Origin of the sequence: Ornithinibacillus salinisoli (genome assembly GCF_042684965.1) — a bacterium.
Classification (GTDB): Bacteria; Bacillota; Bacilli; order Bacillales; family Amphibacillaceae; genus Ornithinibacillus; species Ornithinibacillus salinisoli.
Genome location: NZ_JBHUMI010000003.1, coordinates 1 through 57,671 on the forward strand (window position 1 = coordinate 1; position 57,671 = coordinate 57,671).

Below are 57,671 nucleotides of genomic sequence, written 5' to 3' on the forward strand. Positions count from 1 at the left end.
TTTTAGAAGTTTTAAACGTTTTAGGGCGAAGATCTTATTAGCAAGACAGTATAAAGAAGTTGGGTTACATGTTGGGTAAAGTGGCAAAATTAATCGCCACCCCAACATTTGACGTAGAACCATTTTTACTCCATTGTACATCTCCATCAAATTTTCCTTTTAATACTTCAATATGAACCTCAATATGATGAATACTATCAACCTGATCTGAAAGCAATGGTACAATTTCCTTCTCTGCTTCTTGACTTAAGCGTTTCGCCAATTGCTCATCTAAATTGTCATAATACAGGCCATCCCATTTAACTTTTGGATTGAAAAAACCGCTAATTCTAAATTGATGTTCCTTTACATTTCCCTCTTTGTCTGCCGTGCCAATTTCAATAACTGTATATAGATATTCACCAAATTTAAAATCATAAAACCCTTCTTCAATCCGAAACTCCTGTTCTGGATACGTTTCCTCCAAATAGTTTTCTAAAACCTGCTTTGAAACGTATTTACTAATTGGATTTCCATTAAACGTGTTATATAAAAAGAGAACAAATCCGATTAATACGACAAGGAGAATACTGAGGATGAACTTCTTCTTATTCATAAGTTGACCTCCTTAATTTCTTAATTAATAGTCCGATTACACTTCCAACTAATGCGAACAAATAATGAATGACAGATACAAAAATAGCCATTTGTAACACGTCGAATCCATACATAAACAGAGATGCATCCATAGCAATATGACCCGCCAAATAATCAGAAATTCCATCTACTACAGACCAAATGAAAATTGGTATAAACGATAATAAAAAAACCATTTTCATATCGGAATAAAAGAGATAGGATACTATACCTAATACGGTATACCAAAGTATAAACCCAAAGCTGTCATTTAATAGTGAGGTTTGAATCGCTAATAGGAACGATAGTGCTACAAAAATAATTTGATAGAGAGAAAGCCTTCGATTGATCTTCTTAAACATTTTATCCCGAGAACCCTCTGAAGTATTAGGGACTTCTTCTTTTTCTAAAGGATTCTGAAGCCTTTGAGCGAGTTTTTGAAGCTCTCCATTTTCCTCTATTTGTTCCTCTACCCATTTTGTTGTCTCATTACTTAACAACCCTTCCTCATAAAGAGGAAGAAGATCTTCCACAATATGCCGAACATGTTTATCCATCTTGATCATCCAATTCTTTTTGAATTTTTAACTTTGCCCGATGAAAAATAATCCGCGTATAATTCTCACTTTTATTGACTAATTCTGCAATTTCCTCGAAAGACAACTCTCCATAAACTCTTAGCGTAACAATTTCTTTAGATAGCTCCTCCAATCGATTAATCGATTCAATCAATGAAATCTGTTGTTCTTTCTTCAATAGCTTTTCCTCAGGATAATTTGATTCAAGTTCCTCTTTTGGGAGCATTTCTAGAAGTTGGTCATGATACTTTTTGCTCCGATAAAAATTCCTCAATCGATTTTTAACAATCGCAAAAAGCCACGTCTCAATCGTGGACGCATAGGAAAACGTATGAAATTTCTTAATAGCTTGATAGAACACCTCTTGCGTTAGGTCTTCTGCTACTTGTTTATTACTTGTTTTAATATAAAAGAATGCAAAAATTCTTGGATGCACTTCTTTGTATAACTCCCCCAATTCCATAACGCTTCTCCTTATCTAAATCCTAACAGACTAGCCCCGGGATTTTGTTGTTCAACTGATTAGTAACTTGAAAAGTGTATATGTTACAAAAGAAGTAAATTTATTAGTTTTGCAATTGTCTCTACATCTTTCTATTGTTAACTGTATCCTAATTTCTCTTTGTAGGGCTACTATAAATGTTTAAAAATATTTAAATACCCCATCCTTACAACAATGGTGGTATTTGGAATAATCGCACTAGCTTGGTTTTATTAAAAAAGAAAAAAATCAGTGAGAAAATTTTCTCACTGATTTTTTGATTTTTGTTTTGGTATACCTTTTTCATAACTATGTTCAATTTCCCACATTTTCTCAAGAAATGGTTGTCCTTTTATTAGCTTGGCACATAGTTCTTCGTGTGCTTGGCTCCAACCATGTTTTACTCCCTCATATAACGCTTCCCAAACTTTTTCCTCATTCATAAATCGAATGAAAGGATATTTTTTGGGATTCCATTCCGTTAACCAATATCTTAATTCTTCGATGTTATTCGTGGTTCGAAGTTGGTCCAGTCCCATCATAAGCAATTGTTTCAGTTGACGTTCTCTTCTTGTTAAGCCGAATACTAATTCCGGTGCCATGGATAACATATGATATTCTTTTTCATATGCTTCCTCATCAAAGTCAAAGTTTTGTGGTTTCACTTTTTCAATCATATCGTACACAAGTTGTTCCTGCCTCGGAATGAGTCTACTTTTCCGAATTGGAATTTGATATCCAATCGTATCAAAAGCTAATATATCATTTCCATCAGTCACAACACATGCATATTCTAAACCGGTTCTTTCCTGTCCTTTTCTAGTATATGCTCGTTTGTAGATCATATCTAGAAAAGCTTTCGGTAAATCATGCATGTCATTTTCAATATAATTATATAAGCCTTCCGTTATGTATAACAAAGGAACCTGGTCTAATAGCTCGATCTTATCGTCCTTACGCCATTCGTGGTAATAACATACGTTATAACCGTTTTCCTCACCTTCAAACCAGTTCACCCAAACATCGTGCAAATATAACATACAACACCCCTCACTTTTGAATGAATCATTTTCGAGGCTGTTCAAAATCCTTTGTACTATCGATCTTGAACATCACTTAACATACATTATGACCAACCTAAAAAATTTTATTCGAAGTGATAGTAAGATTATGGTTTATATGGAAAACGATATATAACAAGGGTCATGATGAGGAGACCAATTGGAAGGAAGTAACACTCTATTCTACCTTTGATAAAAATAAAATATTCTAACCAAGATATTCCAGCAGGTAGGAAATTCATATATGCAATAATTGTTACCCCACCAGTAACAGCTAGTCCAAATCCTATTAAAAATAAAAACATGTATCCCATTTTTCATCACCATGCTTGTCCATATATTATTTATAAAATTATATGCTAGAGGTAAATGATACATGATAACTTTAATAGAATATTGTTTTTTCTTGTGGACAATCCCCAGAAATCAACACACCCGATACCTTACCTACTACTATTTTATGATCGAATTCGAATTCAAATTCGAACGCATCTTCCCCAACAAAAAGAAGACTGACCCAAATCTGGTCAGCCTTACTTTTTGTAATATATTCTATTCCTCAAATTTCTTAAACACTAACGCAACATTATGTCCACCAAATCCAAGTGAATTACTTACAACAATATTTACATCCTGTTTTCTTGCTTCATTTGGTACATAATCAAGATCACAGTCTGGGTCTGGCGTTTCATAATTAGTTGTTGGTGGTATGATGCCCTCTACAATAGACTTAATGGAAATAACAGATTCGACTCCACCTGCTGCTCCAAGCAAATGACCCGTCATTGATTTAGTAGAGGAAACAGCTAATTTATATGCATGATCTTCAAATACCGTTTTGATTGCTTCTGTTTCATATTTATCATTCAGGTCAGTACTTGTTCCATGGGCATTAATGTAATCAACATCAGTTAAACTAATACCAGCATCTTTAATCGCATGCTGCATCGCTCTTGCTGCACCTTCTCCATGTTCTGCCGGTGCAGTGATATGGTATGCATCACCTGTAGCACCATAACCGACAATTTCAGCATAGATATGAGCTCCACGTGCTTGTGCTGATTCCAATGTTTCCATTAATAAAATTCCTGCACCTTCCCCCATAACAAATCCATCACGGTTCTTATCGAACGGGCGACTCGCTTTTTTAGGGTCATCATTTAACGATAATGCTCCTGCAGTTGAAAAGCCAGCAAAAGACATATTCGTAATTGGTGCCTCTGCTCCACCTGCGATGATGTAATCAACATCGCCACGTTGTACTGCTTTATAAGCATCTCCAATTGAATTTGCTCCAGAAGCACAAGCAGTTACTGTACATGAGTTAATTCCTTTTGCCCCTAGCTGTATCGAAACTTGACCAGCAGCCATGTCTGGGATCATCATTGGAACAAAAAACGGACTTACTCGCTTGTAACCTTTATCTAAAAATCTACGGAATTGATCCTCGTACGTTTGCATACCACCAATTCCCGATCCAATCCAAACACCTACACGATGCGCATTACTATCATCAATCGTTAGCTTTGCATCCTCCACAGCCATTTTAGAGGCTGCTACTGCAAACTGTGTAAATGGATCCATTTTTCGGGCATCTTTTTTTTCTACAAAAGCAGTTGGGTCAAAATCCTTAACCTCCGCAGCAACTTTTGCTTTGAATTCATCTTTATTTACATGTGTTACAAAATCAACACCTGATTTACCTGCTAATATATTTTCCCACATGGTTTGAACATCATTACCGACTGGGGTAACCGCTCCAAGCCCTGTTATAACTACTCTTCTCTCCATCAGTACTCCCTCCTACATACAAAAATTTTTTCTACAATTGTTGGCAGTTCATACTTCGAATGCAAAACTTACCTTCCCCAACGAAGAGCGATTGCGCCCCATGTTAGTCCTGCACCAAAGCCTACTAGTACGACTAAATCATCATCTTTAATTCTACCACTCTTCACGCCTTCTGATAAAGCCATTGGTATAGATGCAGAAGAGTTATTTCCATATTTCTTAATGGTTGTAGCCATACGATCTTCAGAAATACCTAATTTTTCTCTTGCCGCTTCCATAATACGAATATTTGCTTGGTGCGGAATTAAATAATCAACATCTTCTTTATTGTAGCCAATTTTTTCAATCACATTTACGGATGATTCTGGCATTTGTCTTACGGCGAACTTGAATACTTCTCTACCATTCATTTTCAAATGACCTGTATTCGCATCCTGATACAAATGCTCTCCTCCCGAACCATTCGATCCTAATTCAAACGATAAAATTCCTTTATCGTCAGAAACTTCTCCTATAACAGCTGCACCCGCTCCATCTCCAAAAAGGACACAGGTATTGCGGTCTTCCCAGTCTGTTATTTTTGACAGTTTTTCAGCACCTATTACAAGGACTTTTTTATATACATTTGACTCGATAAATTGTTTTGCTGTAACCATCCCATACATGAATCCTGCACAAGCAGCACTAATATCCATAGCAGCTGCATTTACCGCCCCTAGCTTTTGTTGAAGCATGCATGAAACAGACGGAAATGGTGTGTCTGGTGTTACCGTTGCAACTAGGATAAGATCAAGCTCTTCTCCTCTTACATTTGCTTCTTCTAAAGCAACTAGAGATGCTTGAAATGCCATTTCTGACGTATCCATGTCATCCTCTGCGATTCTTCTTTCTTCTATACCAGTCCTTGTACGGATCCATTCATCGCTTGTATCTACTATTTTTTCTAAATCTTTATTTGTCAGGACTTTCGTTGGAGCGTAATGTCCAGTACCTAATACACCAACACCCATATAGACACCCCTTACGTAATATATCTTATTATCAAATATTATGACTTGGTACTAATTTTAATGCAAAAATTAATTTCTTGCAAGTTAGAGTTAGTTTTCCTATTAATACAAAAAAAATTACCCAATCATTGATTAGGTAAAAAACCAGAGTCTATGTACTGTTCAATTGCATTGTTGAGGGCATCTTGAAATTCTTCTGAAACTTCCGGACTAAATTCTCCCATCGTTATATAATCGTCCTTAAAATCAAACGTTTGAATATCTCCCTCAAGTTCTCCCTTACTAAATTTCTCTGCAGTTACATTATATAAGCGATCCACGTGTTGAACGGTACTAGTTAAAACCGTATTAGGGTCAATCTCATATTGATCGGATACAAAACCAATTGCATATAATCCATCATCACTAGCCCTTTTGATCACTTGTTCACTAAAAGCATCCCCTGCAGGATAAAACACATCGACATTTTGTTCTTTCATATTTTCATACATCTCTAAAGCGATTTGATAATCATTCCAATCGTAAATAAAACTCATTTGTACATCTGTAGTCGGATTCTGATATTTTACTCCTTCATAAAATCCTTCTATTTCAGGCTGCCACTGATATGCTGCGATAATACCTACCTGATTTGTTTGAGACATTTCACTTGCGAGCATACCAGCGAAAAAACCCATTGCATGAGAATTAAATGTCAAGCTAGTGACATTATCGTTGTAGTAGGTTCCATTAAAGTATACAAAATGAACGTCTGGATATTCATTACTAATTTCAAAGAACGTTTTTCCGTAGTTACTACTATGTCCGAAAATTAGATTTACACCGTCTCGCACAAATTCTTTTACAGTATCCTTAACTTCTTGCTCGGTTAAAACTTCTTCTTTATATTCAACATCTACATCGTATTCTTCTTTAATACTTAATAGACCTTGGTATCCTTTTTCACCCCAAGATTGATCATCAATCTCTCCTTCAAGAAGCAAGCCTACTTTTTGCAAATTTCCTTGGATGTTATTACTGCCACAACCCACTAATAATAGTAGAAGAACAGCTATGATGATTGGTATCATGTATTGTTTTTTCAAAATACGTGCACTCCATTCGTTTACAAATGCCTATAAGTATTAATAGAATTGTTTATATCGCTCAAAATGTCTGATCACCTTTTGGATATTTTCTTCTATAGGAACATTGTCACGAATATAAATGGAATTTTCAAGTTTAAGGGCTTCGTCTATCTCATTTTTCTTGGTACACACTTGTAAATGGCTTGGAAAATCACGCAATTCTAGCCATTGCATGAATGCACGAACAAAGTCCCCAACATAAATGGCTGAAGACATAAATTCCTCTGAATCAAATGGAATCATCCGTTCTTGATATAGGCATCCTTTTTTTGTCATCGGCATCCATTCACCAAACAATAATGGAACCTGAACTTCCTTTACATTATGAAGAGATGACCTTTGATTTTCATTTCCAATTTTTATCATTCGAGCAGATGAAATAGATGAAATTAAATTTGTATCTTCCACAATAATTGCTGTTTGATATGTTCCTAATTTATTTTTAGGAACTAAGGAAAACAAGTCATTTCGTCCAACAAACATAGAAAGGTGTTCCTTTTTACTAGTTTCTAGTTCATCAACTCCATCAACTTCTATTCCACGATAAAGAAACTCATTTATTAGATGAAAACCAACCCAATGAAAACAATTCGCCACTAAAATTGACATAAAAATCCCCTTTCCGTCTTATAACTTTTTTTATTAATAGAGGACGTTCAAAAAGTCTGGTAAAAATGACACATCAAATTTCTTCGTTGGCTTGTTTCTGCGCTGCCTCGAACTTCCGGTCCTTTTCATCCTCCTTTTTGAACACACTTTAATAGTAAGACTTTAATTTTCTATGATTATTTGGTAATATATATTATATATGTGTTATGAAAGAAATAGTATTTAAATTATATGGTAAAAGAATGAGGTGTTATGTATGCGATATCTTATGACAATAATTTGGGCAGTGTTAATAGGTTCCGTTATATCTTATGTTTTATCTAGTATGGCAGGCGACGCTTTTCCTTTAATGGATACACTAGTATTATCAGCAATCATCGCAATCGCTATTTTTGTATTAGGTGATGGAATACTTAAAGCAAAAAGCGAATAGCAAAAACTTATAGATGACATATGTGTTTCAATTATACATATTCATTGGATGGAAAAACCCTTGCCTGCTGTTAATGAATGGCAAGGGTTTTCCATTTGTGCTACATATTTTTAATACCAAGGTAATACACTTAATGCAGTTAATGCTGCTAATGGTAATACAAGTCTACGGAACCTTCTTCTAGGACCGTAAAATCCAGGGTATCCATAGCCTGGATAGCCATAACCCGGATATCCATAGCCATATCCGAAACCATACCGAGTGTCGTCATTACGCATACCTTGGGACATTCCTTGTTGTGGCATTCCTTGTGGTATACCTTGTTGCGGCATTCCTTGTTGTGGCATTCCCTGCGGTATACCTTGTTGCGGCATTCCTTGTTGTGGCATTCCCTGTGGTATACCTTGTTGCGGCATTCCTTGTTGTGGCATTCCCTGTGACATACCTTGGGGCATCATTCCTTGTGGCATAGTTTGTGCAGATGGATCAGTGCTATCTATAGGAACTGCGATATAGACATATTCATCGTCTAATCCAGTAATAATTCCGTCAACTTGTGATCCATCATTAATTTCAGCTAAAACATACGAATGCATATGCGTTTTACATAAATCGTACATATGTTTATGTTTGTGCATTTTACCAGCCTCCTCACCAACAGACTATTCAGATGCCTAGGGAAAGGTGACAGACGCGGAGTTTACAAAATACAAAAAGAATTATAGTGAAATAGGAGGAATCTTCTGTGGAAGAATTATGGGTATTAATAAAGTATGTTATTTTAGGAACAATTCAAGGAATAACAGAACCAATTCCAATATCATCAAGTGGTCATTTAGTCATTTTACGTGATCTTTTTGGACCGGATATTATTGCCGAAGGTTTATCTTTTGAGATTTTTGTTAACTTCGGTTCGTTGATTGCCGTTCTTCTCGTTTACCGAAAAGATATTATTCGATTAGTGAAAAACGGTTTTCGTTATATCGTTACAAGAGACACTGATGCACAAAGCGATTTCAGATTTATTGTATTTTTAGTTATCGCAACGATACCTACTGGAATTATTGGCTTCCTATTAGAAGATAAAATTGGTGACCTTAGCCGAGCGTTAACGGTTGGAATTACCTTACTAATTACAGGTGCTGCACTTTGGATTATTCGAAACTTACGTGGAAATAAAAATGACGGTGAAATTACCGTAAAGGACGCTTTAATCGTTGGACTTGCCCAATCTGTTGCATTAATTCCAGGAATTAGTAGGTCAGGTGCTACCATTGTTGCTGCAATGTTGCTTGGCATGAAACAAGAAACAGCATTACGCTTTTCATTTCTACTATACATTCCAGTAAGTTTAGGCTTAGGAATTCTTTCTATTGGTGACATGATAACAGATCCAGATATGAATACATTGATGGTACCATATCTATTAGCGTTTATGGCAACAATCATTGCTACTTATTTTGCATTAAAATGGTTTATGAACATTATGGCAAGAGGGAATTTAAAATACTTTGCTTTTTACTGTTTTATCGTCGGTATATTGGTCATATTGTTCTTACGTTAAAAAAAGTGCCAGGCACTTGTCAATATTTGACAAGTGCCTGGCACCCTTTTAATCAATCTGGTATACCTAAGGCTATTTTTGCATAGCGTGACATTCTTTCTTTGCCCCATGGTGGGCTCCAAACGATATCTACTTTAACTTCTTTTACTTCTGGAATATCAGATACTGCTCTTTTTACGTCTGACTCAATATGAGCAGAAAGTGGGCACCCCATTGCAGTGAGTGTCATTGTAACTGTACATAGACCCTCATCATTTAAATCTACATCATATATTAAACCAAGGTTAACGATATCAATACCTAGTTCTGGGTCAATTACATTTTCTAATGCACCCATTAAATTCTCTTTTAACGCTTCATCCATGACCTCATCCTCCTTTACCATTCATAGTTTAATTTAAACATATTTCTCCAATATTTTAAAATGATTTTCATCACATTTGCAAATGCTTCTCAAACCATTTCACTGTTTCTAATATAGCGAATCTCGTTACTTTATGATCTTGATTAGCTTCTTTTAAGAAAGCAATATTTGCTTCGTTATCATATAACTTTTTTACATCTTCATAAAACGTATAGGAGTGATCAAAAGGTACAGTTGGGTCATTACCACCATGCCAAAACAATAATGGCCGCTCATTAAGTTTCTCTGGTTGCAATGATAAATCAAATTGCTCTAATTGCACATAAAGTTGTTCGATCTCATCATCCGTAATAGGTAAATCTCCTGTCTTCTTGAAACTGCTTACCAATGTTTTGGCATAAGTAGTTATTTTAGGTGAACCCATTAAAATAACAGCAGTTTTAATCCATGGATATTGTGTTAAAGCTGCAGAGGTTGTTATACCTCCCATACTTGTACCAGCGACACCAAATTTTTCATTCAAAATTAAACCATTTTCATCTAAGTAATTTTTAATATCATTTAATTCTTTTACATTCTGCATGACAATATCCCAAAACGAAACTTGTAATTTCAAATTGGAAATATCTACTTCTCGTTCTCCATGATACTTACTGTCCGGCATTACAACCCGATAGCCTTTTTCAGCTAATAAGTAAGCAATTGGCAAGTTATGCTCTTTCGCACTTGTAAACCCATGAAAATAGGTAACAACTGGTAGAGGTTCATCTTTTTTAGCAGCATCTACTACGATTAAGCTTGCAATGTTATGTATCGTTTCTTTATATACGCCAATCATATAACTAAATTCCTCTCATCGTAAATTTGTCTCTACATACATCATAATACTTTTTTTACCATTAGCAAAAGAATTATTCTTTACTTCTTTCGTAATCCCTTATAAACTAAAGAAATACGAGGTGAAATAGATGGAAAATAAACAACATTTAATAGCTTTAGATTTAGATGGAACACTACTTTCAGATCACAAAGAAATTAGCCAGAAAAACAAACAAATTATTTTTCAGGCCATGAAACAAGGACACATTGTCGTCATTGCTACCGGAAGACCTCATCGAGCTAGTATTCAATATTACCATGAGTTAGGTTTGAAGACTCCTATGGTTAATTTCAATGGCGCTCTGATCCATCATCCAACAGATAAGAAATGGGATGCTTTACACAATCCGATGCCAAAACGAACCGCCCTTACAGTTGTAGAAGCATGTTACGACCTAGATGTACATAACATTTTAGCGGAAGTAAAAGATGACGTATATTTAGATCGATATGATGAAGCAATTATTGATTTATTCCAACATGTTGGGCATGAAGAATCACCTTTTACAATTGGTAACTTAAAAAGCCATTTAACAGAAGATCCGACTTCCCTACTTATTCATCCAAAAGAAGATGAAAAGCATATTCAAGATCTTCGAAGACATTTGACGGATTATCATGCCGAAGTTATTGAACACCGCAAATGGGGTGCTCCTTGGAATATCATAGAAATTGTTAAAAAAGGCATGAATAAAGCTGTCGGGTTACAAAAAATTGCTCAGTATTATCATATCCCAAAAGAACGGATAATTGCATTTGGAGATGAGGATAATGACTTAGAAATGATTGAATATGCAGGTGTTGGTGTTGCCATGGGAAATGCAATCGATGAACTTAAAACTATTGCAAAACATATAACCAATACCAATGAACAAGACGGAATAGGAACTTTCTTAGAAACTTACCTTAAATTAGAATCACACACATATTAATTGCTATATTTTTAAACCTATGCCGTATATTTCCTACAATATTAACAAGAAAATAAACCATACTAGCTAGTGAACGTAACGTAACATTACGTTCACTTATTTGTTGGGAGGAATCTTCTTGGGCAAAAACAGTAAATCAAGACGATTTAGTCAACAAAGTGCTGATTCTGTAAAAAAGCATGACGAGAAATTCCCTTATCGATCACGCTTTACGGATGCTGAGCGTAAAGCAGATGAAGCAGATCACCACACGCTAGGAGGGTTTTAGATGGCCAACGGTAATGGAAATAACTTATTACAACAAGCAATGAATGCTGTCAATCGTTTAACGAACAATAACCAAGCAAATCAACAAGATAAGCAAGCTGCACACAGTGCAATTCAAGCTGCATATAACGATGCTTCCCCTGAAGAAAAGCAACAGTTACAGCAGTTAGAACAACAATTGCAGAACCACCAGCTTAGCTAAACCTCCGTATACTTGTGATGGTAATATCTAATTCATTGATAGTGATGAAACAGAATTTACTGAAAGCAAGTATTAGAAAAGATGTCCAACTATAGGGCATCTTTTCTTTTTTCTTTTCATTATATCTGCTAATATGTAAGTATATAAGGAATTATAGGAGGGATTAAATATGGGAGTTAGAGCAGAAGCTACACCAAATCCTAATGCATTAAAATTCACGACAGATAAGTTAATTTTTGAAGGAACAAATAGCTTTTCCATTCGTGCAGGAGAAACATCGGAACATGAAATCATGAATGAAATGATGAAACTTGAAGGAGTCGATACTGTTTTTGGGTATCAAAACTTCATCACTGTTAATAAACAATTTGATGTGGAATGGGATGAATTAACACAGAAAGTAATGGAAGTATTTGAAAAATACGGCTATTAATAATTCATACATACCAATTAAGAAAAGCGCAAGCGCCCGTTTAGAGACGTACGGACTGGACTGAGCCGTAGGAGATAAAGGAAACACGGCGACCTGCCGATGTTGACTTATCGTACGGAGGCGAGGGAAGTCTCGCTAGTCTCTGGGCGCTGGAGCTGGACATGGCTGTTCCTGCAATTGTTCAGAAATAAGCCAAATTTTATACTTTCTTATCTTTTGTAAAAAGACAGCATTTAAGCTGTCTTTTTCAATTCATATGTAAATCAATTGGTATATAATTTGGGTTAACCTTTTCTCCATTTTCTCTTTTACCATAAAGATGAAGGACAGGAATTTCTTCGTCTTTTATCATATCATCGGTCAGTTCAACCTGAATGGTAAAGTCTCTCCAGTCATTTGCTCCATTCTCAAGCGTAACCTTCTCTTCTTCCCCAATTTGTGATTCACCAATATGAACACTGTAATAGAACTCCTGATTTACCGTATTAGCTTCACCTTTTAACGTTGCTACATTATCTTCCACAGTCACATCCATTTGTTGAAATTTAACCCTAGCTTGATCTTCTGATGTATTTCCAGCTTGATCAGGGTCAGCCTTTTCACTACAACCAAATAATGTCACAGCAATTAAAATTAATATAAATTTCTTCACCATACTCCCCCTACTCTTTTCGAAAGAAACCAAAAATACCAGTTGTTTGTACAATATTTGTAAAAGCCTGTGGATCAACGTCACTTATTATTTTTTCTAAATCATATAATTCATATCGAGTAATAACAAGATACATCATATTTTTGTCTTCTTTCGTATAAGCGCCTTTTGCAGGCAAAATCGTAATTCCACGAACCATTTTATTATGAATCGCTCGTTGTAATTCATCTGCTTTGCGCGTAATAATCATAGCAGTTATTTTCTCATGACGGGTATGAATGGCGTCAATGACCCTAGTTGTTACATATAAGGTCACTAATGTATAAAGCGCATTTTCTGGTTGATAAAGAAATCCAGCTAAAGCGATTATAACGGCATTTAACGATAGAAAATATACCCCGATTGGCTTGTCCTTCATACGTGACAATACCATAGCTACAATATCCATTCCCCCGGTAGATGCACCAAACTTCAAAGTAATACCAACACCAACCCCGGAAATTAATCCTCCAAATACAGCATTCAAAATAATATCCTGAGATAACTCAACTATCGGAATGATTTCTAAAAATAATGTGGTAAACAAAACTGATACAACACTGTAAATTGTAAAACCCTTTCCTACTTTAAACCAACCTAAGATCGCAACAGGTATATTAAGAATAAATAGCAAAATACCTGTTCCTATGCCAATACCTATATAATCATTAAAAACACTCGAAATTAACTGTGCTGCACCCGTGAACCCACTTGCATACACATTGGCTCCAATTAAGAAAAAATTCAATGAAATTGCCCCAAATAATGCGCCAAGTATAACTACTGCAATACGTTTTGCTTCTACTAAAAACATAGCTGCCTCCTTATCTACCACTACTCTGCAATACTCTAGCTTTTCCTATTCCTTATAATATTAATACAATATACGTTGAATATACTTTGACTAACTTCCCTTATAGCTATAAACTAAACGTAATAGAATTATTAAATAGGAATGAAGGTGAAGAGATATGACGATTAAAATTCTTGCTGATTCCGCAAGTGATTTATCAAAAGACCATTATAACGAATATGACATCGAAATGGTATCATTAACTGTTCATTTGGATGAAAAAGATTATGAAGACGGTCAAACAATCTATCCTAAAACAGTATATGACGCAATGAGAGATGGAAAGGCTCCAAAAACTTCCCAGGTTTCACCACAGACGTTTAAATCCGTATTTACTTCTTATGCCGAATCCAATCAACCATTGATTTATTTAGCTTTCTCATCTGAGTTATCGGGTACATATCAAACGGCAAAAATGATGGAACAGGAAGTAAAAGAAGAATTTCCAGAAGCACCAATCCATGTTGTTGATACAAAATGTGCTTCCCTTGGATATGGCTTAGTAGTTCTTGAAGCTGCCAAAATGGCAAAAGCGGGAAAATCAGTAGAAGAAATTCTTAATGATGCAACGAGACGTGCAACACATATGGAACATATTTTTACGGTAGATGATCTAGAATATCTTTACCGTGGAGGACGAGTAAGTAAAACAGCTGCGTTTGTTGGTACTTTACTGAAGATCAAACCAATCCTGCATGTTGAAGCTGGAAAATTAATCCCTCTAGAGAAAATAAGAGGTTCGAAAAAATTATTTGGTCGAATGCTTGAATTAATGGAAGAGCGTGGAGGTAATTTTGAAAATCAAACGATTGGTATTAGCCATGGTGATGATTTAGAACGCGCTAAACAACTTGCAGAAATGATCCAAGAAAAATTTGGAGTAAGTCAGATCGAGATCGAGATGGTAGGCTCTGCCATTGGAGCACATTCAGGTCCAGGAACTATTGCATTATTCTTTCTTAATAAGTCATTTTAATTAGCTAAAAAATATTGAAAAAAGCTGATTCACCGGTATTTCCGCTGAATCAGCTTTTTTTTGAAACAAAAATTGGAAAGCGGTCGTCTTAATGATAAAAGGGAACTAAAACCTTAAAGGATGAGGTGTAAAAAGGTGAAAAAGAAAATTGGGTTAATTAGTTTTGCTAGTGTTATTCTTATTGGTATTTGTGCTTTCTTCTTTGCTTTCATTTCCGAAAAAACAACTGCTGAAATTCCATCCGCATCAAGCTTTGTTCCAACATTTAAGGATTGGACGGTACAATTCTCTGAGAAAATGAATCCAGATACCTTTACCGAGGAAACAGTTACTGTTACTAATAAGGATGGTCAAAAAGTACCAGTGACCTTTGAATGGAATGAAAACTATACAGTGCTAACTTTAAAAGCGCCTAGTGACGGGTATACCGTTAATCAAAATTACCTTATAGAAATTTCCAACCTCGTAGAAACGGCAACAGGTGATAAACTTACCAAGTCCTTCACACATAACTTTAAAGCCGTTGAAGAACTTCCAAAAATTAAAGATCAAGAACAGCTTGTTACTCTGCTGAAAGAACGAATGGAAAAACCGAAGGAAAATCGATTGTATTCTTTTGAGGAAAGTGACGGAGCCGAAGAATCTGTTGATACTGCTGCAATGGATGATGCAGGTGCGGATTCAACTGCTTCTGATACCAATGTTCAAGTAGCTGGAATTGATGAGGGAGACGTGATTAAAACAGATGGAGATTATGTTTATTTTGCAAGGGATAGTGATATCGTTATTGCCTCAACAGAAGCAGAAAACAGCAATGTAATGAGTACGATAGAAGAAGATGAATTTTTCCCTCAAGAGATTTATTTGCAAGACGATTTATTAGTTAGTATCGGGTACACACATGAACCAATACGAGAATTGAAAGAAACGGAAACGTCTGAAGATTCATCCGGTATGGACATGGCAATCTACCCTAGTTTTTCTAGTCAGACTACCGTATTCATATACGATATATCTGACCGAAAAAAACCTACACAAATAAGAGAGGTTACATTTGAGGGTGACTATAACGCTTCTAGACTAATGGATGATCATTTATATCTTATTGCCAATGAACGTCCTCCATTTCAAATATTGGAAGAGGAGGATATGGAAGTAAGGCCGTTTGTTAAAGATACCGCCGTAAGTAATGAAGGCCATCCAGTTGATTTTGAAGATATGTATTTCTTCCCGGAGAGTGAAGATGAAACCTATTTAATTCTATCCTCCATCGACCTATCCAATATGGAAAAGGAGGCACATGTTGAAACGTATTTAGGCGCATCGAATCAAATGTATATGTCAGAAAATCATATTTACATTGCTGTTCATAAATATGAGGATAATGAAAAATCAAGTTCCAATAGTACGGCAGATATAATGATTGCACGCCCTGCCGCAAATACAGAGATCAATCAATTTTCAATCGAAAATGGAACGATTTCATATAATGCCTCTACAAATGTGAATGGCACATTGATCAACCAATTTGCTATGGATGAGAGAAATGAGACCTTTCGTGTGGCAACAACGAAAGGTGACTCATGGAATGATGATGAAGCATCTACAAATAACCTATATACGTTTGATATAAATTTAAATCCGCTTGGTTCTGTAGAAGGTCTTGCTGAAGGAGAACGAATTTACAGTGTTCGATTTATGGAGGATATTGCATATATGGTAACATTTAAGCAAGTTGATCCCCTATTTGTCATTGATTTGCAAGATGCTGCCAATCCGACGGTATTAGGTGAATTAAAAATTCCTGGCTTCAGTAATTATTTACATCCTTTAGACGAACACCATGTCATTGGCTTCGGTCAAGATACAAAACTGATCGAGAATGAAAATAATTCTGAACCAATCGTACGAACGGACGGGATTAAAATTTCTGTTTTCGATGTCAGTGACTTAACAAATCCAAAAGAAAAATTTAGTGAAGTAATCGGTCAAAGTGGCTCCTATACAGAATTAAACTATAACCATCGAGCATTGTTCAAGCATCCTTCCGAGAATCTATTTGGCTTCCCTGCTCAGCTATATGAATCTAAAATGGTAACTAAGGGTGAGATGTCTTACGAAGAGCACAAATTCCTATTTGAAGGCGCTCTTTTATATCATATCTCCGCTGAAGATGGTATTGAATTAAAAGATACTATAACTCACCAAGGAGATGTAAAAGACTATCCAGAATGGGAATCTGAAATCAGAAGAATCATATCTGTTGATGATGTCATCTATACACTATCGTTTGATCAAATGAAGGCGTATGAAATGAATACAGAAAAAACGCTTCACACAATTGAACTACCGAAGAGTGACACGAGATATTAATATAATGGATCTTGATCACTGAGAGCACTTGATATTTCAAGTGTTCTTTTTTGATAGGCTGATTTCTTTACACCGCTCTGGAGTTAAACTTCGCTTAATTATTGCTTGTGCCGAAAATTTCATTTTAGGAGCGAATCGTTGCTAATAAAGTAAACGGGTCTTTACTTCTGAGGTCGTGCCCGCGGAAAACGACTGCCCGAGACGGAAATCACTTTGCAGTTACATCGCATTTTATATTAAAATATCAACAAACTATGTGAAAAGGTATTTAATAGGACATCCACAAAATCGATTAGCATGAACTAGCCCCCTCCCTCATATACTCGTAATGGGATTAATATTCGGGCTCTAAAATATGAAGGAGGATTTGCATGTTGGTCAATGAATTAATTACTGTCTATGAATCTGAACGAAAGGAAACCCCAGAAACGTTAAATGACTTACTAGATTATTTTCAAAAAAAATATATTGCAGGGGAAATTGATATTAAAAATTATCGAGATATTTTTAACTTTTTACATCAGCAAGGAGCAACATCAGCACATGAATATGTGTAATAATCATCTAGCTTGTTCCAAAGTCCTCTAAAGGGCTTTTTCTTTTATCATGATTGAATTCTCTTGTTTCGGGGAAAATGGATAGTGCAACCTTTTATGGTATTGGAGGAATATACATGGAACAAGCAAATGTACCGAAAACACCGCCTGCCCAGTCACAAAACCAGCAACCGGGAATGGAGGCAAAGATGCATCCTGAACCAGAATATATACGAGCAAACTACCAAGGAAGCAACCGATTAAGAAATAAAGTAGCTATAATTACAGGGGGCGATAGTGGGATTGGACGAGCAATCAGCGTCCATTATGCCAAAGAAGGTGCTGATGTAGTAATCATGCACTTAAAGGAAGATACGGATGCCAATCAAACGAAATCATTAGTGGAGCAAACAGGACAAAAATGTATGCTAATAGCTGGCGATATTGGAAGCCCTGCTTTTTGTGAAGAATCTGTAGCTAAGGTACTGAAAGTATTTAATAAAATTGATATCCTTGTCAATAACGCTGCAGAACAGCACCCACAAAAAGGTATTACAGACATTACACCCGAACAATTAGAGAAGACTTTTCAAACCAATGTATTCGGAATGTTTTATATGACGAAGGCTGTTTTACCTCATCTTCAAAAGGGCAGTTCGATCATCAATACCACATCGATTACTGCCTATGAAGGAAATAAAGACCTAATCGACTATTCTGCAACAAAGGGTGCGGTTACTACATTTACTAGATCATTATCCGAATCCATTATTGGCCAAGGAATCAGGGTAAATGCCGTGGCACCGGGTCCAATATGGACACCACTTATTCCATCTACTTTTGATGCCAAAACGGTTGATACATTTGGCCAAAATACACCAATGAAGCGGATGGGACAACCTAAAGAATTAGGACCAGCATATGTCTATCTAGCAAGTGATGATGCTAGTTACGTATCTGGTCAGGTCATTCATGTAAATGGTGGAACAATTATAAATGGATAATCAATGCTGATTGTGATTGGAAAGTGCTCGACATTATGGTCAGTTACTCGTTCTGTTACATTCATTAAAAAGCTTAGGATTAATCCTAAGCTTTTTTACAACAGCCCCTTACTTATTCCGGATATTTCTGTTGTAAAAATGTCACTGATTGTCTAATTAATTCTTTTAAAACTTCTATATCAATGTCTGCTAATTTATTCACATAGACACAGGCTGCTCCTGTTTTATGCTTTCCAAAATCTTTTAATAATTCATCTCGCTTTGCATCCCCTGGTGCAAAGTACAGACTATGTTTTGCTTTTCTTGGTGAAAAACCAACTAACGGAGCATCTCCTTCATGTCCTGAATCGTATTTGTAATGATATGAACCGAAACCAATTATACTTGGTCCCCACATTTTTGCTGGAAATCCTGTTGTCTCTGTAAAAATATCCAATAACTTGTAGGCATCTTCTTTTTTCTTCAGACTTTCTACACTTTCAATAAATTCAATTACACTACTATCGTTTTCCTTTGACTTTAGCTCATATGCCATTTTAGAACTCCTTTTCTATGAAATTTATATTTTATTCCTTACAATAAACTGATAAAATATGAAATAAACGCTTTTATGGGGAGGCAACTCATTTGAAAAGAATCATAAGTATTTCATTAAGTTTTATCGTAGTAATTCTCGGAATCTTTATTTTAATCACTAAAAATTTTAGTTTAACACCAATTTGTCTTTTATTTGTTAGTCTATTACTATTCGATTCCGGTGTAAACCTGTTAATAAAGAAACGTCGAGCGATGGCATATACATATTTCTTGATAGCAGGATTTAATATTGTTGTATCGTTTAATATCCTATTTACATAGCTGTAGTACTAGTTACTCTGATTCCGATACTGGTACATAGCCCGTTTTCTCTACTAATTCCTGACCCTCCTCAGACAGGATCCATTCCAAAAATGCATCAACATTCGGGTTTTCACTGCCAGCTGTAATTGCATAAAACTCTGATGCAATAGGATACTCACCGTTTCTTATTGTATCTTTATTAGGAAATACACCATCAATTTCTAAATGACGAATGGCATTATTTTGAACCATATCCATGGAGAAAAATCGGAAAGAATATCCGATTGCATTTTTGTAGTTGCGATAATCCGCTGTTTCCGAAATGATTCCACCCATTCCAGTGACTACATCATCAGTTGGTGGTTCCATTAGAGGGGTATTCTCCATGAAGTTCTCCAAAGCTGTTTGACTTCCACTGTCATCAGGACGTTGGAAAGCACGAATAGATTCATTTTTACCACCTACATCGCTCCAATTAGTAATTTTACCAGCATAAATATCTTTTAATTCTTGCGTCGTTAGACCTTCTACTGGATTCTTTGCATGAACAAAAAACACAAATGCTTCACGACCTATTGGCGTCATATTTAACTCCACACCTTGTTGTTCTGCTTTATTAATTTGTCGACTTGAAGGTCCTGCAACGAAAATAATATCAACATCTCCATTAATTAAATTGTTATATGCGTTCGGTGTTTTCCTCGACATTACCTCACTGTTATTATATACATCGTAGTTTTTTTCAGGATATGTAGCTTGGACAAAGGCTGCATAAAGTGGATAAAGTGCCGTTGCTCCATCTAGTCGTGGCAGCTCACCTTCCATTTTGAAACTAGCTGGTTCATCCAACGTTGCTACTTTAGACCCCGCAACAAAAGGCTCATATTCCGTTAAATCTACTTCTTGATTATCCATTGTTACCGACTTTACATATGCCTCATACCCTTGATTTCCAATTACAGCAATCACACATAAAGCAATAAAACTAATAACGCTTATCTTTAACATACGAGGTTTTAAAAAACGGAAAAATCCATTACAAAGAAAAAACAAAATTCCGATCGTGACACCAATAATAAACTGCGGATAAAACTTAACCTCTCCCATCAAAAGAGTGATAACGATTGCAAAAAATGCTACGAAAATAATTAGAAGACAAGCAACAAAGAAACCTAAAACCTTAAACCAAATGTTTTTATTTTTACTGAATGCTGCTATGATTACTAATAGTAAAACAATAATAAATGCAATACCAAAGTAAATTCCTAACATAATATCCCCCATCTTGTTTCACACTCGAATTTTTTTCTACTCTATAATTCTATCATATTTACCCAATTCATAAGACTCAAAATTTTACATGCTGTAAAAAGATGTCAAGGTAATTTGAGCAACGTAACAAAACCAAATGAGTTAGTTATACGTGCTCCTACGAGTCTTTTTTGAGTTGATGCTAAATAATGTGATACATTCACTGCAGCAGCCCAAATAGTAGACAAAAAAACAGCATTAGGTTTGTTGACCTAACACTGTTATTAACTATTTTTGAACTGTACCATTTTTCCGCTGTTTCCTACTGAGGATAATGACACCAAATACAAATAATAAAAACACTCCTACTATCGGTGTGATAAATCCCCAATTTAATCCCGAGTTCTCTTCAACGATAAAAACCTCCGCTGCTTCCCGAGCCATACTAACCTTATATTCCCCGTTATCCTGTTCCCGAACTAGATTATCACCTAATAAGCCTCGGAGTTGTGACCCCGCTTCAATTCCAGGAACCGTGATGGCCCTTGATTCACTATCATTGTTAATTGCAATATACATTGATTCCTCTTGGTAGGTTCGCTTGAAAATACTCATCCCCCTATCCGAGCTAATCAACTCAAAGTCTCCATATTTTAATGGTAAGAATTCTTCTTTCATGGAGGTTATCCGTGTATAAAACTCTTTTATTTCTTCTTCACCACTATTAAAGTCAACAAGTCGTTGATTGTTAGGAAACTCCCCATACATTGGTATTTCTGATCCTTGAAAAAGAATCGGTACCCCTGGGGTTGTAAGCATATATGTTAATGCCAATTGCCATGTCGTTAACGTATTTCTGCCGTTCACAGAGAACTTTTGTGTGAAACGATCTGTAAAAGCATCGTCAACATACACGTACCCATCTTTGTTTCTCTGGCTTTCCCAGACATCATAAATATCTGAAACTGGATTGTCTACTTCTGCAAAAACGTCTATAATTGATTCATACATTGCCGTGTTTTCTATTGCGTCAATATGTGGATCAACGTAAACATGCTCGGCTTCCTGATCCGATAAAAGATCAGCAATGATGTATGTATTTGGATTCAAATTTTTAACATGTGCTGTGAATTCAGCCAAGAAACCTGGTGTTGTTTGATCTGCTGCATGTATTTTATATCCATCAATATTGACTTCCTCTAACCAATACGCCGCTGCCTCCATAAGCATTGCTGCTACTTCTGGGTGATCTTGATTTAATACTGCAACCTGGTCTGTCCATGTTGCTCCTTCCGTATCAATGGTAGCATCTGGCAATATCCAATCCTGATTTACTGGATCAGTCACTGCTGGATGATTGTTTGAAACATAATTCGGTGTGAATTCAAGAATCACTTTCAGATCTCGTTCATGTGCTTCCTCAACCAGTTTCTTTAAATCGTCTATTGTTCCGAACTGTTCCTCTACTTCAAAAAAATCTTCCACCCAATATCCGTGATACCCATCAGGTGCATTTTCAAAAATAGGCGATAATGCAATTGCGGTAAATCCTAACTGCTTAATATCATCTAACTTTAATGTAATACCTTCTAAATCTCCACCATGATAGGCGTTAGGATCATCTAATCTTACTTGCTCTGTTATGGCATGGTTTCCATTATTAAAACGATCTACGAAAATGCTATAAATGATCTCTTCGTTCATGTCTGATTCTTCAGCACTTACTTGTCCAAGTGGAACTATATATATCACGAAAATTGCTATTATTAGCATCGATATTTTTTTCATTACTGCGCCCCCAACATTTTTTACATTCCTGTACTATTATTAACCATCCATACCAATAGTCAATCCCAAAAAGGAAATTGTTATAAATACTTCATAAATTCACGGAAGAGCATTTCCCATATCTCACTCCACCAAAAAAGCTACTCCTGTAAACAGGAATAGCTCAATTTTTATTTACATCAATCCACCTGGAAGTCTTCCAAACCCTAGTATTAATGTTATTAACAAAGCAATTACAAGCTGTATCCATCCACTCTTCGTTGGTTTGCCTTTTTTAAGCTTCGCTAGCGTCATTTCCATTGCAGCAATTACCCAGATTCCTGCAAGACCTTTCACAATTGCTTCCCCCAACTTCGGACTATCACTAAAGTAGTTTGCGATTAAGTCACCGCCGGAGTATAAAATTAATAAATAATCAAGTCGTAAAATCATTTGAACAATTTTAGATGCCTTTGCATTCCCTTGTTTATGTAACACGACAGAAATTGCAAATAAAATAAAGGCTAGTCCCCATGCCGTGATATGAAGATGTGTATTCAATGTCATTCCTCCTACTTTCACCTTTTTCTTTAAACATTATGTAAGTAATATAACATGGTTGTGCCATAATTACACTTGAAATGACGTAATCTGGTAGTTTTCTCTCTATCATAATTAGTTAAAACTGTTATAATAAATTATAAACCAACTATTAATGGAGGGATATTATGGTACATAGTAGTCAACAAGTTATTGATCAAACAGAAGAATTTGGTGCAAAAAACTATCACCCACTTCCAGTTGTCGTTAAAAAAGCTGAGGGTGTTTGGGTAGAAGATCCTGAAGGAAATCGTTATATGGATATGCTAAGTGCATATTCTGCAGTTAACCAAGGACATCGTCATCCGAGAATTATTGAAGCACTAAAAAATCAAGCAGACGCTGTTACATTAACTTCCCGAGCATTCCATAATGACCAATTAGGTCCATGGTATGAAAAAATATGTAAGTTAACGAATAAAGAAATGGCACTACCAATGAACACTGGTGCAGAGGCTGTTGAAACGGCAGTAAAAGCGGTTCGTCGCTGGGCATATGATGTTAAAGGTGTGGCAGAAAATAAGGCAGAAATTATTGCTTGTGAAGGAAACTTCCACGGTAGAACGATGACAGCAGTTTCCTTGTCATCAGAAGAAGAATACAAACGTGGTTTTGGTCCGATGCTTCCAGGAATTAAACTTATTCCTTATGGGGACATTGATGCCTTAAAAGCAGCCATAAACGAAAATACAGCAGGCTTCTTATTTGAACCAATCCAAGGGGAAGCTGGTATCGTAATTCCACCTGAAGGTTTCTTAAAAGAAGCATATGAAGTATGTAAAGAAAATAATGTGCTTTATATTGCTGATGAAATTCAAGCTGGACTTGCCCGTACTGGTAAAATGTTCGCTTGTGATTGGGAAGATGTTACACCAGACATGCTGATCTTAGGAAAAGCTCTTGGTGGCGGTGTAATGCCAATATCTTGTGTTGTCGCAAACAAAGATATTTTAGGTGTATTTAATCCAGGATCACATGGATCAACATTTGGTGGAAACCCACTAGCGTGTGCTGTTTCAATTGCTTCACTTGAAGTACTATTAGAAGAAAACCTTGCTGACCGTTCACTTGAACTTGGTCAATACATGATGGATGAGCTAAACAAAATTGATAATCCAAAAATTACTGAAGTACGTGGAAAAGGATTATTTATTGGGCTGGAATTATCAGAACCTGCACGTCCTTACTGTGAAGCTTTAAAAAGCAGAGGACTATTATGTAAAGAGACACATGAAAACGTCATTCGATTCGCTCCACCATTAATTATTGATAAAGAAGACTTAGACTGGGCTTTAAATCATATTAAAGATGTGTTAAAAGCATAACAAATAGTAAGTGCTGTAGTTCCGTTTCATTGAAAACATACGAAATAGCATATCAAATAATAGCAGACCAAATCACTATGTGATTTGGTCTTTGCTTTTCCTTTAAAAATGAATCGGAGTATGGAGGTGGAGCGCGGAATTGTTGCTTCTGAGCGAATATTTGATTTTGTGAGCGAATCCGTGCTGGTTCTGCGCGAATATTTGATTTTATGAGCGAATTGCTGCTGGTTCTGAGCGAATATTTAAATTTATGAGCGAATCTACAATATTTCATCCCCACTTCTCTTTTTATGTTAAATACCATGGTGTTTCTGTGAAGAACTAAGAATTAGCATACTTAATAAGTAAATAGCCCTTGGAATAGACGTGTTTTTTTCAACAATTCATTACTTTTACATAAACTAATATGAGGAGGGATAAAAAATGCCAGCAATAGTAGGTGCAGTTAAGGTCAATAGTGTATCCGCATCCGCTATATTCAATATTGGAGACGTATATTCCATGAATCCTAACAGTTCTGCAAAAACATATGCTGGTGGTGGCTCCTTCAATACAGGAGATGGAATACGTATTGATTTAAACCAGTCTCATACGTATGTCTATGATAAAGATAAGTTAGATCAACCAGTAACATAAATGGAGTGAGAAAGTTGTACTTTACCGTTCATCAATCCATCAACATTAATATGTTAAAAGTAGGTTCCATAACCAATTCCTCTGTCTTACAAATTGGTAGTACCGGAAGTATTCAAGCGAAATCAGAACTATATAATACTGGAGGATATACGGAACCAGCTGAAGAAGCGGAAGCTCTTGGTACGACTACTCCCCCTATTATCCCTTTAACACAGCCAATAGCATTAACATAAATCAAATCATTGCATAATCTGTTTATAGGTAAATGCCTAGGGAAAAGGGGCGGAGCACATGAACATCTATGATTGGAATTATTATTTATATGAACTTCAGCAAGCTAACCAACAGCAACAAAATCAATTACGCGAATTACAAGAGCGGATTAATAAATTAGAAAGCATGGTACAAGAAAAAAATTCGCATATGGTCGAAAGAGTCGAGTATCATTTTGATCAATTAAAGATCGAGCGATTAGATGGAACATTGCACATTGGATTATCTCCTAGTGATTTAGCAAATATAGATGATTTAGGGTTAGGAAACAACCAGTTCACAAGTAATAACGCGAATCCTAATTCTAATTCAAATTCTACGCAACAAAAGATTATGACCGATTTAACAAACTTCTTACACCAGGATGGACCAAACATGATACAGAATCTTGCAAATGAATACCAGTGTCCCATTGAGGTTCAATATCAATCCATGCTAATACAGGACATGGAAAAGCAATTACCACAGCGAATTGGTTACTATACGGATGAAGCGAAACAACATAGAGATTCCTTAACAGACGAGGAATTGCATAACTATGTCTGCGATAAAGTGAAAAAAGAAATATATCATTCCTTAGCAAAATATATGCAAGGGAATAGTGAAAAAGGAGAATAATCATGAATATGGAAGTTCATAATTGGGGTTTGCATGTTGGAAATATTCGTGTGGAAGCAGTAACATCCTCATCTGTTTTTTTAGTTGGGGATAATGAAGAAATGAAACTATCTTCATTTTTTGATACACCACCTGAATCTTATACAGTTGGTTTATTAGTACCTTTAGCACCACCTGTTGCCTAAAGTAGGAGTATCTATGCTTAATAAACGCTTAGCAAAAGTTGGTCATATTCGAATTCAATCGGTAGCATTTAGTTCTATATTTAATATTGGAGATACGAATAATGCAAATCCAACATCTAGAGCAATCGCATTGCAACAAGAAGGTGCTGTTTTTAATGATAAAGATGACTTACAATTTGAAGATTATCCGATTTTTAAGATGGAACCAAATTGGATCGAGCTAGAAAATAAAGTAAGTATGAACAGCATTCATCATTCCAAAACCATTCATGTAGAAAATATCTATATGAATGGTACCAGTCAATCAGGAATTGTTCAGATCGGAAGCATCAAGAAAATAAATGCCGATGCACGAGTAAAACATTTCAGAAGAATTAGATCAGAGGAAGAATAATTACTGAATAATCTACACACAAAGTTACTTTGATTCATATTCTAAAAGTAAAATAATAGTAGTAGGTGTATTGATATGCCATCTATCATTGCGGGACCATTAAAAATCAATAGTGTTGGCGGTGGAGTAGTGAATTTTGGGGATGCATTTTACTTATCACCAAAAAGCGCTGACAAAACCAATGCAGGGTCAGGATCACTTAATACAGGTGACTTTATAAACACGAATACAGGTTTGAGTTCCACAAATCCATTTGATCCAGATGTTAGTGATCAAAATGTAACTGCAAACGCATAAAACAGTAATGATATAAACAAAGAAGAGAGTGTAAGTAATTTACTACACTCTCTTTTACATATTGACTCGGATTAAAAATAAATTGTAGAGATAACAGTAATCCTCCACGATCTGTTCTTCCTCAGATAATCATATGACTTTTTCTCTTTCTTCTACTTTAAGGGAACTTTTACGAGCAATTGTTTGCTAAAGAAATATAAATAGGTTTCTTTAACTGGTTGTTTCCAAATTCGTTCCAATGCATATCGGTAAAGACTTAATTGTGTTTCATATCGTTTAACAAGTTTGTCGACTAGTGATTCGGTGATTTCACCTGAAATGGCATCTGTCTTATAATCTAATATAATCCAACCATCATCTTTTGGAATAACACAATCTAGTACACCTTGTAACATAATCTGTTCATTTGTTTCACTTTGCCAATTTGCATACACCTCGTTAGCAGGTAATGTGATGCTAAAAGGTACTTCCCGATAAATGGTTGATTGTTCCAACATGTAACTCGCAATATTCGTTTTAAAGAATTTCTCAATTGCCGAAACATCAATAATATCAGCTTCTTGGCGCAGCAAAATTTCTTTCTCTATCAATGTTTCTATAAACGCCAGAATTTCACGTGAATCCATCTGCTTAGCAAAAGAAATATGCTGCATAACTGTATGCATTGCTGTACCTCTCTCAGCAGCTGAAAGTTTCTTTTCTTTTTGCATAAAGACAGGCTTTCTTACAATGGGAGCTTGAAAAGGAGTAATAAGTTGCTCAGCACTGTATTCATCTTTTATTTCGCGTTGGCGTTTAATTTCGGTTACCGTTTGTTTCACACGAGATCTAGCAGCTTCCTCATATGGATACGTATACGAAAGTCTGTCATGAACAAAAGAATCTAGCGCTTCATCTTCTAGTTCGATTGGTTGCCACTTACTAATTTTCTCTTTGAGTTGCATATCTGCTTCCACACTTGACTCCTCTAGATTAACCAAATCACTCCCATGAATAATTGAAACATCCCATCTAGAAGGATCGATCCGGATTTCGTCTAAAACGGCATCCTGAATGTCTTCCGTTCGTAATATATCTGTCTCCTGATGGCGAATCAATGCTGGACCAACCCAATCCAAATACGTTTTGGACTCCATTCGAAAATGTGCGGGCATGATCCATTCCGAATGATCAAGCATTTTCTGCCATTTTTCTTGTTTCTTCTCAAACGAAGCTACATTGCCAACCATAACTAATTTTTCTTTTGCTCGAGTTAAAGCAACATATAATACACGCATTTCCTCTGCTAATAGTTCACGAAGTTTTTCCTGGCGCATTGCATCGAAATAAATAGTTGGATAGGTTATACGTTTAACAGGATCAATATATTTACTAGCAAAACCTAAATCCTTATGCAATAAATAGCGTTTATTTAAATCTTGTAAATTAAACTGTTTTTCCATTGCTCCTACAATAACTACTGGAAATTCTAGCCCTTTGCTTTTATGAATTGTCATGATACGAACGACGTCTTCCTGCTCACTTAAAGCTCGTGCAGCACCTAGGTCATCACCTCGTTCTTCCATACGCTCAATGAAGCGCAAGAAGCGAAAGAGTCCTCGGAAAGAGGTTGTTTCATAACTTCTAGCTCGATCATATAATGCACGTAGATTCGCTTGACGTTGGCGACCACCTGGCATACCACCAACAAAATCATAATATCCCGTTTCCCGATAAATTTGCCAAATTAGTTCAGAAAGTGCACCCTGTCTAGATGCTAAACGGAATTGTTCAAGTTTGTTTAAAAATCGCATCACTTTTTCAGTCAGCTCATTTGCATTTTCACGCTGATATTTTTGCAATGCATCATAGTACGTATGTTTACGATCTGCTAGTCGAATCGAAGCTAGTTCATCCTCATTTAGTCCTACAATAGGGGATTTAAGTACCGATGCTAATGGAATATCCTGCCTTGGGTTATCAATAATTTTCAGGAAGCTTAGCATGATTTTAACTTCGATTGCTTCAAAATATCCGGTGGACAGTTCAGCATACACTGGAATTCCTTGCTTTTTAAGTTCATCGACTATTGTTGGTGCCCATGTCATGGAACGGAGTAGAATAACGACATCCCGATATTGAACATCCCTTTGCTGCTCTGTTGTTTTGTCAAAGACTTGGAGTGGTGCTCTCTCCTTTTGCCCAATCCATCCTTTAATTTTCTCGGCATATGCTCTTGCTTCAAGCTGGGCCTTTTCTAAATCTTGATAGTTTTCCTCTTCATCTGCTGGATCCTCTTTCTCTTCTGGCTTCTGTCGATCAACGATGACCAGTTCAGGGTTGGGTTCGGCATATGGTAGCGTATCATACATCTTATTTCCATAGATCAACTCAGCATCTTTGTCATAGTTAATCTCCCCTAATTCTTCATCTAGAATTTGTCTAAAGATATAATTCGCACCGACAAGAACTAATTCTCTACTACGGAAGTTACTTGCAAGGTCAATCCGTTTTCCTACCTGATCTTCCTTTGCAAAGCGTTTGTATTTTTCGATAAACAAAGATGGTTCCGCATGTCGAAATCGATAGATACTTTGTTTTACATCTCCAACCATGAACATATTCCCAGATCCCACTTGATCACTAATCATTGTTAGAATTGTCTCCTGAACTAGGTTTGTATCCTGGTATTCATCGACAAGTAGTTCACTAAATTGATTTTGTAAGCTTTTGGCAACACTTGATGGGATTGGCTGACTAGCTGTAGATGTTTCATCAATTAATAATTGCAAGCAATAATGCTCTAAATCGGAAAAATCAACTACTGCTTTTTCTTTCTTTAACTTAGTAAACCGTATGTGAAATTCCTTTACTAACTCTGTAAGTGATTTAATTACCGGAGCCAACTCGCGCATATCATCAATATGATGGGATAATTTCCGACTAAACCATCCGCCCTTCATTTTATTCCAACGTTTTTTGTAACTCTCACGCAATGCTTTTACTTTATTTTTCTTTCCTTCATCACACTCGCTACTTTTTCGGGACAATGCGATAAATTTGCTTGTAGCTAGGTATTCTTGAAGTCCGTCCCATGATTCTAATAGGCTCTTAGCTTCACTTAGCATCGCCATATCCGATTCAACCGCTTCTTTATATTGCTCTGGTCCTTCAGGGTCCTGTGTCAAGGTTAATGCTAAGTCCATCTCTTGCTGTAACGCCTCAAATTGATTGGTTACTTCTTGTTTGATAATGTCCAACCAAGTCAAATCTTCTTCTTTCCAATTGTCAGCTATGTCATATACCTCTGCTAACTGATCCAGCCATTGACTTGGCCAAGGATTTTGAATAGCGAAAGTATATAGTGAAAGAACTAAGTTTTCCACATCTCCATCACTTCGGTCACTGGAAAACCGGTCGACAACGGCGAAGAAGCGTTCTTGTTCCTCTCCTTCTGCGCCATACCACTCTTCAAATAACTCATCCATTACTTCCTGCTGCATCAAATCAGCTTCCATATCATTTGCAATACGAAATCCAGGGTCAATATCTAATAAATACGCATATTGCTTTACGACATCCAAACAAAAGGAATGCAGTGTCGAAATTGATGCACGTTGAAGTAATGATAATTGCTTTTTGAGGTGTACCGAAGTTGGATCTACTTCCAACGCTTTCTCCAGTGCAAGACCAACTCGGTTACGCATTTCTTGAGCGGCTGCATTTGTAAAAGTTACGACGAGAAGGGAATCGATATCAACTGGATTTTCCTTTTTTAGTAGCTTTTGAATAATACGCTCTACTAAAACTGCTGTTTTTCCAGATCCTGCTGCGGCGGCAACTAATACATCACTACCATCCGTATAGATAGCCTCTTCTTGTTCTTTCGTCCAGTTTACCATCTATACCTCCCCCTTCGTTCGGATTTTATCCAATATTTCTTCATCACCAATGTCTTGTAATTTGCGAAAATTATTCGTCTCTAGTGAAGTATCAAATTGACAGACGGATAGAAATGGACAATACGTACAAGCAATATTTTGCTTATGTTGGTAAGGGTTTAAATGAACGCCACCCTGAGTAATATCAATTCCTGCTTGCATCATTAACTGATGTATATGATGTTGCAAACTGGAAAAAGTTTCTGAACTAGCTACCTTGGATTTATCATAGAACTCCCCAGTTTTTTTCACGGCAGCTGGTAGCATATCACTCCACCCAGTATCTAAATTCGTATCCATTAGTTTTACAACCTGTTCATCGGCAAGCAACATGCCCTGCATTTTATATTCTTTAAAAATCTCTTTCTCTAGTTCTTCATCAGAGATTCTTTTATTTCCAGAGATCATCGGATTATGAACATGGAAATAAAGTACCCCAGCAGGAGTAGCTTTTTTCTGTAGCCAGCTTTCGGATTGCGATAATACAACATCTAAATATGTGAGCATCTGCAATGCAAGTCCATAATATACCTCTACTAAGTTCAGTCCCTTTGCACTAGATTTATAATCTATAATACGCAAAAATAATTCTTCATTATTTATCGCTTTATCCACCCGATCAATTCGACCTCGAAGCATTATTTCAAAGCCATTCGGTAGTTCCAATGTTACAGGATTTAGTTTGTCATGCTGCGAACCAAAACCTAATTCTAACCCAACCGGTGAAAACTGACTTTGTCGAGCTTGTTCACTCAGAACAAATGCTGCTCTCGCAATCACTTCCTCTAATTTACGCTGTATATATTGGTAACGGTTTGAGCTATGCAAAATTTGGTGCTGAAGAATCGGTGCTAAATTCTGAACTGCTCGCTGTGCATATGATGCCGTATCCTGTTTCGTCAATCCAGAAAAATCCCTTCCTTCATCTTGAATCCACTCGGTAATAATTCGTAATGCTTCATGGAATAGGTTACCGATATCAGGTGCGTCCAATTTATATGTTTTACGCTCATCTAGTCCTAGACTATACTTTGCAAAATGCTGGTATGAGCAGCGGTAATAGGATTCTAACCGGGATACACTTGCTTTCACCTGCTTCGGATACAATTCTTTGACCGTATGTTCCGAAATATCCAAAGGTTTATTTTCATAATATAGGCTTTGTAAAATCGTGTAGGTCGTATCATGTTTATGACCATGATTCATATACCAATTCAAAACATGCCACCAAACAGGTTTTACTGGATAACCTTTTCTACTTCTTGCTAATTGTGCTGTTAACGCAGACCTAGTTTTCACCGGTGTCGTGATATATCGTTCCGCATCCACTAATTCATCTGGATCTTGTAAAAGAGTATGTTCACTACAAGATGGGAATAAGTCTTCCATCCGCTTTATTAGCTGAGAAGGCATCTTCGATTTACCTTCTTCATCACTAAGTGGATAACTAACCCATAAGTAATCTCTAGCGGAGGTAAATGCGAGATACATATAGAACCAGTCATCCAGAAGTTGACGTTTGCTTGTTTCCGCTAGCTTCATGCCGTGTCCCGCCAAAAGTTCCCTTTCTGTTTCGTTAATCATCCCGTCGGCAGGTGGTTTTAAAGGCCAAACCCCTTCATTTACCCCTAACAAAAAGGAACATTTTATTCCACTGATCCGTGATCGGTCAATCGTACCAACGATGACATGATCAATACTCGGTGGAACATGGGAGAATTTCAGTGATTCAAACCCAGCATCCAATGTTGCCCGGAATGTTGCTAATGACATCGGCTCATCACCAGCCATCTCTACTATTTCATCGAATAATTGAATAATGGCATTCCAGACTTGTTCCTGTTCTCGCCCCTTTTCAATTTGTCCATGATCATCATAATATGTGCGCATGGATTCTAGCCGATTTGAAACACCGAGGTTTTCTAAGAGTATATAAGTTATTTCGCAAAACTCCTGAACAGTTTCTGCTTTACGAATAGTTGTATCAAAAGTTTGCAATGCTTGTACAACCTGCTTACGATAGCGATTAATGCGTATTTGCATCTTCATTTCTTCATCTGTTTGCGCTGCTTGGTCAAACCCACGAAAACGTTGAAATACCCACTCTTGATCACCAGTCCATCTTTCGCGAGACCTCATTCCATATTCCAACACATAGTTTTCTAATTCATCAATAGCATCAGTCGTTAAGGGATATTCTTCATCTGTTTGTGGAATAAAACCTGTTTTCAACACTCGAAAAATAGCATCGTAACGCCAATTGCCTTCCACAATATCTAAAACAGAACGAATAAACTCAATTAATGAATGATTAAGCATTGTTCTTTTCTCATCAATGAACACAGGAATATTATAATCTTCAAAGATTGTTGCTATTAGGTCTTGGTACATCTCAGTTTGGCGTATTAAGACTGCCATGTCTCGAAAACGGTAATTTTCCTCGCGAACAAGCCTTAATATTTCTTGTGCAACACCTTCGACTTCTGCACGCGGATGTACCGCTTCTGCTATTTGAATTGGTGCATTTCCTTCATATGCTAGTGCAGGTCTGACATCAAAATTCTCCTCTAAATGAGCAAAATACGGTCGCTCCTGAAACCTTCCATCTCTTGGGTCTAACATGATATCTTCTTCTATCTCTACTCGGTTTTCGTGAGCAATCGATTTGAGCACATGATATGTTTCAGTTGTTTGATAAAATAAATCCAGGTCTGATAACTGTTCCGCTTCCGGATGATCTACCGTTAACGTAAATGTAAGATTGTCACATTTTTTCATTAGTGTCTCGACAACAAGTAATTCCTTCGGTGTAAATCGATGAAATCCATCAAAATATATTTCAGCACCATTCAAAAATGACGCGTCTGGAATCTTCTCTGCTAATAACTGTAACTGATCCTCACTATCTATATAGTTCGTCTCTAGTGCTACAACTAATTTTTCGTATATATAACGTAAATCCTCAAGCTTATTTGCTAATGCCTGTTCGCCAGGTTCCTGATGCACAAATTGTTTGATTTGATCAATTTGCATTTGTAGAACTTCAGGAGTAATTTGATACCGTTTAAATTCAGTAATCATTTTTTCAATTTGATTTAAAAACCCTTGCTTTTCCATTGCCTTTTGAAAAACAAGCCATTCTCCCTGCTTTTCTTCGATTATTTTTCGAAGCATCATCTGAATACCAACGGAACTAATAAATTGTCTTGTCCCTCCACCTGTTTCCTGTAGAACTCTCCATGCAAGTCGAGAGAAACTGAACACTTGCGTCCGTATACTCCCTTGAAACGCTTCATCCTTAAACAATTCATATTCTTGCTCAAATGTCATTTGATCAGGAACAATATATAATATTGGTGGACCTTGTGGACTTTCCATTGATTTTTCTCTGATTTCGTTAAATGATTGCTCACTTTTTGCACTACCCGATCTACCTAATATAAATCGAAGTCCCATTCTAATCCCCCTCGATGTGATATCCAATTATATAAGGAAAAAACTTCTATCTCTAGACAGAAGTTTTCCTATTTTTATGTAAAACTATTTCTGTTTATCTTTCTCGTTGATGGTATCACTCTGTAATGCCTTGCGTTGTAGCCTCTTTTCCAGGTATTTACCTACAATCCAAAACAACACGATAACTATTCCAACAATAATTGTCTCCATGGGATTTTGAGCAAATGATACAATACTTGAACCAATATATGATATCGAAAAGATCATTACTGCTTTCCCAAAAATTACCGCTAAGATAAATTGTTGAATACTAATCTTAGACAAACCGGAAACGACATTAATTACAGATGACGGTGAAAATGGAAAGCACATTAACAAGAAAAGTGGTCCAAAGCCATGCCGTTCAAGCCAAGCAGTTACTTTCTTTACTTGTTTATTCCTTCGAACCGCCAGAAACATCCGCTTATCACCGAGATTACGGATAATTAAAAAGACTAAAATAGCTCCTAAACTTGAGCCTGCCCAAGATAGTAGAAAACCTTCTAATAATCCATAAGCTGCAGCATTCCCCAACACAAATACCACTAACGGTAGAAACGGAAGGAAAGCTTCTATAAATGGTAACAAGATTCCAGGTAAAGGTCCTAGTCTTTCATAATCATTTAATAAATGCATGATTAATTCATCTAATTGATCATTTTCAATCGCTATCTTCCAGTCCGTTAGGATGTTAAACAAATACATGTAGTCTAATCTCCTCATCAATGTAGAACATCAATTCTCTTTTTAATGTAATAACTATATTTTAAATTAAACTCGAGAAAATGCATAGTATTAAATAATTTTCTGCCTCTTTCTTTTCATTTTCCAATATTTTTCAGTATTATTTTTCATTGTTTTGACATATAATAGAACAAACGTTCCTAAATGTAGAGGTGGAATATATGCGTTATCTTTCAGATGAAGATATACAATTGGCTTCACGATTCCTTTTTCTTTCCATGACATTGGTAGTGATTAAACAAGATATCGATCGAATCCAACGAGGTAATTTTAAAATTAAAGAATCGTATGTTGAACTGTTGGAAAAAATGGCTTCTGAGGCAATCAATGAACGCAGACAATTACGAAAAGCAATGACTGCTAAAAATCTTCAAGTTACCTTATTAAATAAAAATGACTCTTTTTCATCCTATCTCTTTCTTTGCCAAGGAAGAGAAGAAAAACGTAATTATTTTAATCCTGCTATTCGAAAGAAAGTGAAAGCTATTTTTGACGAACTTATGTCGAAGAGTTTATCATCGGATCATTCCTATGCTGCTTTAAATACTTAATTCGGTTATCCAATAAATACCGAAACTGTGCGGTGCGTTGAACCTGGTTAATCAAGGATCCAAACGAAGTATCCAAAATAACTTGTTTGCCGCTTTTAAAGATTATCTCTGTACTCAGATTTCCAGCTTTATTCACTTGTTTGATATGGGAGTGAGCAATCCAGGAGCATTTCGGATTCGTCGGAGAGGAAGTAGGAAAGAAATACATGCCACTTGATGGATCAATCGAGATTGGAGCTTTGTGAGTAATGCCGCAAATATCTCGCGTACCGTCTTGCCTCCCTTTAAGGCTAGAACCAAAGAACTTGCAGGAGAAGTCGATCAACTTGCTAGGAGAATAATCAATCACATACTCGGATTCTTCTTCGAGCACACAAGTACTAAGATTACCTCCTTTGTCTACTTGTGCTAATACTGCTAGTGTTTGTGGGGTGATTTCATGTGATGGAGTATAAAATTCTTTAAACATTTTTTTCATCCTTTCGCTGTTCAAACGAAAAGAAAGAGGCTATATTACTAATCTACCAAAATATCCGACAAAATGGTATATAAAATTTAAATTTTTTGAATAAAATCCCATTTACTTAACTATTATTGTCATTTTGTGATGAAAATTCATCTACTTCCTCATCTTGCCCTCCTTCATTAACACTTTCCATGGGATGAAAATCTGGATTGAGCAATGTAAACGTAGCTAATTCCGGTTTATTCTTATCTTGTTTATTCATTTAATCAGTCCCTTTTTTAATATAGTATGGTCTACCAGAAACGATTTCATACAAAAAACAATATAAAAAACAAACCAATTGTCGTTCATAATTGCACACTAATAAAATTGTACTCAGCAGAAAATAGACCGACTTTATTGAGTCGGCCATAAATGATTTCATATAATGTCATCTTATAGTTGCTAGTACGTATTTTCACAATCTTAGTAGTCTTTAAATTGAGTGATATGCTGGTTGTGTTCAAAAATTTCAATTGAGTGAGAGGAATTACTTGATTTAATCTCAACAAGAAAAGTGTTCTCATCTGTCTCAACATAATAAATATAGTTCCCTAAATATTTTACATTTAATATTTCAGAGTCATCCCCAAAAGACCTTTCTCTCATATTAGAATCAATAAAAACACTTTTGACTTTTTCTTCCGCAGTAAAATAGTGGTATAAATTATATGGGTAAAAAAGTAAGACAGCACTAAATATCACTATAAAAAAGATAACAATTAGTATCTTTTTCTTCATACATACCCCCCTAATTTTAAAATTCCGTATAAAAAATTTAACAAACCTTCGACTTATCTACTTTATAGTTTAAATCTTCTTGAACTAACCCATTTGTTTAAGAGCACTATGCTTTCTCTCTTTCGAAAAGCTAAATAATGCTATTACTAAACAAAGCATACTCAATGCCCAAATAACTCCAGAAATACCTATTTGGAGCGAAATCTCTTCTGATGCCATTGGATGATTGTAGTCAAAAGCTATACCCTTTAATGTAAAATATACTGCAACAGAAACTAATAGCAAGTGCAGTAATGTCCAGATGTACCCTGAACTATTATTTTTATTTTTCACCCAAAGGAACACCGTAATTAAAATTGCAATCCCCATAACAATAGAAACTCCACCAATTAACAAACCCATTACTTCCTGTTCTAATGGCATAGATCCACCTTCTCCTTAAAAAAGCACTTCGATTACCTTCTTCCACCCTGCACCTTTTTGTTCAATATGAAAAGCATTAATCCCTTCTTGTAGTAATACCCCCGTAACGGTATAAGTAACAATACTTATTTTTCTTTCCCCTGTTTTAATAGTTCGATAATTTCTATGTTTTGTTCACTTGTTTTTTTCAATTTACCATCAATCGTTAAACAAGTAATTGCTATAATGACAACGCCAACCGTTATGATAACTTCCATTATTTCTTCCCCTTTTCCATTACATTACATTTATACATTATTCCCTTCATTAGCTTAAATTCTTCTTAAATAATCCTGCCCATCATTTCTGCTTCTTCTTGATACACACCCGATAGATGAATATATCGTTCACTCTATTAACTCAATTTTTTTCGCTTTAGCTTGTGCCGGATAGGAAGTTGCGATATCTCCATCCAACCAAACTTTAATTTCATTTCCTTTATCGAAACCTTTGACATCTTCGTAAGTTATATAAATTAAACTGAGTTTTTCGTTATCTAAATCATCAATCGGTATATCTTTTATTTCATCATATTCATTGGTCGATATATTTTCAGCAACTAAAACCTCTCTACCTTCTACTTCGAGAATAAATCCTTTTAAACTAGGTTCAAATTGTTCTGATACTGCTGAACAACCACTTATGGGTATAATAAAAATTAGTAAAAATATACTTACTCTTATATGATTTAATAGATTCATTAAGCACCTCCAAAAAAGAAGTTCTTCAAATCTGCCTTATTAGGAGTTGCCACATTGACAACCCCTTATTCCTCAAATGCCCCGAAAGTGTAAATGTAATATTTCACTTATTATGATCTTCATACTTCTATTACTAACAACTTTTTTCTAAATTCTTAGTGAACGCACACAAGTCATATAGATGTTGAAAGCCAACTTTCTTATATAAGGTAATCGCACTACCATTGGTGGAGTTGACACAGAGTCTAACAGATTCTATGTCCTCAAATGTAAATAACCATTTTAAGGCACCCGTTAGTAATTGTCCTCCAATTCCAGTACCTCTATCAGACTTCTCAACAGCAAAAAATTCAATATTTGCCTCACCAAATTCTGGTTCTGCCTCGACATAAATATACCCACAAAAATTACCATTATTGGTTATTATAAAAACTCTTTTATGTTCATCTAAACGTTTAATAATTTGTTGACCACTATAATAAGCACCAGGAAATGCTTTATCATGAAGTTGCATCATATCTAAGTAATACTCAGGAGTTAATTCTTCAATGGAAACACTCTTTAACTCGTGACCATTTTTACGCTGAAAAATCAATATTGTTTCATCACTATGCTTTTTAAAAGAAAGATTTTTTGCTAATTGGCACACTTGAATATTTTTTAAATTCGGAAACATCTCCAATGATTCTATTTCACTTGGAAGCAAATCAGTCATTTTCTTCCACATATCAAAGACAACATCCCAATTATTTGGAACAATAAATGGTCCCCATATTTCTACACTACTTTCTTCAAGGTCAGCATCAAACCCCAATACACCTACAAGTTTATTGTCTTCATATGCTACAACAAAACTATCAGTATATTTAATATCTGAAATATCATTTATCATATACTTTGCGATTTCCTCTTTATCTTTCCCGCAATAACCAATATGTGATTCTTCACTACTATTTAACCGTGCAATAAAATTCGATACTTTCCCAACATCCTCTTTATCAATAACTCTTATTTCTAACAATTCAATTTCCCTCTCCTCAAATAAAATATCATTCTTGTTGAACTATCCTGCCCCAACAATAGCGTTAATCCTTCTCGAATTAACGCCCCTGTTACTTTAAGTACATTCCTTCACAATGGGTTATACTTTTTTTCAATCTTTTTCCATTTCACATAATTATAGGCAATTTCTATTAAAACAATGAGTAAGAAAATGATTCCAATGGTTATTTTTTCATTTGAAGTAAAATTATCAAGCCAATATAAGACTAAATATGATAGGAACATTATTGGAATGCCCCACAAAGCACGTATCATCCTTCTTCTATATGTAAATTTATGGTAAAAAAGAACAAAACCTTTATCCTTTTTTTCTTCATCCCTATAAATTCGTGACATTATTGCACTAACAATTATAACTGCTATTACTGGAATTATTAAAAATGCTAGAAAGTTCAACATTATCCTCCCCTGACAAGAAATTCTAGTTTGGTAAGAGCTGTAAGATCACACCCCATATTTCACACTTCCCCCGCTTACTTGAATAAGAAGTTCTAAGGGCGTGAAACAAGAGCACTTAATGCACCACCTATTTTAAAAGGTACTTTTTCATTCCTTTTAACTACATTGCCCTGAAGGTCAACCTCCAAATCAGTTGCTTCTATACCCTCATTGGGAGCAAGTTGAATTGAAATCTCTTTTGTTTCACCTGATACAATTTTAAATTCTTCTATAGATTTAATCGTTTCTGTTTCAGTTTTATTATTTTTATTCACCGGATAGCTTATTTTCAAAGTAAGGTTGACTAAATCAAATCCGGTTTTATTTGTTATTTCAATTGCTTTAGCTGTTGGTTCAGTATCGGCAAGCTTGAAAATAATATTTTCATCATCAAATGATTCTGCTTTTGCAGAACAACCAACAATTACACCAAGCATTATGATAAAACTAATTAAAACTGTACACTTCTTCTTCATTTTTGTCCCCCCTTTTTTCTGTTAATTAACCTGCTCCGCTAATTCAAGAAGACACTGCCTTTATTGAACAATGGCTCCCATTAGTGAAATAGTTATAATTCCATTCATTTCCTATATTATTTTTTCCTTGCCAATCAAAACAGTCAATATTTTTCATATTCTCGCCTCTGATAACTAATAGTGAGTAATGATTTTTTTCATCAGAGTAAAATTTTCCTTGGTAGAATAAGAGGAATTTGATGGAACAGTTAGTTCAGTATTTGAACACCCTGCTAATCTCTAAATTAATTCACCTAGTCTACCTCGTTAGAGCGATAAACAAGTTGCTTCTTTCGTTAAAGCTAGCCTTTAGTTCAAGAAGGGAAATATTCCATAGGTTCAGTACAATGGGCATAACCATTTTTCTTATAATAATTTATAGACTCATCACTTGGCCATACAATAACAAATTCATAATTATTTTCTTTAACCCACTTATTTATTATTTTAAGTATTTTACTTCCAACACCCATATTTCGAAACTCTGGAACTGTATATACATTAGTCATATAAGCAAATGGATATGTTACTCTACCAGGGCGTGGTACTTTTTGTATTAATTCTATATTTATATGTGATACAACTTTTCCATTTTCCTCAGCAACCCAAATAAACCATCGACCACTATTAATTGCGTTTTCAAAAAAAGATTGACATTCCTTTTCAAAATTATCAAATGATGCATTTCTTTTACTTTCATCATATTCAATAGTAAAATCCCATCTCATTCTTATTAATTGCTTAATGTCTTTTGCTTCAGCAAGTCTTATATTCACCCTTACTTCCTCTCCTTAATATTATTTATTTCTCCACAATCTACTTGTAATTTAATATAAATATTCCATGACATCCTCCATCAAGCTATTACGGCTAAGCAAATTGCTATTACCACTAAACTTCCAACTTTTATCAAATTCTATCTTCTCTTTAGTCATTTTCTTCCCCTCGCTCGAAACCTTATATTCTATTCTCCCTCGTGTAATAACTGTACACTAAAACACTAACATAATATTCCAAAAATAATAATAATTTTTGCAAAAAAAAGGTGACCATGATGATCACCTTTTTTAAGTAGTTGCACACGCTTCTCCTATATCCTCATAATATATCTCGGCTTGTTTTACTTTGCAATACGGCATATTTTATTCCTTCTAGCTAGATTCCCTTCATAACGTAGGTGACTAGAACGAGTTTTATTCTATACCTCAGCATGAAACCCGTTTGACGTATACCAAGCTCTTTTTATACTTGATTCACTATTTCCTTCAGATGTCTCCTCATAATTTTTCCTGTCGTATTTTTCGGTAATTCTTCTAAGAATTCTATTTTAGCTGGAACTTTATATTTTGCTAAATGAACCTTACAAAAGTCGATCAATTCCGCTTCTTCTATTGTCGGTTCTTTTACAACAACAAAGCTGATAACTGCTTCTCCTGTGTTTGGATCAGGCATCCCAACAACTGCTACTTCTGCTACAGCTGGATGGCTATATAAAACTTCTTCGACTTCTCGTGGGTAAACATTATAGCCCCCAACTAATATCATATCTTTTTTGCGATCAACAATATAAAAATACCCTTCCTCATCCATACGAGCCATGTCACCTGTATATAACCAACCTTCTTTTAACGTGACAGCAGACTCTTCCGGCATCTTGTAATACCCTTTCATCACATTTGGCCCACGAACGATTAATTCACCTACTTCTCCAACTGGTACTTCCTCTCCAAATTCATCAACGACTTTATTTTCCACATTAATAATACTAGTTCCAATCGACCCAGGTTTACGTGGTCGATCTAGTGGGTTAAAACATGTCACAGGTGCTGCCTCCGATAAACCATATCCCTCAGATACGTTTACATCAAATGTTTTTTCAAATTGCTTTAATAAGGCAACAGGCATAGCAGCGCCTCCTGAAATACAGAGACGTATACTGGAAAAGTCTTGTTGATTACCTTCCGCAGCTTGTAGCAAATAATTATACATAGTTGGCACACCTGCAAAGACCGTTGCCTCATGTTCTTTGGCAATACGATAAACCTCTTGCGGTGAGAACTTTGGCAGTATTAAAATTGTTCCGCCATTCATTAATGGAGCATTTAAAGAAACCGTTAAGCAGAACACATGAAACATTGGTAATGCTGCAATTACACGATCCTCTCCATTTATCGTTAAGTAATCAGCAACATCCTTCGCATTGGAATAGAGGTTTTTATGAGAGAGTATAGCACCTTTTGGTTTCCCTGTAGTACCTGATGTATATAAAATGATCGCTGTGTCCTCTTCATCCAAATTCGGCTCACTTTCAAATACGCCTTCCCCAGTTTGTACTAATTGCGTAAATGAAAATAGTTTGGAGGATAATGGGTGTGTTTGCAGATCCATATCTACTCCACTTTCACAAGATATGTAATGCTTAACATCCGGTAATTGCTCTGATATTGCGATAAATTTCTCCAGTAGTACATCCATTGTGATAATCCCTTTTACATCCCCATTTTGTAAAATATACGTCATTTCACTTGGTGTGTATAGCGGGTTAATAGGTATAACCACTGCACCGGCCCGGAGTGCCCCATATAATCCAATGATGAAATATGGACTATTTCCAACTACTAAAGCAATGTGATCCCCTTTTTGATAACCTAAACTTTCCAACTGTGTAGCAAATTGTTGAACAGAAGCATTAAGCTCATAATAACTCGTTTCCTTGTCTTGAAAAATGTATGCCGTTTTCATCGGGTATTCTCTAGCTGTTATGGATAATTGTTCACTCAAATTCATAATAACAACCCCCTACCAAAATAATGAATGAATAGTCATTCATTCTACTGTAAAAAAATAGCTTTTTATTAAAAGCTATTTAACTTGAAACCCACGCAATTAAACGTTGGAAATTTTAAAACTATTTCAATTATAAAAGACAACTATACATTTTTCAAGTGGAAGCGTTAACAAAAGTATTGAAAAAAGCAGCTCAATTTATATGAGCCGCTTCAAATTAATAGATTAAGTTAATGAAATCTTCTTTTGAAATTTTCCCAAGGTAGTGAGATACATCTATTTCAGCAAGCGCTTCTTCTATTGCTTTCTTCTCATGACGAATTCCAATGATCTTATCCTCCAAAACGTTAATCTCACCTAATCCAAAGAAATCACCAAAGATTTTACAGTTTTCTATTATTCCTTTTTTCACATCTAAACGGACATCCACAAGTCCTGCAGGGAATTTATGAGAAACCTGTACATTGAATGCAGGAGATTTTCCGTAATTCCATTCCCATTTCTGATATCGTTCCTCTGATATTTTATGAATGTTTTTCCAATCCTCTTCTGTTAACTCATACCGTGGAACATCTTTCACATCTTCTACATCAAAAATATACTTTAAGATTAGCTCTTTGAAATCTTCCATTGAAATTTTTTCTTCTAAGAATTCAGAGATATTTGCCACACGACTACGAATCGATTTAATCCCTTTCGACTCGATTTTTTCTTTTTTCACTTTCAATGCTTTTACAACATTTTCGATTTCTGAATCCAACATCAACGTTCCATGGCTAAACATCCGTCCTTTAGTAGAGAACATCGCATTACCTGAAATCTTTCGGCCATCTGCTAATAAATCATTCCTACCTTTTAATTCAGCAGGTACACCTAATTTTTGTAGTGCTTCAACAACTGGCTTCGTAAACTTCTCAAAATTATGGAAGCTATCTCCATCATCCTTTGTAATAAAGCTGAAATTTAAGTTTTGTTCATCATGATAAACTGCTCCTCCGCCAGAAAGCCGACGAACCACCTTAATTCCATTTTCTTCAACATATTCGGTATTAATTTCTTCAATGGTATTTTGGTTCCTACCAATGATGATGGAAGGTTTATTTATGTAAAATAATAGATATGTATCCCTCTCACCAAAATTTTGTAGAATATATTCTTCCATTGCTAGGTTAATGGTTGGATCTGTAATGCCTTGATTGTCAATAAATTTCATAACATATCCCTCCTAATTTATTACGCTACTTCATAGTTTAATGGAAAACACTGATGCAATCAAAAAGAAAGTACTCACTTTTCCCATGTCAGTCCTTCTTCTGCTACACGTACTTTCCCATTGTATTGTACTCTGGCCTCACGTACTAAATCTACTGTATGACGATATTGTGGTAAATGGCTTAATAATAACTCGCCTACATTAGCTTTCTCTGCAATCATACCACCTTCTTTACTTGTCATATGTCCTGCATTAGAACCATCTTGGTCAGCATAGAAGTTACAATCTGTAATAAGTAAGTCTGCATCTTTACTAAAGCTTATCCATTCCTCCATATAACTTGTATCGGCAGTATATACGATAACAGTTTCTCCATCTGTAATACGCATACCATAGCATGGGACAGGGTGTTTGGTCTTTAAGAAGGTTATTGTGAACGGCCCTACTTCTAAAGTTGTATTAGGGTCATATGCTACTCCTTCTGTACATTCATGCGTTAATGACTCAAACCTTGCTCGGTCTTCTGTATGTCCGTAGATCGGCAAAATTTCTTTCGCCCCTGTAATATACGATTGAACAAGCCAAGCATATTGTAATACTCCCACATCTGCAATATGATCATGATGGTAATGCGATAAAACTACAGCATCGATATCCATAACGTGTTTTACTTGTTGCAACTTTGATAAGGAACCACTGCCAACATCAATAAGTAGACTAAAATCATCTTTTTCTAATAGATAAGAAGAAGTAGCGCCATTTGGAGCAGGATACCCTCCCCAAAATCCAATTACAGTTAACTTCATACTTTCACCTCTATTTTAGTTTTTGTTGTAACACAGCATTGACTATTTTCATACTGTTATAATACAATAGTGTTAACTACACAAAGGAGGAGCCAAATGATAAACGTCATTGAGTTTTTCAAAAACTTACCAAAGAAACAATGCCAACAATGTGGTCAAGACATGGATGAAAAAGCTGACTGCTATGGCAACGTGTGTGACGAATGTGATCATCCGGCTAGATAATTCAATTGTAGTATAACCTAAAAATAAGTAACACTCTAATTCTACTGTAATATAACAAATATAGTCCCTTCCATTTTTACAGCTATACTATCTATAGCTGTATTTTTTTGTAGATATTTTTCATAAAAATACTGAAAAATCATATCATTCTAGTTAAATTTATATTATAATACTTAGAGTACCGAAATACTTTTTTTATTAAGAGAGGGGATTTGAAAATGACGACTACAAAAGCAAAACGCCTACAGCGTTCAGAAGTACCTGCCCACGAAACATGGGATTTAACAGACTTATTCCCATCAGATCAGGCTTGGGAAGAGGAATTAAAAGCTGTACAAGCTGATGTAACGGAAGTGACACAATATAAAGGGAAATTAGTAAATGACTCTACCACTCTATTAAACGGTCTTTCAGCGTTAGAAACCTTTCGAAAACGCTTAGTTCGAGTAGGTACATATGCTAGCTTACGTTCTAGTGCAGACGGAAGTGACCCAAACAATCAACGTGATTCGGCAAAGGTATCCTCTGCTATGGCTAGTATTGGTGCAAAATTATCTTTTGTTCAATCTGAGCTATTGACTCTAACAACCGAACAAGTTGAGCAATTTCTAACTGAAAAAGAAGAATTACAAACGTATAAAAAAATGCTTGCTGATACGTTAGAAGAAAAACCTTATACACTAGCACCAGAAATAGAAGAAACCTTAGCCGCACTGAGCGAGGTACATGGTGCACCTTATATGATTTATGGTCGTAGTAAGTCATCTGATATGGTCTTTGACTCTATTGAAGATGAAGAAGGTAATGAATTACCAATGTCAGCAGCATTATACGAGGATCGCTATGAACTAGAAACAAATTCTAGAATTCGTCGCGATGCTTATGATTCATTTACTAAAACATTAAATCAGTATAAAAACACTTATGCAGCAACATATGCTACTGAAGTAACGAAACAAGTAACGATGTCTCGTTTACGTAACTATGATTCTGTTACAGACATGCTTCTTTCTTCACAACAGGTTACAAAGGAAATGTATCACAACCAGCTTGATGTGATACAAGAAGAACTTGCACCACATATGCGCAGATATGCAAAATTGAAGCAGGAAAAACTAGGATTAGACGAACTACACTATGCAGATTTAAAAGCCCCATTAGATCCAGAGTTCAATCCAAAAACAACTTATGAGGAAGCAAAATCTGTGATTCTCGAAGCACTTGAAGTAATGGGACCCGAATACAGTGAAATTATGCAAAAAGGGTTAAATGATCGCTGGGTTGATTTAGCGGATAATGTCGGTAAACAAACTGGTGCATTCTGCTCTAGCCCATATGGTGTGCATCCGTATATCTTAATTACATGGACAGATACCATGCGTGGTGCATTCGTACTAGCACACGAACTGGGACATGCTGGTCACTTCTATCTAGCAGGGAAAAATCAAGAACTAGTAAACACCCGCCCATCCACATATTTTGTTGAGGCACCATCTACAATAAATGAGTTGCTACTAGCAAATCACTTATTGAATAAAACAGACGACAAACGGATGAAGCGTTGGGTAATCACACAACTACTAGGAACGTATTACCACAACTTTGTTACACACTTACTAGAGGGTGAATACCAACGTCGTGTTTATGACTTAGCAGAAGCTGGTACACCTTTAACAGCAAATGTATTAACTCAGCAAAAACGTGAAGCACTAGAAAACTTCTGGGGTGACACTGTTACATTTGATGAAAATTCAGGGTTAACATGGATGCGCCAACCACATTATTACATGGGGTTATATCCATACACGTATTCTGCTGGATTAACTGTTTCTACAGCAGTTGCACAAAAAATCCAAACAGAAGGAAAACCTGCAGCAGACAATTGGTTAGAAGTTCTGAAATCTGGTGGTACCTTAAAACCACTTGACCTAATCAAAAAAGCAGGTGTTGATATGTCTAAAACGGATGCAATTAAAGAAGCTGTTGCCTTCGTTGGCTCACTAGTTGATGAATTAGAGAAAAGTTACGAATAATTGTTATAGATAAGAAGAAGATCCCAAGTGAGCTTGGGATCTTCTTCTTTATCTGCAACGCTCACCAAAAAAGACTAGTATCAGCACCTCCGCTGAAACTAGTCCAAAATCAACTATCCTTTAAGAATCCCAATACATCGCTTACAGCTTTCTCACCTTGTTCAATACAGTCCGGCACTCCAATTCCTTCAAATGAGCATCCCGTTAAAAATACTCCAGGCAATTGCGTACTAGCTTCTTTTCGGATGTTAGCAATTCGCTCTTGATGTCCTACGGTATATTGTGGCATCGCATTTTTCCAGCGTGTAACGACACTGAATTCAGGCTTCGCTGTAATGTTCATTGTTTTATTTAAATCTGTTAGTACAATATCAATAATTTCTTCATCGGATAGATCTACGACAGATTGATCACTTGGTCTACCAACGTAACAGCGTACCAATGCTTTTCCTTCTGGGGTTGTTTTTGGCCATTTTTTATGTGTCCATGTGCAAGCAGTTATTCGGTAATCATTATTTCGTGATACTACAAATCCTGTTCCGTCAATATCTTTCTTAATTGCAGATTCATCAAATGCTAACGCAACATTTGCCACTGAAGTTGCAGGCATCTCATTAAATGTCTTTAAAAACTCATATTTACTAAACATTTTTGGTATAGCATGATGAGGTGTGGCCATGATCACTGCATCTGCTTTAAGCACGTCTCCATTGCTTAATAATAAATGATAACCAAACTCTTTTTTCTCAATATGATCTACTGAAGCACCTGTATGAATCGAAACATCATCTAGATTTTCTATTACTTTTTCTACTAAAGTTTCTAGTCCATCAGCAAATGAAAAAAACATCCCTGGCTTTTTTCCTGTTGATTTTTTAGACTTTGGCATCGTTTTTTGTAACCCTTTTACTAAGCTACGATGCTCTTGTTCCAGATTATAAAAGTTCGGAAAAGTCGACATTAAACTCATGTCATCTATATCACCTGCATAAATACCAGACAACAACGGTTCAATTAAATTTTCAACTAACTCATCGCCAAATCGATGACGGAAAAACGCACCAAGTGATTGATCATTAACTGGTTTTCCTTTTGGTAAAAGAAAATCAAACCCTGCTCTAAATTTTCCTTTTAAAGAAAATATTCCCGAAAATAAAAATGGACGTACTTGAGTAGGTATTCCCATAAAAGCACCACTTGGCATTTTGTGCAATTTATTATTCACTAAAATGTACGATTGCCCTGTACCATTACGAATAAGTTGATCGCCAAGCCCTACTTCTTCTGCCAATTTAACAGCAGGTTTTTTTCGAGAAAGAAAGGAATCCGGACCTTGCTCAATCGTGAATCCATTTTTTCGGATCGTTTTAATTTTCCCACCAAGACGGTTACTTGCCTCCACTAATTTCACTTCATAGGGCAAGTCATTTGCTTTTATTTCCTTTTGTAAATAGTAAGCGGCAGATAATCCAGTTATCCCGCCACCTACTATTACTATCGTTTTCTTAGTAGACATTACGCATCACGCTTTACTTTTTTTAGTACAACACTAGCTAATGTTTCAATAAATTGTGGATGCACGTTAGGCATTTCTGGGCGATAATAGCTAACACCTAATTCATCACATACGACTTTACATTCATAATCATTGTCATATAAGACTTCTAGGTGATCTGCAATAAATCCAACTGGTGCATAGACAAATGCACGGTACCCTTTTTGGTCATATAATTCACGAGTTAAATCTTGGACATCTGGACCTAACCAAGGGTCTGGCGTGTTTCCTTCGCTTTGCCATCCAATTTCGTAGTTTTCAATACCTGTAGCCTCAGAAATAAGTTTTGCCGTTTCGGCTAATTGTTCTGGATATGGATCACCATATTGTAATATTCTTTCCGGTAAGCTATGTGCTGAAACGACTAATACGGCTTTTTCACGTTCTTCGTCCGACATCTTAGCATATTCTTGTTCAATGTGATCTGCCCAATATTTGATAAATCCTGGTTCATCATACCAGCTTTCAACAGAACGAATCGTAAGACCATATTTAGCTGCTTCTTCTTGTGCGCGACTATTGTAAGATTTCACACTAAACGTTGAATAATGTGGTGCTAAAACAAGGGAAATAGCCTCTTTTATTCCATCGTTTGCCATTTTTTCTACCGCATCTTCTATAAACGGTGTGATATGTTTTAAGCCAATGTACACTTTAAATTCAAATTGTTCTTGAGAACTGTTAAGTTGAGATTCAATTGCCTCTGCTTGTTGTTCGGTAATTTTAGCTAATGGCGAAATACCACCAATTGCTTGATAACGATCTTTTAGATCCTGCAATGCTTCTGGTGATGGTTTTCTACCGTGACGAATATGTGTGTAATACGGTTCAATATCTTCTTCCTTGTATGGCGTTCCATAAGCCATTACTAGTAGTCCAATTTTTTTTCTTTCCATTTTGAAAACACCTCTCCAATAAAATGCTAATTTCCTACGATCTAACGTTTGGAATAGGAATGTATTAAATTAGTCAGCTTCTTTAATGTTTCTGGATTAATATCTGGTGTTACACCATGACCTAAATTAAATACATGTCTGCCATCAGCTCTAGACTGATCAAGTATTTCTTTCGTACGTGCTTCAATCGTATCCCAGTCAGATAGTAATATTGCTGGATCTAAATTACCTTGCAGCACTTTTGTCACACCTAATTCACGTGCCTCTGAAATTGATGTACGCCAATCCAAGCCAATTACATTAACTGGAAGATCATTCCACTCTAGAAGTAAATGACTAGCACCTACTCCGAACATCACTAATGGAACTCCTTCATTTTGTAATTCAGAAAAAATACGCGTCATAATTGGTTTTATATATATGCGATAGTCACGTGCATTTAATGCCCCAACCCACGAATCAAAAATTTGAATTGCTTTAGCACCGGAATTGATTTGGGCTTTCACATATGTAATAACCATATCACCGAGCTTATCCATTAAAGCAAACCATGCATCTGTTTCGCGATACATAAATGATTTCACTTTTCCATAGTTTTTCGAAGGTCCGCCCTCGATCATATAACTTGCTAGTGTGAATGGTGCACCACTAAATCCAATTAACGGAACAGAAAGCTGCTCCTCTGTTAGTAATCGTATAGTTTCCAACACATATGGAACATCTTCACTTGGGTTAATTTTACCTAGTCTTTCTACATCTTGCATGTTTTTAATTGGGTTACTTATAACCGGACCAATTCCTGTTTTAATATCAACGTCAACGCCAAGTGCTGGTAGTGGTGACATAATATCTTTGTACAAAATCGCTGCGTCTACATCATAATCTTCAACAGGTAAGCGTGTGACGTAAGCACAAAGTTCCGGTTGTTGTGTAATTTCAAATAATGAATATTTTTCCTTTAACTTTCTATACTCCTCTTGTGACCTTCCAGCTTGACGCATAAACCAAGCAGGTGTATAGTCCACACGCTCACCGTTATACGCTCTAATTATTGTATCATTCATCTTTCTAGTCATCTTCTTCACCCTTTTCCAATGCTGTCCATTACTTTTTCTATACCTATTTTTTTCCTCTTCTACTATATCGGTTTACAGCGCTAGTGTATAGCATACGAGACCTATTGTCATGAATTTGACTAATTTTACTGTAATAGAGTTAATACATCAGAATAAATAACTCCGTTTAACAGATGAATTCCTCACATTAGAACTCACCTAACTTCTCCTTCCTATTAAATGCTAATTCAACCTTTTCAGAGCGGTCACCTTCTAGCATTGTTAACGGATCATATGGCACCACATAATAGGAATCGGATTGAAGTAATTGGATGTTATTAACGAAAAACTCGGATTCTCCTGTTACTTCGCCAACACGTTCATCCACGCCTGGTGTATCTTTGTAGACCCGGTATACAACACGGTCATCATCCGAACCTGTCCATGTTAATTTCCCCTTAACAAGAGATAAGCCACCAAACGTAATTTCCGCTTCTATATTGGCTATTTGTGGTAGCTTTATCGGTTTTGGTAATTCTCTTACATTTTCCGGTATCTTAAATTGTTTCGTTAATGACTTTCTATTATCCACCTTTGATAATATTTGTTTCGTTAATTCAGTTGGATAATTACTTCCTCCCGTTAAATAATGGTCTTTATCAGAGACATCATAGCCCATCCAAAGCGCACTAACATATTCAGGAGTATATCCAACAAACCATGCATCCTTATTACCATTAACATAGGGATGCTGGGTTGTTCCAGTTTTCCCAGCTAATGCATTAGGATAGTATCCAGATGTAGCTGTACCATCTTGAACAGTGCTGGCCAATATTTGCGTCATATCCCAAGCAACCTGTGGTGAAAAAACTTCTGTTTCTTGCTTTGACATCTGATAAATCAATTCCTGATCGTTATCATAAATTCGGCTTATCGTTGAAGAAGTTACCGTTTTACCATGATTCACAAAAGAACTATATGCTTCCATCATCTCAAGCGGTGTAATCCCCTCACGTAATCCACCTAATGATAAAGCTAATCCATCATCAGGAATAGAAATATTCATTTTTTCAAGATAGTCTTTTGCATAGGAAATTCCAATTTGGTCCAGCAACCATACAGCTGAAGTATTTTTCGATTGCATAATTGCCTCGTATATGGAAACTATGCCATCATATTTCCCATCAGCATTTGTCGCTTTATAACCATTATGGTCTATTAATTGGTCAGGTATAAGTGAATATGCATGGTATTGCTCCTGCATCATTGCCGGACCGTATACGGCAATTGGTTTAATGGTAGAACCTGGTTGCCTTTTAACTGTAATACGATTCAAATCACCCAAAGAATAATCTCTACCAGCAATTGCTGCAACAATTTCACCAGTGCTGTGATTCATCATGACATAAGCACCTTCGACACCATTTGTATTTCCTGGGAAATATTGTTCATTTTGAAATTGTTCATAGGCTATTTGTTGGATCGTTTCGTCAATATTCACGATAATTCGATAACCACCACGTTTCATTTCATCTATAGATAATTGATGAAGTTCAGCAGCTTCTTTCATAACTAAATCCATATAGCTGTCTATCCAAGGTTTTTCCTTACTCTCTTGGATGTTTAAACCGATTGTTTTCCCCTGCTCTTGAAGACGATTTTCTGTAGTGAGCATTTCAGCCTCTTCCATTGCTTGTAAAACTAGGTTTCTTCGTTCTAATGCCTTACCCGGATGTTTGATTGGTGAATAACCATTCGGCGCTTTAACTATTCCCGCTAATAAAGCACCCTCTGAAATGGTCAATTCACTTGCCGATTTGGAAAAATACTCCTGGGACGCCGCTTCTATTCCATAGACACCATGACCGAAGTAAATACTATTAACATATAATTCTAGTAAGCTGTTTTTTGAGAAATTGCGCTCCAAATAGATGGATGCCATGACTTCTTTCGTTTTACGCATCCATGTTTTATCATTATATAAAAATAAGTTCTTAGCTACTTGTTGCGTAATCGTGCTAGCACCTTCTACCTTTCCCATTGCAATAACATCCCGGTAAACAGCACGGACTACTGATCGAAAGTCCACTCCGGCATGATCATAAAATCGTTTATCTTCTATCGCAACAAAAGCTTGTAAAACATGCTCAGGTATTTCCTCAATAGCTATCGGTCTACGATTTTCATGGTATAATGTCCCTATAATTTCCCCATCTTTGGTTTCAATTGTCGTTGATGCATCAAGAATAAGGTTTTCTTCATCCACTACAAGTCTTCCACCAAATAAAATGAATGCATAGCCAAGCATACCTAATAGTAAGATAATAATAAATACAGCAACAGGTATTTTTACAAATGATGGTATGGAGGCTAATTTATTCTTAAATAAATTATTCATCTATTCACCTCTGCTAAAAATGATATACAAGGTTACTATTCTAGTATACGACATTTTTCTACAACCATAAAGTAATAATAATTTTTAGCACTTAATAATTATTATAATCTATTTTAGTTTAAAAGGCATTTAATTTGACTATGAATAGGAAAAATAGGGTACGATTAAAAGAGAAGGGGTTGTTACTATGAAAGCATATATGACGAATGGAACGGGCGACTTTTTAGCCAAACTAGCTACCAAACATCCTCAAATGACCATACATATTATGTCAAGTGGTGGAGGAAGTCTGGCGTATTACGAGGGCACAAATAAAAAAGTGTTTGCTGCAGGAAGAACATACGAAGTACTTGTTCAGAAAGGTGATTTACAGGAAGAAGGATTTGTTGCGATGAACAATATCCCTGTAACAGAAGAAGGTAGACCTGTATTTGAAGATCGTTTTAAAAATAGAAAACATGAAATTGATAACATGCCTGGTTTTCAAGCATTTCGCTTATTGAAACCAATGACAGGTAATGTGTATGTTGTGTTAACGCAATGGAAATCCGAAACAGATTATGATAACTGGAAAAACTCGGACAGCTTTAAGAAATCGCATGATGAATCACCAACAAAACCACCTGCCTACTTCGCAGACCGACCATTCCTAACAACATATTATATGAAAAAGGACGAGTAATAAAAGAAGCTAACTAGTTAATTGTCTAGTTAGCTTCTTACTCTTATTCTAAAACAAATTCATTAAAAAATGCGGTGAATTCTTCTTCCGTACGCTGTCCCACAATACTTGCTACAATTTCACCATTGTCAAAATGAACAAGTGTTGGGGTTGATTCAATACCATATTTATTCCCTTCTGAAGGGAATTCTAATAAATTCAATTTCTTCATATCTACATCTAAATCCTCTGTTAAAGGGACAAGATATGGTGTTGTATTTTGGCAATACACACAAGTAGGACTATAAAAATAGACAGTAACTGCTTCTCCGTTTTGAATCTTTTCATCTAGCTCATCAGGTAAAATTTGATTGCCATAATGAGGGTTATCTAATTGATCTATTGTTGGTTGTTCTAAGTCTGTTGTACCATATGGATTATCACTTTTATTAATAGCTTGATCATTTTTATAGTTAATTACGAAAAAAAGTGCGACAAATAAAATGATAATAACTCCAATAATAGCTAACATTTTCTTTTGCATGACATATTACCTCCTATTTTGTTTAAGCAATACTAAATGTAGGACAAAAATTATAATGAATGCTATACCAGCTTGAAATGGAATTGTTATAAATCCGAAGTAGTTCACGTACTCAAGGTTACACGGTACTAATCCGCACGCACCACCTGTTTCTTCCAAGGCTGGTAGTTTCTGTACAAAATAATGATAGGTAGAAACGAACATTCCTATTCCGCTTAATATTAGTCCAGGTAACGCTAGGTTCATATTTTTCTTCCAAATAGCTACACCATATATGATTACTAATGGGTACATTAGAATTCGTTGATACCAACATAATTCACACGGAATGTATCCCATCACTTCAGAGTAGAACAAGCTACCTGCTGTTGCCACAAAAGTAATCGTCCATATCCCCAATAATATATTTTCATTCACTTTTGAATTATGCATTAAGGATAACTCCCCTCTAAATATATTTTGATTATACAAGGCAAACAATAAAAAAACAAAAAAGAGGCTTCGTCATAGATTACCGGTTTCCTTTATGGGGCCAACGTAATAACTTCTTCTTCAAAATCAAGAACTAGATTGTTTGGTGATCCCTACTCATCTCCATCACGGTAATTGGCGGACATTGCGTACGTTATATTCATAATAATCCCATTTAATGTAAACATGCGGACATCTGATACGCTATTTAACTAGAATTGTAGGAAAACAAGTTCTTTTTGGGGATTAAAGGAATAGATGTCCGGATAATCCTAAAATACTACTATATCTTAGAAATAACGGAACCTATGTCCAGTTCGAACTACTCACTGAGGTTGGTTCCATTTTAATGTTTATCGGTTTCATAAATTATTATAAACAAATTTTAGTAGCTAATAAATAAAAATTAATTCGTTTTGTTGTATACTACTAGTAGGTCTGTTAGGAGGTGATAAACAATGGCGAAAAGAAATATTCATCCGCCAGAATTTGTAACGTCTCATGCAAAGCCTATTATTAGAAAGGCGATACTTTGTATGAGGTGGACGATAGACTAATCGCCTATAATATCTATTTCTGATAATATGGTTTTGCGCCCTTATTCACCATCATTTTTTTACTAATAAGGAGCTGACAGAAATGGATAATAAAAGAAATACACTACAGAACGATGAGCTTTTCATAAGAAGTGACCAATACAACTTTATTAAGTTTCAGGTAAACAATCTTGTTCATGCACACACAACAGTTAAAGATAATAATGTTCTTCATGCATTAAAATATAGTGCATTTGATAAAGTAATGAATCTCTTTCCTGATTCACATGAAAACAAAAAGGATATTTTTCATAAAATAATAGAGATAGAGGAATCCGCTGTAGCAGAGGAGTTTCTAACCGATGTAAAGACATACGTGATTCCATTTAAGGAAATTACCGACAAAAAAATTCAAAAATTATTTCCGAAAGCGAAGAAATTGAAGGTACCTCCTCTTGATAAAATGGATTTTAAAGAATTGTCTTATATTGGCTGGTATGATATACGATCCGAAAGAAAGTATCTTATTTTTGATTATCAGGATAGGTTAATAGGGATTCAAGGAACTTTTACGGAAAGTATACAAGGCATTTGTTCACTATGTAATAGTTATGAAGATGTTGGTTTGTTCATGTCAAATGTGAAATCTGGTAAAGAAACATATACAAATAGAGGAAATTACATTTGTAAAGATAGTCAAACATGTAACCAAAATATCATCACATTAGATAAATTAAATAATTTTATCTCCATTCTCAAAAAATAACTGAGGGGTATTCCCTCAGTTATTTTTTCACACTCTATCAAACTATTATGACAAGAGTATTCTTTAAGGTTTATTTATCTAAAATACTGATTCTCATAAAGAATCTTTCTTATTAACTTCTTGGATCAATTTAGATATTAATAACTTTAGTAAGGAATTGACCTCATTTTTTACAAATTCCCCGTCTTCGTTCAATTTACTGTTTGCTCCTGAAATTAACAATGCTGCACCATCGAATACATTCGCATTTAACATACTTAAATTGAGTTGTAGTGCTTGATGAGCATTTTCCCCATTACCTGAAGCTGTAATAACCGCTACAGGTTTCGTGTAAAGTTCAGCAGACGACACCAACCATTCTAAAGCATTTTTCAAGACACCAGGCACACCCTTTATATATTCGGGTGTACAGATAATGACCCCATCTGCTCTTGAAAGCAATTCTCTATATACTTGCACCTCTACTGGTGGTTGGTGATTGTCTAATTCTGGATTAAAATGCGGAAGGTTTTCTATACCATTATATATTTCATATTCAACACTGTTGGGCATGAAGTTTTTTAGATTATTAAGTACTTTTTGGGTGGATGAGTTTTTTCGAATACTCCCTGATAAAGCAACAATATTACTCTTTGTTTCCATATGAAGCTCTCCTCCATTGACTAAGTAAGTATAGAAATGTGACCCATTAGCCCTTTTCAATGATTGATTAATTTTCCTTCTTAATTAATCGTTGATAATGTATGTTATTTACTCTTTGGGAGTATCAACTAGCCAAGTAGACAGAAGCTTTTTAGTATAAGAGTCTATACTTAAGATGTATGACATCAGAACCGTCTACAACCTTTTCGCTTTCTAATTTGATATGCTCAGTTCCAATTTGATCGAACAAGCGAATTCCGTTACCTAGTAGGGTTGGTGATACGTGAAGATGCATTTCATCAATTAGTTTTGCTCTTATACACTGTTGCGCAATACTGGCTGTTCCGATGCTTACATTTTTACCGTTTGCGGCTTCTTTCGCCTGCTGAATAGCACTTTCTATTCCATCGGTAACAAACGTAAAACTGGTGTTATTTTCAAGATAAGTTTCTGGTGCCTTATGGGTCACCACAAAAATTGGAACATCACGAATCGGATGGCTACCTCCCCATCCGTTTACAATATCAAACGTTTTTCTACCTACTATCATAGCACCTGTTTTTGGAATAGGATCATCAAAAACTTTTCTATTTGTGCTAGATAACTTGAAAAATTCATTATAACGACTTGGTTGATCACCACTAAACAACCAGCTCTGAATGGTTTGGCCGCCATCTCCAAGAGGTTGCTTCTGATTATCATTTGAACCAGCGATAAAACCGTCGAGTGACATTGAAATATCCAAAATCACTTTACTCATGCTTCCATCTCCTTTCACAATACTCTGAGTGTAACAAATCAGCTTAAGAAATATTTCTTTTTTATTGCTATTATAAAGTTAAACATTTTTCTTTAACTAGCCGAATCCATTCGTTACAGAGGATTACTTTTAATGGTTTTCCAAACGATAATCCGAATATCTAACTTACTCTATTAGATGTTTGAACTAACATTTCACCTAGTAGTCCGATTTATATATTGAAT

General features: G+C 35.7%; 65 protein-coding genes. 23 read left to right on the plus strand and 42 right to left on the minus strand.

Annotation, left to right across the window (positions count from 1 at the left end; all coding sequences use genetic code 11):
• Positions 1-64 precede the first annotated feature (64 nt).
• The 9 genes from ACFSTA_RS00050 to ACFSTA_RS00090 all read right to left on the minus strand — a co-directional run bounded on the left by ACFSTA_RS00050 (position 65) and on the right by ACFSTA_RS00090 (position 7,272).
• Complete coding sequence (locus ACFSTA_RS00050; protein WP_377554229.1) at positions 65-595, minus strand: YfjL-like protein; 531 nt, start codon at positions 593-595, stop codon at positions 65-67.
• Positions 588-1,172 (minus strand): hypothetical protein, encoded by a 585-nt coding sequence (locus tag ACFSTA_RS00055; protein ID WP_377554231.1) that lies wholly within the window; start codon positions 1,170-1,172, stop codon positions 588-590. The genes ACFSTA_RS00050 and ACFSTA_RS00055 overlap by 8 nt, the downstream gene beginning before the upstream one ends.
• A complete protein-coding gene (locus ACFSTA_RS00060; protein ID WP_377554233.1) occupies positions 1,165-1,656 on the minus strand; it encodes an RNA polymerase sigma factor in 492 nt (163 codons plus the stop codon). The genes ACFSTA_RS00055 and ACFSTA_RS00060 overlap by 8 nt, the downstream gene beginning before the upstream one ends.
• Before the next feature lie 284 nt (positions 1,657-1,940).
• On the minus strand, positions 1,941-2,714 hold the full coding sequence (locus ACFSTA_RS00065) for a YjbA family protein (protein ID WP_377554235.1): 774 nt from the start codon (positions 2,712-2,714) through the stop codon (positions 1,941-1,943).
• A gap of 128 nt (positions 2,715-2,842) precedes the next feature.
• Positions 2,843-3,049 carry a hypothetical protein gene (locus ACFSTA_RS00070; RefSeq protein ID WP_377554237.1) on the minus strand — a complete coding sequence of 69 codons (207 nt, stop codon included), beginning with the start codon at positions 3,047-3,049 and terminating at the stop codon, positions 2,843-2,845.
• 238 nt (positions 3,050-3,287) lie between these two features.
• Positions 3,288-4,529, minus strand: a complete 1,242-nt coding sequence (gene fabF / locus ACFSTA_RS00075) for a beta-ketoacyl-ACP synthase II (RefSeq protein WP_377554939.1) — start codon at positions 4,527-4,529, stop codon at positions 3,288-3,290.
• A 65-nt stretch (positions 4,530-4,594) separates the two neighbouring features.
• Positions 4,595-5,536, minus strand: a complete 942-nt coding sequence (locus tag ACFSTA_RS00080; RefSeq protein ID WP_377554239.1) for a beta-ketoacyl-ACP synthase III — start codon at positions 5,534-5,536, stop codon at positions 4,595-4,597.
• 125 nt (positions 5,537-5,661) lie between these two features.
• On the minus strand, positions 5,662-6,621 hold the full coding sequence (locus tag ACFSTA_RS00085) for a BMP family ABC transporter substrate-binding protein (protein ID WP_377554241.1): 960 nt from the start codon (positions 6,619-6,621) through the stop codon (positions 5,662-5,664).
• A gap of 39 nt (positions 6,622-6,660) precedes the next feature.
• A complete protein-coding gene (locus ACFSTA_RS00090; RefSeq protein ID WP_377554243.1) occupies positions 6,661-7,272 on the minus strand; it encodes a hypothetical protein in 612 nt (203 codons plus the stop codon).
• 256 nt (positions 7,273-7,528) lie between these two features.
• Here ACFSTA_RS00090 and ACFSTA_RS00095 point away from each other — a divergent pair, with 256 nt between their 5' ends.
• The gene (locus tag ACFSTA_RS00095; RefSeq protein ID WP_377554244.1) at positions 7,529-7,705 is read left to right on the plus strand and encodes a DUF2929 family protein; all 177 of its coding nucleotides are present in this window, start codon (positions 7,529-7,531) and stop codon (positions 7,703-7,705) included.
• 110 nt (positions 7,706-7,815) lie between these two features.
• Here ACFSTA_RS00095 and ACFSTA_RS00100 read toward each other — a convergent pair whose 3' ends face one another.
• Complete coding sequence (locus tag ACFSTA_RS00100; protein WP_377554246.1) at positions 7,816-8,343, minus strand: hypothetical protein; 528 nt, start codon at positions 8,341-8,343, stop codon at positions 7,816-7,818.
• A 107-nt stretch (positions 8,344-8,450) separates the two neighbouring features.
• On the opposite strand from ACFSTA_RS00100, the gene ACFSTA_RS00105 reads away from it, so the two are divergent.
• Positions 8,451-9,269 carry an undecaprenyl-diphosphate phosphatase gene (locus tag ACFSTA_RS00105; RefSeq protein WP_377554248.1) on the plus strand — a complete coding sequence of 273 codons (819 nt, stop codon included), beginning with the start codon at positions 8,451-8,453 and terminating at the stop codon, positions 9,267-9,269.
• Between the two features lie 52 nt (positions 9,270-9,321).
• On the opposite strand, the gene ACFSTA_RS00110 is transcribed toward ACFSTA_RS00105, so the two are convergent.
• Both ACFSTA_RS00110 and ACFSTA_RS00115 read right to left on the minus strand, forming a co-directional pair.
• Complete coding sequence (locus tag ACFSTA_RS00110) at positions 9,322-9,633, minus strand: metal-sulfur cluster assembly factor (RefSeq protein ID WP_377554250.1); 312 nt, start codon at positions 9,631-9,633, stop codon at positions 9,322-9,324.
• Positions 9,634-9,703: 70 nt separating this feature from the next.
• Positions 9,704-10,471, minus strand: a complete 768-nt coding sequence (locus ACFSTA_RS00115) for an alpha/beta fold hydrolase (protein WP_377554252.1) — start codon at positions 10,469-10,471, stop codon at positions 9,704-9,706.
• 130 nt (positions 10,472-10,601) lie between these two features.
• On the opposite strand from ACFSTA_RS00115, the gene ACFSTA_RS00120 reads away from it, so the two are divergent.
• The 4 genes from ACFSTA_RS00120 to ACFSTA_RS00135 all read left to right on the plus strand — a co-directional run bounded on the left by ACFSTA_RS00120 (position 10,602) and on the right by ACFSTA_RS00135 (position 12,346).
• A complete protein-coding gene (locus tag ACFSTA_RS00120; protein WP_377554254.1) occupies positions 10,602-11,444 on the plus strand; it encodes an HAD family hydrolase in 843 nt (280 codons plus the stop codon).
• A gap of 118 nt (positions 11,445-11,562) precedes the next feature.
• Complete coding sequence (locus ACFSTA_RS00125) at positions 11,563-11,712, plus strand: hypothetical protein (protein WP_377554256.1); 150 nt, start codon at positions 11,563-11,565, stop codon at positions 11,710-11,712.
• Positions 11,713-11,913, plus strand: coding sequence for a DUF3813 family protein (locus tag ACFSTA_RS00130; protein ID WP_377554258.1), 201 nt, complete (start codon positions 11,713-11,715; stop codon positions 11,911-11,913).
• Between the two features lie 169 nt (positions 11,914-12,082).
• Positions 12,083-12,346: a NifU N-terminal domain-containing protein gene (locus ACFSTA_RS00135; protein WP_377554260.1), complete on the plus strand. Its 264-nt coding sequence runs from the start codon at positions 12,083-12,085 to the stop codon at positions 12,344-12,346.
• Between the two features lie 247 nt (positions 12,347-12,593).
• Here ACFSTA_RS00135 and ACFSTA_RS00140 read toward each other — a convergent pair whose 3' ends face one another.
• Positions 12,594-12,998: a hypothetical protein gene (locus ACFSTA_RS00140; RefSeq protein WP_377554262.1), complete on the minus strand. Its 405-nt coding sequence runs from the start codon at positions 12,996-12,998 to the stop codon at positions 12,594-12,596.
• Between the two features lie 10 nt (positions 12,999-13,008).
• Positions 13,009-13,851, minus strand: coding sequence for a YitT family protein (locus tag ACFSTA_RS00145; protein ID WP_377554264.1), 843 nt, complete (start codon positions 13,849-13,851; stop codon positions 13,009-13,011).
• 157 nt (positions 13,852-14,008) lie between these two features.
• On the opposite strand from ACFSTA_RS00145, the gene ACFSTA_RS00150 reads away from it, so the two are divergent.
• From ACFSTA_RS00150 to ACFSTA_RS00165, 4 genes are all read left to right on the plus strand, one after another.
• On the plus strand, positions 14,009-14,866 hold the full coding sequence (locus ACFSTA_RS00150; protein WP_377554266.1) for a DegV family protein: 858 nt from the start codon (positions 14,009-14,011) through the stop codon (positions 14,864-14,866).
• Between the two features lie 135 nt (positions 14,867-15,001).
• A complete protein-coding gene (locus ACFSTA_RS00155; protein ID WP_377554268.1) occupies positions 15,002-17,239 on the plus strand; it encodes a beta-propeller domain-containing protein in 2,238 nt (745 codons plus the stop codon).
• A gap of 371 nt (positions 17,240-17,610) precedes the next feature.
• The gene (yppF, locus tag ACFSTA_RS00160) at positions 17,611-17,796 is read left to right on the plus strand and encodes a YppF family protein (protein ID WP_377554270.1); all 186 of its coding nucleotides are present in this window, start codon (positions 17,611-17,613) and stop codon (positions 17,794-17,796) included.
• A 116-nt stretch (positions 17,797-17,912) separates the two neighbouring features.
• Positions 17,913-18,779, plus strand: a complete 867-nt coding sequence (locus ACFSTA_RS00165; protein WP_377554272.1) for an SDR family oxidoreductase — start codon at positions 17,913-17,915, stop codon at positions 18,777-18,779.
• Between the two features lie 112 nt (positions 18,780-18,891).
• Here the strand turns inward: ACFSTA_RS00165 and ACFSTA_RS00170 are convergent, their stop codons facing one another.
• Positions 18,892-19,314 carry a DUF1801 domain-containing protein gene (locus ACFSTA_RS00170; protein WP_377554273.1) on the minus strand — a complete coding sequence of 141 codons (423 nt, stop codon included), beginning with the start codon at positions 19,312-19,314 and terminating at the stop codon, positions 18,892-18,894.
• A gap of 92 nt (positions 19,315-19,406) precedes the next feature.
• Here ACFSTA_RS00170 and ACFSTA_RS00175 point away from each other — a divergent pair, with 92 nt between their 5' ends.
• Positions 19,407-19,637 carry a hypothetical protein gene (locus ACFSTA_RS00175; RefSeq protein ID WP_377554275.1) on the plus strand — a complete coding sequence of 77 codons (231 nt, stop codon included), beginning with the start codon at positions 19,407-19,409 and terminating at the stop codon, positions 19,635-19,637.
• Positions 19,638-19,649: 12 nt separating this feature from the next.
• On the opposite strand, the gene ACFSTA_RS00180 is transcribed toward ACFSTA_RS00175, so the two are convergent.
• From ACFSTA_RS00180 to ACFSTA_RS00190, 3 genes are all read right to left on the minus strand, one after another.
• Positions 19,650-20,891: a substrate-binding domain-containing protein gene (locus tag ACFSTA_RS00180; RefSeq protein ID WP_377554277.1), complete on the minus strand. Its 1,242-nt coding sequence runs from the start codon at positions 20,889-20,891 to the stop codon at positions 19,650-19,652.
• Between the two features lie 267 nt (positions 20,892-21,158).
• Positions 21,159-22,658: an alpha-amylase family glycosyl hydrolase gene (locus tag ACFSTA_RS00185; protein ID WP_377554279.1), complete on the minus strand. Its 1,500-nt coding sequence runs from the start codon at positions 22,656-22,658 to the stop codon at positions 21,159-21,161.
• A gap of 174 nt (positions 22,659-22,832) precedes the next feature.
• Entirely contained in the window at positions 22,833-23,204 is a 372-nt protein-coding gene (locus tag ACFSTA_RS00190) for a YisL family protein (protein ID WP_377554281.1), read from the minus strand.
• Positions 23,205-23,365: 161 nt separating this feature from the next.
• Here ACFSTA_RS00190 and ACFSTA_RS00195 point away from each other — a divergent pair, with 161 nt between their 5' ends.
• The 7 genes from ACFSTA_RS00195 (at position 23,366) to ACFSTA_RS00225 (ending at position 26,965) form a co-directional block, all read left to right on the plus strand.
• Positions 23,366-24,562 carry an ornithine--oxo-acid transaminase gene (locus ACFSTA_RS00195; protein ID WP_377554283.1) on the plus strand — a complete coding sequence of 399 codons (1,197 nt, stop codon included), beginning with the start codon at positions 23,366-23,368 and terminating at the stop codon, positions 24,560-24,562.
• 423 nt (positions 24,563-24,985) lie between these two features.
• The gene (locus tag ACFSTA_RS00200) at positions 24,986-25,198 is read left to right on the plus strand and encodes a spore germination protein (protein WP_377554285.1); all 213 of its coding nucleotides are present in this window, start codon (positions 24,986-24,988) and stop codon (positions 25,196-25,198) included.
• A 14-nt stretch (positions 25,199-25,212) separates the two neighbouring features.
• Positions 25,213-25,431 (plus strand): spore germination protein GerPB, encoded by a 219-nt coding sequence (locus ACFSTA_RS00205; protein ID WP_377554287.1) that lies wholly within the window; start codon positions 25,213-25,215, stop codon positions 25,429-25,431.
• 58 nt (positions 25,432-25,489) lie between these two features.
• Positions 25,490-26,089: a spore germination protein GerPC gene (gene gerPC / locus ACFSTA_RS00210; protein WP_377554289.1), complete on the plus strand. Its 600-nt coding sequence runs from the start codon at positions 25,490-25,492 to the stop codon at positions 26,087-26,089.
• Between the two features lie 2 nt (positions 26,090-26,091).
• The gene (locus tag ACFSTA_RS00215; protein WP_377554291.1) at positions 26,092-26,274 is read left to right on the plus strand and encodes a spore gernimation protein GerPD; all 183 of its coding nucleotides are present in this window, start codon (positions 26,092-26,094) and stop codon (positions 26,272-26,274) included.
• A gap of 13 nt (positions 26,275-26,287) precedes the next feature.
• Positions 26,288-26,668 carry a spore germination protein GerPE gene (locus ACFSTA_RS00220; protein ID WP_377554292.1) on the plus strand — a complete coding sequence of 127 codons (381 nt, stop codon included), beginning with the start codon at positions 26,288-26,290 and terminating at the stop codon, positions 26,666-26,668.
• Between the two features lie 75 nt (positions 26,669-26,743).
• Positions 26,744-26,965 carry a spore germination protein gene (locus ACFSTA_RS00225; protein WP_377554293.1) on the plus strand — a complete coding sequence of 74 codons (222 nt, stop codon included), beginning with the start codon at positions 26,744-26,746 and terminating at the stop codon, positions 26,963-26,965.
• Positions 26,966-27,117: 152 nt separating this feature from the next.
• Here ACFSTA_RS00225 and addA read toward each other — a convergent pair whose 3' ends face one another.
• The 3 genes from addA to ACFSTA_RS00240 all read right to left on the minus strand — a co-directional run bounded on the left by addA (position 27,118) and on the right by ACFSTA_RS00240 (position 35,085).
• A complete protein-coding gene (addA, locus tag ACFSTA_RS00230) occupies positions 27,118-30,846 on the minus strand; it encodes a helicase-exonuclease AddAB subunit AddA (RefSeq protein WP_377554295.1) in 3,729 nt (1,242 codons plus the stop codon).
• A complete protein-coding gene (gene addB / locus ACFSTA_RS00235) occupies positions 30,847-34,341 on the minus strand; it encodes a helicase-exonuclease AddAB subunit AddB (RefSeq protein ID WP_377554297.1) in 3,495 nt (1,164 codons plus the stop codon). It lies immediately after the preceding gene.
• Between the two features lie 84 nt (positions 34,342-34,425).
• Positions 34,426-35,085 (minus strand): TVP38/TMEM64 family protein, encoded by a 660-nt coding sequence (locus ACFSTA_RS00240; RefSeq protein ID WP_377554299.1) that lies wholly within the window; start codon positions 35,083-35,085, stop codon positions 34,426-34,428.
• A gap of 200 nt (positions 35,086-35,285) precedes the next feature.
• Between ACFSTA_RS00240 and ACFSTA_RS00245 the strand changes: the two genes are divergently transcribed.
• On the plus strand, positions 35,286-35,675 hold the full coding sequence (locus ACFSTA_RS00245) for a hypothetical protein (protein WP_377554301.1): 390 nt from the start codon (positions 35,286-35,288) through the stop codon (positions 35,673-35,675).
• Here ACFSTA_RS00245 and ACFSTA_RS00250 read toward each other — a convergent pair.
• From ACFSTA_RS00250 to ACFSTA_RS00310, 13 genes are all read right to left on the minus strand, one after another.
• Entirely contained in the window at positions 35,623-36,144 is a 522-nt protein-coding gene (locus tag ACFSTA_RS00250; RefSeq protein WP_377554303.1) for a competence protein ComK, read from the minus strand. The two genes, ACFSTA_RS00245 and ACFSTA_RS00250, sit on opposite strands and share 53 nt — an antisense overlap.
• 115 nt (positions 36,145-36,259) lie before the next feature.
• Complete coding sequence (locus tag ACFSTA_RS00255; protein ID WP_377554305.1) at positions 36,260-36,403, minus strand: hypothetical protein; 144 nt, start codon at positions 36,401-36,403, stop codon at positions 36,260-36,262.
• A 203-nt stretch (positions 36,404-36,606) separates the two neighbouring features.
• Positions 36,607-36,921, minus strand: coding sequence for a hypothetical protein (locus ACFSTA_RS00260; protein ID WP_377554307.1), 315 nt, complete (start codon positions 36,919-36,921; stop codon positions 36,607-36,609).
• Between the two features lie 84 nt (positions 36,922-37,005).
• Positions 37,006-37,344 carry a hypothetical protein gene (locus ACFSTA_RS00265; RefSeq protein WP_377554309.1) on the minus strand — a complete coding sequence of 113 codons (339 nt, stop codon included), beginning with the start codon at positions 37,342-37,344 and terminating at the stop codon, positions 37,006-37,008.
• Positions 37,345-37,469: 125 nt separating this feature from the next.
• Entirely contained in the window at positions 37,470-37,601 is a 132-nt protein-coding gene (locus ACFSTA_RS00270; protein ID WP_377554311.1) for a hypothetical protein, read from the minus strand.
• Positions 37,602-37,730: 129 nt separating this feature from the next.
• Complete coding sequence (locus ACFSTA_RS00275) at positions 37,731-38,084, minus strand: DUF3221 domain-containing protein (RefSeq protein ID WP_377554312.1); 354 nt, start codon at positions 38,082-38,084, stop codon at positions 37,731-37,733.
• A gap of 133 nt (positions 38,085-38,217) precedes the next feature.
• Positions 38,218-39,105, minus strand: a complete 888-nt coding sequence (locus ACFSTA_RS00280; RefSeq protein WP_377554314.1) for a GNAT family N-acetyltransferase — start codon at positions 39,103-39,105, stop codon at positions 38,218-38,220.
• 110 nt (positions 39,106-39,215) lie between these two features.
• Complete coding sequence (locus ACFSTA_RS00285) at positions 39,216-39,542, minus strand: hypothetical protein (RefSeq protein ID WP_377554316.1); 327 nt, start codon at positions 39,540-39,542, stop codon at positions 39,216-39,218.
• 95 nt (positions 39,543-39,637) lie between these two features.
• A complete protein-coding gene (locus tag ACFSTA_RS00290; protein WP_377554318.1) occupies positions 39,638-40,060 on the minus strand; it encodes a hypothetical protein in 423 nt (140 codons plus the stop codon).
• A 353-nt stretch (positions 40,061-40,413) separates the two neighbouring features.
• Positions 40,414-40,875, minus strand: coding sequence for a GNAT family N-acetyltransferase (locus ACFSTA_RS00295; protein WP_377554319.1), 462 nt, complete (start codon positions 40,873-40,875; stop codon positions 40,414-40,416).
• Between the two features lie 466 nt (positions 40,876-41,341).
• On the minus strand, positions 41,342-42,886 hold the full coding sequence (locus ACFSTA_RS00300; RefSeq protein ID WP_377554321.1) for a fatty acid--CoA ligase family protein: 1,545 nt from the start codon (positions 42,884-42,886) through the stop codon (positions 41,342-41,344).
• Between the two features lie 217 nt (positions 42,887-43,103).
• Entirely contained in the window at positions 43,104-44,099 is a 996-nt protein-coding gene (locus ACFSTA_RS00305; protein ID WP_377554323.1) for a lipoate--protein ligase, read from the minus strand.
• Between the two features lie 74 nt (positions 44,100-44,173).
• Positions 44,174-44,905 (minus strand): MBL fold metallo-hydrolase, encoded by a 732-nt coding sequence (locus ACFSTA_RS00310; protein WP_377554325.1) that lies wholly within the window; start codon positions 44,903-44,905, stop codon positions 44,174-44,176.
• A 96-nt stretch (positions 44,906-45,001) separates the two neighbouring features.
• On the opposite strand from ACFSTA_RS00310, the gene yhfH reads away from it, so the two are divergent.
• A complete protein-coding gene (gene yhfH / locus ACFSTA_RS00315) occupies positions 45,002-45,130 on the plus strand; it encodes a protein YhfH (RefSeq protein ID WP_377554327.1) in 129 nt (42 codons plus the stop codon).
• A 218-nt stretch (positions 45,131-45,348) separates the two neighbouring features.
• Positions 45,349-47,163, plus strand: coding sequence for an oligoendopeptidase F (gene pepF / locus ACFSTA_RS00320; protein WP_377554329.1), 1,815 nt, complete (start codon positions 45,349-45,351; stop codon positions 47,161-47,163).
• Between the two features lie 109 nt (positions 47,164-47,272).
• On the opposite strand, the gene hemY is transcribed toward pepF, so the two are convergent.
• The 4 genes from hemY to ACFSTA_RS00340 form a co-directional block, all read right to left on the minus strand.
• Entirely contained in the window at positions 47,273-48,679 is a 1,407-nt protein-coding gene (gene hemY / locus ACFSTA_RS00325; protein ID WP_377554331.1) for a protoporphyrinogen oxidase, read from the minus strand.
• A complete protein-coding gene (gene hemH, locus ACFSTA_RS00330) occupies positions 48,679-49,614 on the minus strand; it encodes a ferrochelatase (RefSeq protein WP_377554333.1) in 936 nt (311 codons plus the stop codon). The genes hemY and hemH overlap by 1 nt, the downstream gene beginning before the upstream one ends.
• A 41-nt stretch (positions 49,615-49,655) precedes the next feature.
• Positions 49,656-50,690, minus strand: a complete 1,035-nt coding sequence (gene hemE / locus ACFSTA_RS00335; RefSeq protein WP_377554335.1) for a uroporphyrinogen decarboxylase — start codon at positions 50,688-50,690, stop codon at positions 49,656-49,658.
• Positions 50,691-50,877: 187 nt separating this feature from the next.
• Positions 50,878-53,067 (minus strand): transglycosylase domain-containing protein, encoded by a 2,190-nt coding sequence (locus ACFSTA_RS00340; protein ID WP_377554337.1) that lies wholly within the window; start codon positions 53,065-53,067, stop codon positions 50,878-50,880.
• 187 nt (positions 53,068-53,254) lie between these two features.
• On the opposite strand from ACFSTA_RS00340, the gene ACFSTA_RS00345 reads away from it, so the two are divergent.
• Positions 53,255-53,749, plus strand: a complete 495-nt coding sequence (locus tag ACFSTA_RS00345) for an antibiotic biosynthesis monooxygenase family protein (RefSeq protein WP_377554338.1) — start codon at positions 53,255-53,257, stop codon at positions 53,747-53,749.
• Between the two features lie 43 nt (positions 53,750-53,792).
• Here ACFSTA_RS00345 and ACFSTA_RS00350 read toward each other — a convergent pair whose 3' ends face one another.
• Positions 53,793-54,272, minus strand: a complete 480-nt coding sequence (locus tag ACFSTA_RS00350; RefSeq protein ID WP_377554340.1) for a thioredoxin family protein — start codon at positions 54,270-54,272, stop codon at positions 53,793-53,795.
• A 6-nt stretch (positions 54,273-54,278) separates the two neighbouring features.
• On the minus strand, positions 54,279-54,704 hold the full coding sequence (locus ACFSTA_RS00355; RefSeq protein ID WP_377554342.1) for a disulfide oxidoreductase: 426 nt from the start codon (positions 54,702-54,704) through the stop codon (positions 54,279-54,281).
• A gap of 678 nt (positions 54,705-55,382) precedes the next feature.
• On the opposite strand from ACFSTA_RS00355, the gene ACFSTA_RS00360 reads away from it, so the two are divergent.
• Entirely contained in the window at positions 55,383-56,045 is a 663-nt protein-coding gene (locus ACFSTA_RS00360; RefSeq protein WP_377554344.1) for a FusB/FusC family EF-G-binding protein, read from the plus strand.
• A gap of 93 nt (positions 56,046-56,138) precedes the next feature.
• On the opposite strand, the gene ACFSTA_RS00365 is transcribed toward ACFSTA_RS00360, so the two are convergent.
• Positions 56,139-56,687 (minus strand): NADPH-dependent FMN reductase, encoded by a 549-nt coding sequence (locus tag ACFSTA_RS00365; protein ID WP_377554346.1) that lies wholly within the window; start codon positions 56,685-56,687, stop codon positions 56,139-56,141.
• Between the two features lie 151 nt (positions 56,688-56,838).
• Positions 56,839-57,447 (minus strand): dihydrofolate reductase family protein, encoded by a 609-nt coding sequence (locus tag ACFSTA_RS00370; RefSeq protein ID WP_377554348.1) that lies wholly within the window; start codon positions 57,445-57,447, stop codon positions 56,839-56,841.
• Between the last annotated feature and the right edge of the window lie 224 nt (positions 57,448-57,671).

What these genes read in the sequence shown, in the direction of transcription:
- ACFSTA_RS00130 (WP_377554258.1), top strand. Translation starts at nt 11,713, where the DNA reads ATGGCCAACGGTAATGGAAATAACTTATTACAACAAGCAATGAATGCT.
- pepF (WP_377554329.1), top strand. Translation starts at nt 45,349, where the DNA reads ATGACGACTACAAAAGCAAAACGCCTACAGCGTTCAGAAGTACCTGCC.
- ACFSTA_RS00110 (WP_377554250.1), bottom strand. Translation starts at nt 9,633, where the DNA reads ATGGATGAAGCGTTAAAAGAGAATTTAATGGGTGCATTAGAAAATGTA.
- ACFSTA_RS00080 (WP_377554239.1), bottom strand. Translation starts at nt 5,536, where the DNA reads ATGGGTGTTGGTGTATTAGGTACTGGACATTACGCTCCAACGAAAGTC.
- ACFSTA_RS00305 (WP_377554323.1), bottom strand. Translation starts at nt 44,099, where the DNA reads ATGAAATTTATTGACAATCAAGGCATTACAGATCCAACCATTAACCTA.
- addB (WP_377554297.1), bottom strand. Translation starts at nt 34,341, where the DNA reads ATGGGACTTCGATTTATATTAGGTAGATCGGGTAGTGCAAAAAGTGAG.
- ACFSTA_RS00365 (WP_377554346.1), bottom strand. Translation starts at nt 56,687, where the DNA reads ATGGAAACAAAGAGTAATATTGTTGCTTTATCAGGGAGTATTCGAAAA.
- ACFSTA_RS00055 (WP_377554231.1), bottom strand. Translation starts at nt 1,172, where the DNA reads ATGGATAAACATGTTCGGCATATTGTGGAAGATCTTCTTCCTCTTTAT.
- ACFSTA_RS00115 (WP_377554252.1), bottom strand. Translation starts at nt 10,471, where the DNA reads ATGATTGGCGTATATAAAGAAACGATACATAACATTGCAAGCTTAATC.
- gerPC (WP_377554289.1), top strand. Translation starts at nt 25,490, where the DNA reads ATGAACATCTATGATTGGAATTATTATTTATATGAACTTCAGCAAGCT.
- ACFSTA_RS00260 (WP_377554307.1), bottom strand. Translation starts at nt 36,921, where the DNA reads ATGAAGAAAAAGATACTAATTGTTATCTTTTTTATAGTGATATTTAGT.
- ACFSTA_RS00360 (WP_377554344.1), top strand. Translation starts at nt 55,383, where the DNA reads ATGGATAATAAAAGAAATACACTACAGAACGATGAGCTTTTCATAAGA.
- ACFSTA_RS00195 (WP_377554283.1), top strand. Translation starts at nt 23,366, where the DNA reads ATGGTACATAGTAGTCAACAAGTTATTGATCAAACAGAAGAATTTGGT.
- ACFSTA_RS00170 (WP_377554273.1), bottom strand. Translation starts at nt 19,314, where the DNA reads ATGGCATATGAGCTAAAGTCAAAGGAAAACGATAGTAGTGTAATTGAA.
- ACFSTA_RS00275 (WP_377554312.1), bottom strand. Translation starts at nt 38,084, where the DNA reads ATGAATCTATTAAATCATATAAGAGTAAGTATATTTTTACTAATTTTT.
- ACFSTA_RS00185 (WP_377554279.1), bottom strand. Translation starts at nt 22,658, where the DNA reads ATGAAAAAAATATCGATGCTAATAATAGCAATTTTCGTGATATATATA.
- hemE (WP_377554335.1), bottom strand. Translation starts at nt 50,690, where the DNA reads ATGACTAGAAAGATGAATGATACAATAATTAGAGCGTATAACGGTGAG.
- ACFSTA_RS00225 (WP_377554293.1), top strand. Translation starts at nt 26,744, where the DNA reads ATGCCATCTATCATTGCGGGACCATTAAAAATCAATAGTGTTGGCGGT.
- ACFSTA_RS00050 (WP_377554229.1), bottom strand. Translation starts at nt 595, where the DNA reads ATGAATAAGAAGAAGTTCATCCTCAGTATTCTCCTTGTCGTATTAATC.
- ACFSTA_RS00300 (WP_377554321.1), bottom strand. Translation starts at nt 42,886, where the DNA reads ATGAATTTGAGTGAACAATTATCCATAACAGCTAGAGAATACCCGATG.
- ACFSTA_RS00165 (WP_377554272.1), top strand. Translation starts at nt 17,913, where the DNA reads ATGGAACAAGCAAATGTACCGAAAACACCGCCTGCCCAGTCACAAAAC.
- ACFSTA_RS00345 (WP_377554338.1), top strand. Translation starts at nt 53,255, where the DNA reads ATGAAAGCATATATGACGAATGGAACGGGCGACTTTTTAGCCAAACTA.
- ACFSTA_RS00070 (WP_377554237.1), bottom strand. Translation starts at nt 3,049, where the DNA reads ATGGGATACATGTTTTTATTTTTAATAGGATTTGGACTAGCTGTTACT.
- ACFSTA_RS00220 (WP_377554292.1), top strand. Translation starts at nt 26,288, where the DNA reads ATGCTTAATAAACGCTTAGCAAAAGTTGGTCATATTCGAATTCAATCG.
- yppF (WP_377554270.1), top strand. Translation starts at nt 17,611, where the DNA reads ATGTTGGTCAATGAATTAATTACTGTCTATGAATCTGAACGAAAGGAA.
- ACFSTA_RS00120 (WP_377554254.1), top strand. Translation starts at nt 10,602, where the DNA reads ATGGAAAATAAACAACATTTAATAGCTTTAGATTTAGATGGAACACTA.
- ACFSTA_RS00290 (WP_377554318.1), bottom strand. Translation starts at nt 40,060, where the DNA reads ATGAAGAAGAAGTGTACAGTTTTAATTAGTTTTATCATAATGCTTGGT.
- ACFSTA_RS00340 (WP_377554337.1), bottom strand. Translation starts at nt 53,067, where the DNA reads ATGAATAATTTATTTAAGAATAAATTAGCCTCCATACCATCATTTGTA.
- ACFSTA_RS00240 (WP_377554299.1), bottom strand. Translation starts at nt 35,085, where the DNA reads ATGTATTTGTTTAACATCCTAACGGACTGGAAGATAGCGATTGAAAAT.
- hemY (WP_377554331.1), bottom strand. Translation starts at nt 48,679, where the DNA reads ATGTCTACTAAGAAAACGATAGTAATAGTAGGTGGCGGGATAACTGGA.
- ACFSTA_RS00245 (WP_377554301.1), top strand. Translation starts at nt 35,286, where the DNA reads ATGCGTTATCTTTCAGATGAAGATATACAATTGGCTTCACGATTCCTT.
- ACFSTA_RS00255 (WP_377554305.1), bottom strand. Translation starts at nt 36,403, where the DNA reads ATGAATAAACAAGATAAGAATAAACCGGAATTAGCTACGTTTACATTG.
- ACFSTA_RS00095 (WP_377554244.1), top strand. Translation starts at nt 7,529, where the DNA reads ATGCGATATCTTATGACAATAATTTGGGCAGTGTTAATAGGTTCCGTT.
- ACFSTA_RS00150 (WP_377554266.1), top strand. Translation starts at nt 14,009, where the DNA reads ATGACGATTAAAATTCTTGCTGATTCCGCAAGTGATTTATCAAAAGAC.
- ACFSTA_RS00065 (WP_377554235.1), bottom strand. Translation starts at nt 2,714, where the DNA reads ATGTTATATTTGCACGATGTTTGGGTGAACTGGTTTGAAGGTGAGGAA.
- hemH (WP_377554333.1), bottom strand. Translation starts at nt 49,614, where the DNA reads ATGGAAAGAAAAAAAATTGGACTACTAGTAATGGCTTATGGAACGCCA.
- ACFSTA_RS00370 (WP_377554348.1), bottom strand. Translation starts at nt 57,447, where the DNA reads ATGAGTAAAGTGATTTTGGATATTTCAATGTCACTCGACGGTTTTATC.
- ACFSTA_RS00090 (WP_377554243.1), bottom strand. Translation starts at nt 7,272, where the DNA reads ATGTCAATTTTAGTGGCGAATTGTTTTCATTGGGTTGGTTTTCATCTA.
- ACFSTA_RS00145 (WP_377554264.1), bottom strand. Translation starts at nt 13,851, where the DNA reads ATGTTTTTAGTAGAAGCAAAACGTATTGCAGTAGTTATACTTGGCGCA.
- ACFSTA_RS00190 (WP_377554281.1), bottom strand. Translation starts at nt 23,204, where the DNA reads ATGACATTGAATACACATCTTCATATCACGGCATGGGGACTAGCCTTT.
- ACFSTA_RS00215 (WP_377554291.1), top strand. Translation starts at nt 26,092, where the DNA reads ATGAATATGGAAGTTCATAATTGGGGTTTGCATGTTGGAAATATTCGT.
- addA (WP_377554295.1), bottom strand. Translation starts at nt 30,846, where the DNA reads ATGGTAAACTGGACGAAAGAACAAGAAGAGGCTATCTATACGGATGGT.
- ACFSTA_RS00350 (WP_377554340.1), bottom strand. Translation starts at nt 54,272, where the DNA reads ATGCAAAAGAAAATGTTAGCTATTATTGGAGTTATTATCATTTTATTT.
- ACFSTA_RS00100 (WP_377554246.1), bottom strand. Translation starts at nt 8,343, where the DNA reads ATGCACAAACATAAACATATGTACGATTTATGTAAAACGCATATGCAT.
- ACFSTA_RS00180 (WP_377554277.1), bottom strand. Translation starts at nt 20,891, where the DNA reads ATGTTAGGAATTTACTTTGGTATTGCATTTATTATTGTTTTACTATTA.
- ACFSTA_RS00250 (WP_377554303.1), bottom strand. Translation starts at nt 36,144, where the DNA reads ATGTTTAAAGAATTTTATACTCCATCACATGAAATCACCCCACAAACA.
- ACFSTA_RS00135 (WP_377554260.1), top strand. Translation starts at nt 12,083, where the DNA reads ATGGGAGTTAGAGCAGAAGCTACACCAAATCCTAATGCATTAAAATTC.
- ACFSTA_RS00200 (WP_377554285.1), top strand. Translation starts at nt 24,986, where the DNA reads ATGCCAGCAATAGTAGGTGCAGTTAAGGTCAATAGTGTATCCGCATCC.
- ACFSTA_RS00270 (WP_377554311.1), bottom strand. Translation starts at nt 37,601, where the DNA reads ATGGAAGTTATCATAACGGTTGGCGTTGTCATTATAGCAATTACTTGT.
- ACFSTA_RS00265 (WP_377554309.1), bottom strand. Translation starts at nt 37,344, where the DNA reads ATGCCATTAGAACAGGAAGTAATGGGTTTGTTAATTGGTGGAGTTTCT.
- ACFSTA_RS00060 (WP_377554233.1), bottom strand. Translation starts at nt 1,656, where the DNA reads ATGGAATTGGGGGAGTTATACAAAGAAGTGCATCCAAGAATTTTTGCA.
- ACFSTA_RS00355 (WP_377554342.1), bottom strand. Translation starts at nt 54,704, where the DNA reads ATGCATAATTCAAAAGTGAATGAAAATATATTATTGGGGATATGGACG.
- yhfH (WP_377554327.1), top strand. Translation starts at nt 45,002, where the DNA reads ATGATAAACGTCATTGAGTTTTTCAAAAACTTACCAAAGAAACAATGC.
- ACFSTA_RS00310 (WP_377554325.1), bottom strand. Translation starts at nt 44,905, where the DNA reads ATGAAGTTAACTGTAATTGGATTTTGGGGAGGGTATCCTGCTCCAAAT.